The 56,932-nt window shown below is 73.2% G+C and carries 53 protein-coding genes (1 of these 53 cut by a window edge); 34 read left to right on the top strand and 19 right to left on the bottom strand.

What is annotated here, in order from left to right; all coding sequences use genetic code 11:
• From ACN27C_RS21525 to ACN27C_RS21510, 4 genes are all read right to left on the bottom strand, one after another.
• A protein-coding gene (locus tag ACN27C_RS21525; protein WP_422747701.1) for a prenyltransferase crosses the window boundary here: on the bottom strand, nt 1-929 show its 5' portion. The gene continues 772 nt to the left of window position 1, outside the view; 929 of the gene's 1,701 nt are visible here — the first part of the coding sequence; its start codon is at nt 927-929; its stop codon lies off the left edge, out of view.
• On the bottom strand, nt 926-1,963 hold the full coding sequence (locus ACN27C_RS21520) for a UbiA family prenyltransferase (RefSeq protein WP_334458838.1): 1,038 nt from the start codon (nt 1,961-1,963) through the stop codon (nt 926-928). Before ACN27C_RS21520 ends, ACN27C_RS21525 begins: the two co-directional genes overlap by 4 nt.
• Nucleotides 1,960-2,979 carry a polyprenyl synthetase family protein gene (locus ACN27C_RS21515; RefSeq protein WP_422747698.1) on the bottom strand — a complete coding sequence of 340 codons (1,020 nt, stop codon included), beginning with the start codon at nt 2,977-2,979 and terminating at the stop codon, nt 1,960-1,962. Before ACN27C_RS21515 ends, ACN27C_RS21520 begins: the two co-directional genes overlap by 4 nt.
• 252 nt (nt 2,980-3,231) lie before the next feature.
• Nucleotides 3,232-4,257 (bottom strand): methyltransferase, encoded by a 1,026-nt coding sequence (locus ACN27C_RS21510; protein WP_358171607.1) that lies wholly within the window; start codon nt 4,255-4,257, stop codon nt 3,232-3,234.
• Nucleotides 4,258-4,418: 161 nt separating this feature from the next.
• On the opposite strand from ACN27C_RS21510, the gene ACN27C_RS21505 reads away from it, so the two are divergent.
• Nucleotides 4,419-5,282, top strand: a complete 864-nt coding sequence (locus ACN27C_RS21505) for a TauD/TfdA dioxygenase family protein (protein WP_350814689.1) — start codon at nt 4,419-4,421, stop codon at nt 5,280-5,282.
• Between the two features lie 7 nt (nt 5,283-5,289).
• Here ACN27C_RS21505 and ACN27C_RS21500 read toward each other — a convergent pair whose 3' ends face one another.
• A complete protein-coding gene (locus ACN27C_RS21500; protein WP_422747695.1) occupies nt 5,290-6,501 on the bottom strand; it encodes a cytochrome P450 in 1,212 nt (403 codons plus the stop codon).
• Nucleotides 6,502-6,658: 157 nt separating this feature from the next.
• On the opposite strand from ACN27C_RS21500, the gene ACN27C_RS21495 reads away from it, so the two are divergent.
• Together ACN27C_RS21495 and ACN27C_RS21490 are read left to right on the top strand one after the other, a co-directional pair.
• Entirely contained in the window at nt 6,659-7,822 is a 1,164-nt protein-coding gene (locus tag ACN27C_RS21495; RefSeq protein ID WP_422747693.1) for a nucleotide disphospho-sugar-binding domain-containing protein, read from the top strand.
• Nucleotides 7,823-7,832: 10 nt separating this feature from the next.
• The gene (locus ACN27C_RS21490; RefSeq protein ID WP_422747691.1) at nt 7,833-9,035 is read left to right on the top strand and encodes a cytochrome P450; all 1,203 of its coding nucleotides are present in this window, start codon (nt 7,833-7,835) and stop codon (nt 9,033-9,035) included.
• 4 nt (nt 9,036-9,039) lie between these two features.
• On the opposite strand, the gene ACN27C_RS21485 is transcribed toward ACN27C_RS21490, so the two are convergent.
• Entirely contained in the window at nt 9,040-10,449 is a 1,410-nt protein-coding gene (locus tag ACN27C_RS21485; protein ID WP_121685327.1) for a condensation domain-containing protein, read from the bottom strand.
• A gap of 65 nt (nt 10,450-10,514) precedes the next feature.
• Between ACN27C_RS21485 and ACN27C_RS21480 the strand changes: the two genes are divergently transcribed.
• The 3 genes from ACN27C_RS21480 (at nt 10,515) to ACN27C_RS21470 (ending at nt 12,876) form a co-directional block, all read left to right on the top strand.
• Entirely contained in the window at nt 10,515-11,195 is a 681-nt protein-coding gene (locus ACN27C_RS21480) for a 4'-phosphopantetheinyl transferase family protein (RefSeq protein WP_422747688.1), read from the top strand.
• 74 nt (nt 11,196-11,269) lie between these two features.
• Nucleotides 11,270-11,551, top strand: coding sequence for a phosphopantetheine-binding protein (locus ACN27C_RS21475; protein ID WP_121685325.1), 282 nt, complete (start codon nt 11,270-11,272; stop codon nt 11,549-11,551).
• Nucleotides 11,552-11,562: 11 nt separating this feature from the next.
• Nucleotides 11,563-12,876, top strand: coding sequence for a glycosyltransferase family 2 protein (locus ACN27C_RS21470; protein WP_422747686.1), 1,314 nt, complete (start codon nt 11,563-11,565; stop codon nt 12,874-12,876).
• On the opposite strand, the gene ACN27C_RS21465 is transcribed toward ACN27C_RS21470, so the two are convergent.
• The 4 genes from ACN27C_RS21465 to ACN27C_RS21450 form a co-directional block, all read right to left on the bottom strand.
• Complete coding sequence (locus tag ACN27C_RS21465; RefSeq protein ID WP_422747684.1) at nt 12,863-14,131, bottom strand: beta-ketoacyl-[acyl-carrier-protein] synthase family protein; 1,269 nt, start codon at nt 14,129-14,131, stop codon at nt 12,863-12,865. The genes ACN27C_RS21470 and ACN27C_RS21465 overlap by 14 nt on opposite strands.
• 65 nt (nt 14,132-14,196) lie before the next feature.
• Nucleotides 14,197-14,457: an acyl carrier protein gene (locus ACN27C_RS21460; RefSeq protein ID WP_091417045.1), complete on the bottom strand. Its 261-nt coding sequence runs from the start codon at nt 14,455-14,457 to the stop codon at nt 14,197-14,199.
• Nucleotides 14,458-14,553: 96 nt separating this feature from the next.
• Nucleotides 14,554-15,807, bottom strand: a complete 1,254-nt coding sequence (locus ACN27C_RS21455) for a cytochrome P450 (protein ID WP_422747682.1) — start codon at nt 15,805-15,807, stop codon at nt 14,554-14,556.
• Nucleotides 15,798-16,760 carry a PaaX family transcriptional regulator C-terminal domain-containing protein gene (locus tag ACN27C_RS21450; protein ID WP_422747680.1) on the bottom strand — a complete coding sequence of 321 codons (963 nt, stop codon included), beginning with the start codon at nt 16,758-16,760 and terminating at the stop codon, nt 15,798-15,800. The genes ACN27C_RS21455 and ACN27C_RS21450 overlap by 10 nt, the downstream gene beginning before the upstream one ends.
• Nucleotides 16,761-17,015: 255 nt before the next feature.
• On the opposite strand from ACN27C_RS21450, the gene ACN27C_RS21445 reads away from it, so the two are divergent.
• The 25 genes from ACN27C_RS21445 to ACN27C_RS21325 all read left to right on the top strand — a co-directional run bounded on the left by ACN27C_RS21445 (nt 17,016) and on the right by ACN27C_RS21325 (nt 40,864).
• The gene (locus ACN27C_RS21445; protein ID WP_422751664.1) at nt 17,016-18,386 is read left to right on the top strand and encodes a PHB depolymerase family esterase; all 1,371 of its coding nucleotides are present in this window, start codon (nt 17,016-17,018) and stop codon (nt 18,384-18,386) included.
• A gap of 145 nt (nt 18,387-18,531) precedes the next feature.
• Entirely contained in the window at nt 18,532-18,912 is a 381-nt protein-coding gene (locus ACN27C_RS21440; protein WP_120573738.1) for an ArsR/SmtB family transcription factor, read from the top strand.
• Nucleotides 18,866-19,333 (top strand): SRPBCC family protein, encoded by a 468-nt coding sequence (locus ACN27C_RS21435; RefSeq protein ID WP_358171595.1) that lies wholly within the window; start codon nt 18,866-18,868, stop codon nt 19,331-19,333. Before ACN27C_RS21440 ends, ACN27C_RS21435 begins: the two co-directional genes overlap by 47 nt.
• Nucleotides 19,326-19,742 (top strand): DUF6069 family protein, encoded by a 417-nt coding sequence (locus ACN27C_RS21430; RefSeq protein WP_252448047.1) that lies wholly within the window; start codon nt 19,326-19,328, stop codon nt 19,740-19,742. Before ACN27C_RS21435 ends, ACN27C_RS21430 begins: the two co-directional genes overlap by 8 nt.
• A gap of 135 nt (nt 19,743-19,877) precedes the next feature.
• Complete coding sequence (locus ACN27C_RS21425; RefSeq protein ID WP_120569458.1) at nt 19,878-21,008, top strand: ABC transporter permease; 1,131 nt, start codon at nt 19,878-19,880, stop codon at nt 21,006-21,008.
• Nucleotides 21,005-21,730 (top strand): ABC transporter ATP-binding protein, encoded by a 726-nt coding sequence (locus tag ACN27C_RS21420; protein WP_357794884.1) that lies wholly within the window; start codon nt 21,005-21,007, stop codon nt 21,728-21,730. The genes ACN27C_RS21425 and ACN27C_RS21420 overlap by 4 nt, the downstream gene beginning before the upstream one ends.
• 62 nt (nt 21,731-21,792) lie before the next feature.
• Complete coding sequence (locus ACN27C_RS21415; RefSeq protein ID WP_357794887.1) at nt 21,793-22,377, top strand: TetR/AcrR family transcriptional regulator; 585 nt, start codon at nt 21,793-21,795, stop codon at nt 22,375-22,377.
• 488 nt (nt 22,378-22,865) lie between these two features.
• A complete protein-coding gene (locus ACN27C_RS21410) occupies nt 22,866-24,893 on the top strand; it encodes an FAD-dependent oxidoreductase (RefSeq protein WP_422747676.1) in 2,028 nt (675 codons plus the stop codon).
• Nucleotides 24,894-24,956: 63 nt separating this feature from the next.
• Nucleotides 24,957-26,033 (top strand): class I SAM-dependent methyltransferase, encoded by a 1,077-nt coding sequence (locus ACN27C_RS21405; RefSeq protein WP_422747674.1) that lies wholly within the window; start codon nt 24,957-24,959, stop codon nt 26,031-26,033.
• The gene (locus ACN27C_RS21400) at nt 26,033-26,344 is read left to right on the top strand and encodes a hypothetical protein (protein ID WP_120569453.1); all 312 of its coding nucleotides are present in this window, start codon (nt 26,033-26,035) and stop codon (nt 26,342-26,344) included. Before ACN27C_RS21405 ends, ACN27C_RS21400 begins: the two co-directional genes overlap by 1 nt.
• Nucleotides 26,344-26,730, top strand: a complete 387-nt coding sequence (locus ACN27C_RS21395; RefSeq protein WP_120569452.1) for a nuclear transport factor 2 family protein — start codon at nt 26,344-26,346, stop codon at nt 26,728-26,730. The genes ACN27C_RS21400 and ACN27C_RS21395 overlap by 1 nt, the downstream gene beginning before the upstream one ends.
• A gap of 66 nt (nt 26,731-26,796) precedes the next feature.
• Nucleotides 26,797-27,906 carry an ABC transporter substrate-binding protein gene (locus ACN27C_RS21390; protein ID WP_422747671.1) on the top strand — a complete coding sequence of 370 codons (1,110 nt, stop codon included), beginning with the start codon at nt 26,797-26,799 and terminating at the stop codon, nt 27,904-27,906.
• 25 nt (nt 27,907-27,931) lie between these two features.
• On the top strand, nt 27,932-28,762 hold the full coding sequence (locus tag ACN27C_RS21385; protein ID WP_175438667.1) for an ABC transporter ATP-binding protein: 831 nt from the start codon (nt 27,932-27,934) through the stop codon (nt 28,760-28,762).
• 12 nt (nt 28,763-28,774) lie between these two features.
• Nucleotides 28,775-29,635 carry an ABC transporter permease gene (locus ACN27C_RS21380; RefSeq protein ID WP_120569450.1) on the top strand — a complete coding sequence of 287 codons (861 nt, stop codon included), beginning with the start codon at nt 28,775-28,777 and terminating at the stop codon, nt 29,633-29,635.
• 100 nt (nt 29,636-29,735) lie between these two features.
• On the top strand, nt 29,736-30,482 hold the full coding sequence (locus ACN27C_RS21375) for an SDR family NAD(P)-dependent oxidoreductase (protein ID WP_252448039.1): 747 nt from the start codon (nt 29,736-29,738) through the stop codon (nt 30,480-30,482).
• A gap of 35 nt (nt 30,483-30,517) precedes the next feature.
• The gene (locus ACN27C_RS21370) at nt 30,518-31,882 is read left to right on the top strand and encodes a M20/M25/M40 family metallo-hydrolase (protein WP_123109430.1); all 1,365 of its coding nucleotides are present in this window, start codon (nt 30,518-30,520) and stop codon (nt 31,880-31,882) included.
• Entirely contained in the window at nt 31,879-32,706 is an 828-nt protein-coding gene (locus tag ACN27C_RS21365) for an alpha/beta fold hydrolase (protein ID WP_422747667.1), read from the top strand. Before ACN27C_RS21370 ends, ACN27C_RS21365 begins: the two co-directional genes overlap by 4 nt.
• On the top strand, nt 32,703-33,167 hold the full coding sequence (locus tag ACN27C_RS21360; RefSeq protein ID WP_422747665.1) for an Ohr family peroxiredoxin: 465 nt from the start codon (nt 32,703-32,705) through the stop codon (nt 33,165-33,167). The genes ACN27C_RS21365 and ACN27C_RS21360 overlap by 4 nt, the downstream gene beginning before the upstream one ends.
• Nucleotides 33,154-34,143: an EamA family transporter gene (locus ACN27C_RS21355; RefSeq protein WP_422747662.1), complete on the top strand. Its 990-nt coding sequence runs from the start codon at nt 33,154-33,156 to the stop codon at nt 34,141-34,143. Before ACN27C_RS21360 ends, ACN27C_RS21355 begins: the two co-directional genes overlap by 14 nt.
• Nucleotides 34,144-34,188: 45 nt before the next feature.
• A complete protein-coding gene (locus ACN27C_RS21350) occupies nt 34,189-35,046 on the top strand; it encodes an IclR family transcriptional regulator (protein WP_121685366.1) in 858 nt (285 codons plus the stop codon).
• The gene (locus ACN27C_RS21345) at nt 35,039-36,238 is read left to right on the top strand and encodes a CaiB/BaiF CoA transferase family protein (RefSeq protein ID WP_252448003.1); all 1,200 of its coding nucleotides are present in this window, start codon (nt 35,039-35,041) and stop codon (nt 36,236-36,238) included. Before ACN27C_RS21350 ends, ACN27C_RS21345 begins: the two co-directional genes overlap by 8 nt.
• Nucleotides 36,239-36,269: 31 nt before the next feature.
• Nucleotides 36,270-37,109, top strand: a complete 840-nt coding sequence (locus tag ACN27C_RS21340) for a cyclase family protein (protein WP_357794903.1) — start codon at nt 36,270-36,272, stop codon at nt 37,107-37,109.
• Nucleotides 37,102-38,508: an MmgE/PrpD family protein gene (locus tag ACN27C_RS21335; protein ID WP_422747659.1), complete on the top strand. Its 1,407-nt coding sequence runs from the start codon at nt 37,102-37,104 to the stop codon at nt 38,506-38,508. Before ACN27C_RS21340 ends, ACN27C_RS21335 begins: the two co-directional genes overlap by 8 nt.
• Nucleotides 38,509-38,530: 22 nt before the next feature.
• Nucleotides 38,531-39,994, top strand: coding sequence for a dihydroorotase (locus tag ACN27C_RS21330; protein ID WP_120569441.1), 1,464 nt, complete (start codon nt 38,531-38,533; stop codon nt 39,992-39,994).
• Nucleotides 39,995-40,003: 9 nt separating this feature from the next.
• Complete coding sequence (locus tag ACN27C_RS21325) at nt 40,004-40,864, top strand: HpcH/HpaI aldolase/citrate lyase family protein (protein WP_422747656.1); 861 nt, start codon at nt 40,004-40,006, stop codon at nt 40,862-40,864.
• A 121-nt stretch (nt 40,865-40,985) separates the two neighbouring features.
• Here the strand turns inward: ACN27C_RS21325 and ACN27C_RS21320 are convergent, their stop codons facing one another.
• The 7 genes from ACN27C_RS21320 to ACN27C_RS21290 form a co-directional block, all read right to left on the bottom strand.
• Complete coding sequence (locus ACN27C_RS21320) at nt 40,986-41,885, bottom strand: ROK family protein (RefSeq protein ID WP_422747655.1); 900 nt, start codon at nt 41,883-41,885, stop codon at nt 40,986-40,988.
• 95 nt (nt 41,886-41,980) lie between these two features.
• Nucleotides 41,981-43,435 (bottom strand): argininosuccinate lyase, encoded by a 1,455-nt coding sequence (locus ACN27C_RS21315; protein ID WP_350814730.1) that lies wholly within the window; start codon nt 43,433-43,435, stop codon nt 41,981-41,983.
• A 47-nt stretch (nt 43,436-43,482) separates the two neighbouring features.
• Nucleotides 43,483-44,304, bottom strand: a complete 822-nt coding sequence (locus ACN27C_RS21310) for a creatininase family protein (protein WP_252447938.1) — start codon at nt 44,302-44,304, stop codon at nt 43,483-43,485.
• Nucleotides 44,292-46,040 (bottom strand): ABC transporter permease, encoded by a 1,749-nt coding sequence (locus ACN27C_RS21305; protein WP_121685373.1) that lies wholly within the window; start codon nt 46,038-46,040, stop codon nt 44,292-44,294. Before ACN27C_RS21305 ends, ACN27C_RS21310 begins: the two co-directional genes overlap by 13 nt.
• The gene (locus tag ACN27C_RS21300) at nt 46,037-47,110 is read right to left on the bottom strand and encodes an ABC transporter ATP-binding protein (RefSeq protein WP_252447937.1); all 1,074 of its coding nucleotides are present in this window, start codon (nt 47,108-47,110) and stop codon (nt 46,037-46,039) included. The genes ACN27C_RS21305 and ACN27C_RS21300 overlap by 4 nt, the downstream gene beginning before the upstream one ends.
• A gap of 61 nt (nt 47,111-47,171) precedes the next feature.
• On the bottom strand, nt 47,172-48,224 hold the full coding sequence (locus tag ACN27C_RS21295) for an extracellular solute-binding protein (protein ID WP_121685375.1): 1,053 nt from the start codon (nt 48,222-48,224) through the stop codon (nt 47,172-47,174).
• Nucleotides 48,225-48,474: 250 nt separating this feature from the next.
• Nucleotides 48,475-49,623, bottom strand: a complete 1,149-nt coding sequence (locus ACN27C_RS21290) for an ROK family transcriptional regulator (RefSeq protein ID WP_422747650.1) — start codon at nt 49,621-49,623, stop codon at nt 48,475-48,477.
• A 523-nt stretch (nt 49,624-50,146) separates the two neighbouring features.
• Here ACN27C_RS21290 and ACN27C_RS21285 point away from each other — a divergent pair.
• Nucleotides 50,147-52,864, top strand: a complete 2,718-nt coding sequence (locus ACN27C_RS21285; protein ID WP_357894389.1) for a sugar-binding protein — start codon at nt 50,147-50,149, stop codon at nt 52,862-52,864.
• A gap of 94 nt (nt 52,865-52,958) precedes the next feature.
• On the opposite strand, the gene ACN27C_RS21280 is transcribed toward ACN27C_RS21285, so the two are convergent.
• Entirely contained in the window at nt 52,959-53,540 is a 582-nt protein-coding gene (locus ACN27C_RS21280) for a VanZ family protein (protein ID WP_357894386.1), read from the bottom strand.
• Nucleotides 53,541-54,129: 589 nt separating this feature from the next.
• Between ACN27C_RS21280 and ACN27C_RS21275 the strand changes: the two genes are divergently transcribed.
• Entirely contained in the window at nt 54,130-54,426 is a 297-nt protein-coding gene (locus ACN27C_RS21275; RefSeq protein ID WP_120569438.1) for a DUF1540 domain-containing protein, read from the top strand.
• Between the two features lie 152 nt (nt 54,427-54,578).
• Nucleotides 54,579-55,361, top strand: coding sequence for a DUF2470 domain-containing protein (locus ACN27C_RS21270; RefSeq protein ID WP_357894383.1), 783 nt, complete (start codon nt 54,579-54,581; stop codon nt 55,359-55,361).
• 134 nt (nt 55,362-55,495) lie between these two features.
• Here ACN27C_RS21270 and ACN27C_RS21265 read toward each other — a convergent pair whose 3' ends face one another.
• On the bottom strand, nt 55,496-56,911 hold the full coding sequence (locus ACN27C_RS21265; protein WP_422747647.1) for an FAD-dependent oxidoreductase: 1,416 nt from the start codon (nt 56,909-56,911) through the stop codon (nt 55,496-55,498).
• Nucleotides 56,912-56,932: the final 21 nt, after the last annotated feature.

The following is a 56,932-nucleotide window of genomic DNA, read 5'->3' as shown; positions in this document are numbered from 1 at the left end:
TCCAGCACCTCGAACGCCTCCGTCTTGCGGGCGGCGTGGAGGAAGTCCCGGGTGGCGTGCAGCCGGGGATCGTCGGCGTAGCCGGCCGCGATCAGCCCGGTCGCCGCGTACCCGGACCGGGTGAGGTCCAGGTTGGTGACCGCGTCCCAGGAGCCGTCGGGGCGTACCGCCCGGCGCAGCCAGCCGACGACGGCGCGGGCGATGTCCGGCGCCTCGCCGCTGCGGGCCAGGCCGAGCAGGACGAGCGCGGCCGGCCACGGATCCTCGCTCAGCGCGCCGGTGCGGCCCTCGTGGTCGTGGATCGACCGCAGCAGCCGCACCGCCGCCGGACGGGCGCGGCGAAGCGTGGCCCGGCGCAGCCGGCCGGCGGGCAGCATGTCGGCCTGCATGAGCGCGAGCCCGACGAACGGCGCGGTCCGGAACGACAGGCGCTGCCGGCGTACCCGGTCGAACAGGACGATCTCCAGCGGCAGCCGGCGCAGCGGGCCGGCCTCGGCGGTCATCCCGGCCATCGTGAGCAGTTGCCGGCACAGCAGCGAGATGGCCGGATCGGTGATCGTGTCGACGCCGCCGAGCGCGGCCAGCCGGGCCCGGCCCGCCGCGATCGCGTCGGCGCTGTCGGCGGGCGCGGTCAGCTCCAGCGCCGCGACCGCCACGGCGGTGGGTACGACAGCCGTCTCGGCGCCCACGACGCCGCCCCAACCGCCGTCGTCGTGCTGCGCCCGGCGCAGCCACGCGGTTCCGGCGCCGACCAGGTCGGCGCAGCCGGACGGGTCGGCGGCGTGCAGCGCGGCGACCGCGCCGGCGGTGCCGAGCACCGAGGCGGGCGGGTCGTCACCGAAGGCGCCGTCGGGTCGGCGGCGGCGGAACAGCGCCTCGGCGCCGTCGGTGAGAGCCTTCCCGACGGCCTCGGCGGTCACAGCGGTCATGGCGCGTCCTCCAGCGGCAGTCGACTGCGGGTGGCGAGGGTCAGGCCCGCGACCGGCGGGCCGAGTTCGTGCCGGACGCGCATGCCGCGCTGCGCCAGCCAGGTCAGCAGCACCATCGGCAGCGCGAGCGCGAGCTGCACGGCGACGCCGAGGCCGAGCCCGACGGCCGCCGAGGCCAGCACGACCCGCTCGACGACCAGGACCGAGTGGGCGCGCAGCGCCACCAGGACGGGCATCCCGTCGCGGCGCGCCACCAGCGGGGCCAGCGCGACGACGCCGGTGACCAGGACGACGAGCACCGTGGCCAGGTACGGCACGCGGGTGCCCGGCCCGGCCAGCAGTCCGGCGGCCACGGCGGCGCCGATCGTGACGGCGTAGAGCGCCACCACGGTCCGCACGGCCACCGGCACACCCCGCCCCACCGGCAGCGTGCGGTAGCCGCCGGCGCGGTCACCGTCGATGTCGCGCAGCGCGCCGACCAGGTTGGACATCGCGTCGTGCGACCAGAACGCGACGACGAGCGCGAGCAGCACCGGCACCGCCCAGGCCCGGTCCGGCGCGAGGCCGGCGGCGAGCGCGCCGTAGCCGAGCGCGACCGCGCCGAGCGCGCCGCGGACCAGGTTGCCGGCGATCCCCCGGGCCTTGAACCACCTGCTGTACGCGACGATGCCGCACCCGGCCAGCAGCGCCGCCACCGTGGTGCCCCAGCCACCGAGCACGGCCAGGACGCCGAGCGCGGCGAAGCAGGCGCTGCCGCACCACAGTGCCGTGCCCGCGCCCAGCCGGCTGGACGGGATCGGCCGGTGCGGCTTGCTGCCGGCGTCCAGCTCCCGGTCGAAGTAGTCACCGAGATAGTGGCCGCCCAGCCAGCCGGCGGTGGGCGCGGCCCAGGCCGACAGCAGCAGCCACGGGTCGCGCCGTCCACCGGCGACCGCGGCGCCGGCCAGGCCGACCAGACCGACGTACCAGAGGGTGTAGGGCCGCCAGGTCTCCACGTGGGCCCGTAGTGCTCGCACGGCGCCGGCCGTGCTCACGCCATCTCGCTCGTCATCCAGGCCGCGATGCCGGTGAGCACGTCCGCGCTCGCGGACGGGGTGAGCACTGCCAGCTCGGCGCGGGCCCGCTCGGCGTGCTCCAGCATCCGCCGCCGGGCGCCGTCGACCGCGCCGGTGTCGCGGAGCAGGGCGGTGACCCACTCGACGTCGCCGGGGCCGGCGCCGCGCCGGTGCAGCACCGCCAGCAGCTCCACCCGGGCCGCGTCGCCGACCGCGTCGTACGCCAGCAGCAGCGGCAGGGTGGGGCGACCGTTGTTGAGGTCGCTCGTCGCCGGTTTGCCGGTCCGTTCCGGGGTGGACAGATAGGACAGCAGGTCGTCGCGGATCTGGAACGCGGTGCCGACGTGCTCGCCGTAGCGGGCCAGCGCGGCCGACACCAGCGGGTCGGCGCCGCCGAGCAGCGCGCCGATGTGGCACACGGCGCGGAACAGCGAGCCGGTCTTGAGCCGGATCATCTCCGGGTACCAGCGGTCGCCCGCGTCCAGGTCGCCGACGAGCCGTTCCTCCAGCGCCTGGCCCCGGCACAGGTCCTGGCCCGCCTCGGCGAGCGCGGTGACGGCGGCGACGACCGACGCCGGGGGCACGGCCCGGCCGCCCTCCACGACGGCCCGGAAGGCGTGGAAGATGAGGTGGTCGCCGGCCACTATGGCGCCGGGGATGCCGTACGCGACCGGGACCGCGGGCCGGCCGCGGCGCAGCGTGTCGGCGTCGATGATGTCGTCGTGCACGAGCGTCGCGACGTGCAGGTACTCGGTGCCGAGCGCGGCGGCGAGGACGTCCCGGGGCGACCCGCCCACCGCCTCGGCGGCGTGCAGCGTCATAATCGGGCGGAGCATCTTGCCCGCCGGCAGCAGCGCGTAGCGCACGATCGCGTCGAGCTGGTCGGGCGTCTCCGGCCAGCGCCGGCCGAGTTCGGCACGCAGCAGCCGCCCCGATTCGCTGCGGGCCAGGTCGTCGATGAAGGGCGGATATCGCGTGGAGCCAGCAACCGTCATGACGCGTCGACCCTTTCGCCAGGGATCGGCTAGTCGCCACGCGAGACGTTACCGCTCGCCCTTCCCGCGAACAACCATTGATAAATGCGCATGCACATGGGTGGCCGCAAATGTCGTGACAGCATTCTTCAGCACAATGACCGATGCCCAGAGAAATCCGCCGTTTGACCCACGGCCGCCATGTCGATGCATATACGTCAATGTTCGGGCGGACGGGACGGCACCGGACAGGTGCGGCCCCGCCGGGCCCGCTCAGGCGCCGGCGGCGAACTCCATGAGCGTCAGCCCGTCGGTGCCGTGGTAGGTGCGCCGGGGCGCCAGTCCCGCGGCGGCGGCCAGCACGGCGAACTCGGGCAGCCCGCGCTCGCGACCACCGACGAGCACCAGCATGCGCAGGTCGTACGGCGACAGGTGCGGCACGTGCGGCACCGTCGGCAGCACCTCGATGACGAGCACCCGGCCCGTACTCCCGGCCGCCTCGGCGCAGCGCCGCAGGATCGCGGTGGCGTGGGCGTCGCTCCAGTCGGTGAGCGCGCGGGAGACCACGTACACGTCGGCGCCGGGCGGCAGCGGGGCGAAGAAGTCCCCGACCACGGCCCCGGCCCGGTCGGCGAGGCCGCACGCGGCGAAGGTCGCGGCGGCGGTGGCCACCGGCTCGTCGCGGTCGACGAGCGTGCCCCGCAGGTGCGGATGGGCGCCCAGCACCTCCCGCAGCAGCCCGCCCGCGCCCCCGGCCACGTCGACCACGTGCCCGACCTCGTGCCAGGGGTAGAGCGCCGCGACCTCCGGCGCGGTGAACCGCTGCTGGCTGAGCATCAGCGCGTCGAAGTAGGCGCGGTGGCCCGGGTGGGCGTCGAGGTCGGCCCAGAAGTCGCGCCCGTGCACCTCCCGGTAGCCGGGTCCGCCGGTGCGGATCGCGTGCGGCAGGCCCGTCCACGCCAGGTCCATCCGCGCGCCGAGACCGGCGAGGTCCAGGTAGGCGCCGTGGCCGCCGCCGTCGCGGTCGCAGAGCAGCTCGCCGACGTCGGTCAGGCCGAACACGTCCGGCGACACCTCGACGAACACGCCCCGGTGCACGAGGTAGCGCAGCAGCCGGCCCAGCGCGGAGACGTCCGCGCCGCAGGCGTCGGCCAGCTCGCCCAGACCGGTGACGCCCGCGGCGATCCGGTCCGGCACGCGCAGCGTCACCGCCGTGCGTACCGCGAACGGGGTGGCCAGGTCGGTGAGCCGGTCGAGCCGCTCCCCCGCGTCACCCTCGATCGGGGCATCGATCGACACCGGCGCCTCCTCCCGCGTCGCGGGCCGGCACCGCCGCCCCCGCCGGTGCGAATGCTTCCAGGCGTACGGCGGGTGAGTCAACGACGACGGCTGGTTAGGACATTCATGGACGTGGAACAATGCGCGGACCAGCCGTGGCGCGCAGACCGGAGGGATCATCGATGACCACATCCATCGCGGCCGAGGTCCGGCTCGTCTCCGGCGCGCTGGGCGCCGAGGTCCACGGCATCGACCTGAACACGCTCACCGACGAGGGCTTCGCGCTGATCCACGACCTGCTGCTGAAGCACCAGGTGGTGTTCCTGGCCGGCCAGACCGGGCTGACGCCGCAGGCGCACGTCGCGTTCGGCCGCCGCTTCGGCGAGGTGGAGCTGCACCCGTATCTGCCCCGGCTGGACGGGCACCCGGAGATCGTCGTGATCGACTCCGCCGACGGCGGCAAGGTCGACGTCTGGCACACCGACATGACGTTCCACCAGAGCCCGCCGATCGCCTCGATCCTGCACCTGATCCAGCTGCCCGAGGTCGGCGGCGACACCATGTGGACCAACCAGTGCCGGGTCTACGAGGCGCTCTCCGCGCCGATGCGGGACCTGCTCGACGGGCTGACCGCCGTCCACGTCATCCGGATCGGCACCGAGTTCACCAGCCGCGCCGAACATCCGGTGGTCCGGGTGCACCCGGAGACCGGGCGCCGCTCGCTGTACGTCAACCGGCTGTTCACCTCGCACATCCCGCAACTGACGCGCAACGAGAGCGACGCGCTGCTGGAGCACCTGTTCACCTTCTCCGAGAGCCCCCAGTTCACCTGCCGGTACCGCTGGCGGACCGGGGACGTCGCGGTGTGGGACAACCGGGTCACCCAGCACTACGCCGTCAACGACTACGACGGCCTGCGGCGCGGGCAGCGGATCACCGTGCTCGGCGACCACCCGGCCGGGAACCCGCCCCGGTGGGAGCACTACGTGCCGGCACCCGGCGAGCGCTACTGGCCGGGCCGGGTCAACGCGGTGGAGAGCTACTGACCGCCGGTCACCAGGTGACCGGGAAGGAGGCGATGCCGCCGTTCATCCGGTCGTGCCGCCACGGGATCTCCGCAAGCGGCACGGCAGGCGACAGCGCCGGCATCCGGGTCAGCAGCGCGCCGAGCGACAGCTCCACCTGCATCCGGCCCAGCGCCGTGCCCAGGCAGAAGTGCGGCCCGAAGCCGAACGTCAGGTGCGGCACGCCGGGCCGGCGGTCGATGTCGAAGACGTTCGGCTCGGGGAAGAACCGGGGGTCGCGGTTGCCGGCCCACGGGATCGCCATCACGCAGTCGCCGGCCCGCATCGCGACCCCGCCGAGGACCAGGTCCTCGCGGACCACCTGCACCCGGAACATGGCGCTCACCGACGTGTAGCGCAGGATCTCGTCGGTGGCCGCGGGAAGCTTGCCCGGCGCGGCGCGCAGCTTCGCCAACTGCTCCGGGTGCTGGAACAGCGCGAGCAGGCCGGCGCTCGTGGAGTTGATCTCCAGCCCGCCGAGCAGCACGCCCATGGCCAGCTCGACCAGTTCGGCGTCGGCCAGCTCGTGCGCGTCTCCGCCGCGGACCCAGGCCGAGAGCAGGTCGTCACCGGGCTCGGCCCGCTTGCGCGCGAGCTGGCCGGCCAGGTAGTCCCGCAGTTCCGCCTGCGCGGTCGCGGCGGCGGCCGAGCCGTACGCGGTGACCGAGTTCAGCCCCTCGATCCAGCCGTAGAACCGGGGCCGATCGGCGGCCGGCACGCCGAGCACGTCGCACACCACCAGCACCGGTAGCGGCGCCACCAGCCCGGCCACCACGTCGGCCGGGCGCGGACCGGCGAGCATGGCGTCGACCAGCTCGTCCACCAGCCGCTGCACCCGGGGCCGGAACGTGCCGATGCGCCGGGCGGTGAACGCGCGGCCGGCCATCCGCCGCACCACGGCGTGCGCCGCACCGTCCATGTTCAGCTCCCGAGGGCCGCCGCCGTCCGGTGTCGCTGTCGCGCCCGGCGGAAGCCGGGAGAACCGGGGATCGGCCAGGACGGTGCAGCAGTGCTCGTAGCCGAGCACGAGCCAGGCCGCCCGCCCGTCGGGCAACCGCACCCGGCTGACCGGCTCGGCCACGACCATCTCCAGCAGCTCGGCGGGAAGGTCGCCGGTGAACGGTTCGAACGGATAGGAACGCAGCCCGGAATTGACTGTCACGGCGCCACCGGCCGGCTGATCGCGGTCCACGTCCGACATCGGCTAAGAGTCCAGCATCGGTTCGTCCGGCGTCAATATCCGTGGCATCGGTCCGCGACCTTCCGCGTACCGGTGCCGATCCCCTAGCATCGGTTCTCCAGGGCTGCCGTTTCGCCGCGCGGATTGGTGGGATTTGACTGCGCCGCTGCGAATTCTGATGTCGACGTGGGGCTGGCGGTCGCATTTCTACAGCCTGGTACCGCTCGGCTGGGCGTTGCAGGCCGCCGGCCACGAGGTGCGGGTGGCCAGTCACCCGTCGATGGCCGCCACGATCAGCGCGGCCGGGCTCGCCGCCGTACCGCTGGGCGCGGACGTCGACTTCGCCGAGGCGTTCGCGGGCCGGATCGGCGCGGTGGCCCCGCTCGCCGGTTCCGCGCCGGCCGGCGCCGTCGAGCCGGCGATCACCGCCGACGGCGGGGTGGTCCGGTTCGCCGACGCCGTCCTCGACGACCTGGTCGGCTTCGGCCGGTCCTGGCGGCCGGACCTGGTCCTCTGGGAACCCTTCAACCTGGCCGCACCGGTGGCCGCCGCCGCGCTGGGCGTGCCGGGCGTGCTGAACCTGTGGGGGCCGGACTCCTCGACCACGCTGCGCCTGGACCCGGACGAGGTGATCGGACCGCTGGCCGCCAGGTTCGGGCTCTCCGCCGCCGACGTGCCGCTGGACGGCGGGCTGACGCTCGATCCGGTGCCGCCGCCCATGCAGGTGCCGATGCGGCGCCCCGGCCGCCCGGTGCGGTTCGTGCCGTACAACGGTCCGGCCGTGGTGCCGGACTGGCTGCGCCGCCCGGCGGACCGGCCCCGGGTGTGCGTCACGGCGGGCACCATGATGGCCGGCGCCGGGCTGCACGACCGGCTCGACCTGGGCGGCGTGGTCCGGGCGGTGGCCGGGCTCGACGTGGAGGTCGTCGTGGTGGTCGAACCGCGCCAGCACGAGGGGCTGGGGCCGCTCCCGGCCCGGGTCCGCCTGGTCGACGGGCCCCTGGCGGTACGGCTGGTGCTGCCGACCTGCGCCGCCCTGGTGCAGCAGGGCGGGGCCGGCACCACCATGACCGCGCTCACGTACGGCGTGCCACAGCTCGTCCTGCCGCAGGTCAGCGACCAGCACTTCAACGCCGGGCGGCTGGCGGTCACCGGCGCCGGCGCCTGGCTGGCGGGCGAGCGCGCCACCGCCACCGCGGTACGGGATCTCGTCGGCGAGCTGGTCGGCGACGGCCCCCGGCGGCGGGCCGCGGCGCTGATGCGTGACCGGGTCCACGCCATGCCCTCCCCCGCCGAACTCGTGCCGACGCTCGCCGCCCTGGCCCGGGGCGGCCCGATCTGAGGAGTCGCAGATGACGCAGGAGCCACCGTCCATCACCTACCCGCTCGCGCCGGCTCCGACGATCTACCACCCGTCGCCGGACTACGCCCGGATGCGCGAGACGTGCCCGGTGGCCCGGGTCGAGCTGCCCGACGGGGCGTGCGCCTACCTGGCCACCCGGCACGCCGACGTGCGCCGGGTCTTCACCGACCAGCGGTTCAGCCGGGCCGCCGCGGCCGGCCCGAACCGCCCGACCCGGGAACTGGGCTCGCTCGCCGAGGATTCGCTGATCGGGATGGACCCGCCGCGGCACACCACGATGCGCCGGGCCGTCTCGCACGCGTTCACCGTCCGCCGGGTGGAGGAGCTGCGCCCGCGGGTGGCGGCGCTCGTCGACCGGATGATCGACGACCTGGAGGCGGCCGGTCCGCCGGCCGACCTGATCACGCACGTCTCCGGCCCCCTGCCGATCTCCGTGATCAGCACGCTGTTCGGCATCCCCGACCGGGACCGGGAGCGGGTACGCCAGTGGTCGGACGCGCTCGTCGGCGACTGGGACGCCGACCCGGAGGCGCCCCGGGCCGCACTGGAGGCGTTCCGTGAGCTGATCGACCAGCGGCGCCGCGAGCCCGGCGACGACCTGATGAGCGCGCTCATCGCGGTCTGGGACGAACACGACGACCTGACCGAACGGGAGCTGGTCTCGGTCACCGCCGGGATCTTCGTGGGCGGGCACGAGACCACCACCAACCAGCTCAACCTGTTCCTGCTCGTGCTGGCCCGCCATCCCGAGCAGCTCGCCGGGCTGCGCGGCGACGATCCGGTGGCGGTCGCCCGGGCGGTCGAGGAACTGTCCCGCTTCATCCAGCTCGGCGACAACGGGGTGCTGCTGCCCCGGGTCACGACCGAGGAGGTGGAGCTGGGCGGCGTACGCCTGCCGGCCGGCGCCGCGGTGCTGCCGGCGATCGCGTCGGCGAACCGGGACGCCACCGTGTTCCCGGGCGCGGACACGCTCGACCTGGCCCGTGTGCACAACCCGCATCTGGCGTTCGGTGCCGGCCCGCACCACTGCCTGGGCGCGGCGCTGGCCCGGATGGAGTTGCAGGAGGCGCTGGGCGCACTGCTGCGGCGGCTGCCCGGGCTGCGGCTCGCGGTCGACGAGTCGGAGCTGCGGTTCCGGCCGGGGCTGGTGGTGCGCAGCCTGGAGTCGCTGCCGGTGACCTGGGACCGGTGACCGGTCAGCCGCCCGCCGACCCGGGGGTGACCCGGGTCGGCGCGGCGGGATCGAGAGCCGCCTCCACCGCCACCTCCTCCACGCCGCGCAGCAGCCGTTCCGCCTGCTCCTCGGTGAAGCAGCCGAAGTCGAAGATCACCTGGAGGAGGACCGTCTCCGGCTGGTCCTCGACGGTGATGAACATCTGCTCGGGCAGGTGGTCCAGCGGGCCGTCCCAGACCAGGAACGTCTCGTCCGCCCGGCGGCGGATCCGCTCGGCGGTCACCGGGTCGTCGTGCAGCCCTCCGTCGGCCGCCTGCCGGGTGGTCACCCGCCGGTCGTTGATCCGGCAGGTGATCCGGGCCGGGTACCCGCGTTCCGCGTCCAGCCGGTCCGCCACCTCGGCGAGCTGGGCCGGGTCGTAGTAGGCGTACTTCCCGGCGGAGACCGCGGCCCGGCGGGCGCGCGCCACCACCTCGTCCACAGTGGTGTCGGCGGTGTCGACGCGCAGCACGCCGTTCTGGCTGAGCGGGGCGACGGCCTCGGCGAAGCCCGGCCGGAACCGGTTGCCGACGATGAGCTTGGCGGTGAGCGGGCTGACGCCGGTGGCCCGGCCGATCGCGACCGCGATGACCGCGAGCAGCACGCGGGAGGTGTCGGTGCGGGTCCGCGCCGCGACGGCCCGCACCGCCAGGTACGCCGCGGGCGAGCTGAACCGGCCGTGCCAGTACCGGTGACCCCGGCGCCCACCGGCGGCCGGCTCACCGAACGTCAGCGGCGGGACGTCGCGCAGGTGTCCGGCCCAGTGACGCACGGCCCGGTCGCTGACCCGGCGCAGCGGCGGCGTCGCCTCCCGCCGGCCGAGGTCGAGGATCTGCACGGTACGCGGGTCGGCGACCCGGCGGACCGGCCGGCCGGCCAGGCCGAGGTCGGCCAGGATCAGGGACGTGGCGGTGCCGTCCACCACGAGGTGGTCGATCGTCAGCACCCGGTGCACCAGGGCGCCCCGGTGCCGGATCACCGCCATCTTCACCGACCAGTCCCGGTAGAGGTCGTAGTGGCTCAGCAGGCGGGCGTGGCCCAGGTCGTAGGCGAACGCGGCCACGTCGGCCGGGTCGGCGTCGTCGGGTACGTCCACCACGTCCAGGACCGTCTCGCCGCTTCCCGACACGACCTGGCACGGGCCGCTCCCGTCGCCGTCGCCCAGCCGCATCCGCAACGCCGGATGGCGGGCCATCAGCGCGGCGAACTCGGCCGCGACCTGCTCGACCGTGACACCCGCCGGCACCGGGTGGGCACCGCTGACGTTGTGCGTCCAGCCGGTCTCCCGCATGTCCTGCATGATGGCCTTCTGCCCCCAGGTCAGGGGCGCGGTGCCGGCGCCCGGCCCGGCGAACGGCACGGGAACCTGGGCCTGGACCGTCTGCGCGAACACCCGTTCATCAGAGCAACGCGTATCGGCGTGTGTCAACGTGAGCGCGCACGGTTACGCTGCCGTCCATGCGGGACGCCGTCCGGGTCTGGATCCTTGCGGCAGCGGTGCCGGCGGACGAGCTGGCCCGGTACCGGGCGGTGCTCGACGCGGACGAGAGGGACCGGGCCGCGCGGTTCGGCACCGGGGTGCTGCGGGACCGGTTCACGGTGGCGCACGGCGCGCTGCGCGTCCTGGCCGGAGGGGCCACCGGCACGCCACCGGCGGCGCTGACCTGGCGCCGGGGCCGGTACGGCAAACCGGCGCTGACCGCACCGTGGAGCGGGCTGCACACGAGCCTGTCGTACTCCGGCGGTCTCGTGGCGGTCGCGCTCAGCGAGGGCCGTCCGGTCGGGGTGGACATCCAGCACGTCGCGCCGGGCGGGGATCCGGTGTCGGCGGCCGCGCGCTTCTTCCACCCCCGGGAGGCGCGGCACGTCGCGGCCGGACCGGACCCGGCCGGCCGGACGCTGCGGTTCACCCGGCTGTGGGCGCGCAAGGAGGCGGCCGTCAAGGCGGCGGGGGGCCGGCTGTGGCCCAACCTCGGGATGCCGGTGCACCGGGGCGACGTGGTCGAGTGCGTCGACCCGGCCGGCCCGCACCGGCTCGCCGACCTGCCCACGCCCGCCGGGTACGCGGTGGCGGTCGCGCTCGCCGGCGACCGGCCGTACGCCGTCGAGTGCCGCACCAGCCTCGGTCACGATCGGTGACGATCGCCGTACCCGTTGACACCCGCCGATGTCCCCTGCTCTGATGGCTCCATGCCGACGCGCATGATCGACTCGTGGGACCACCGGTGCTAGCACACGACGCCCCGCCCCGTGACCAGGTCGTGGCCCGCCTGACCCTGCTGCTGACCCGGATGCTCCGGCCGGACGCCCCGGTCACCGAGCAGACCCAGCTGATGGACGAGCTCGGCCTCAGTTCCTCCCTCGGCCTGGAGCTGCTGCTGGCGCTGGAGGACGAGCTGGAGATCCAGATCGACGTCGAGGAGCTGGACGAGGACCGGATGGCCACGCTCGGCGACCTGGCCGACTACATCACCGCCAACTCCACCCCGCGCTGACCGGGCCGACCATGGACCGGCCCGGCCTGAGCGTGGTGGTGCCCGCGCACGAGAACGCGTCAGCGCTCGACGCGACGCTGCGCTCGCTGACCCGGCAGACGCTGCCGTCCGGGGACTTCGAGGTGGTCGTCGGTGACGACGGCTCGGCCGTGGCGCTGGGCCCGGTGGTGGACGCGTACCGGGACCGGCTGCGGATCGACTACGTCCGCAGCGAGCGGAACCGGGGCCGCAGCGCCAACCGAAACGCGGCGGCGGCGCGGGCCCGCGCGGACACGCTGATGTTCCTGGACGCCGACACGGTGGCGCATCCCGGGCTGCTGCAACGGCACCGCGACTTCCACGCCGGGCGGGCCGGCCGGCCGGGGGTGCTGCTCGGCCAGCGGTACGACCTGGACTGGGCCGGCGCGGACGCGCTGCGCCGGGGTGAGCCGGTCGCCCCGTCGATGCTCGACGCCGAGCGCGGCGACCCGCGGCTGGAGGACATCGCCCTTCCGCAGCGGATGGACGACTTCCCGAGCGCCCCCTGGGTGCTGGGCCTGACCCACAACGCCTCGGTGGACCACGAGTCGTTCCGGCGGGTCGGCGGCTTCGACGAGGCGATGGTCAAGTGGGGCTTCGAGGACCTCGACTTCTTCTACCGGGTGTTCCACCTGCACGGCGCCCCGCCGGGGCTGTTCCGGCTGGACGTCGACGCACTCTCCTACCACCTGCCGCACTTCCGCAAGACGTCCAACGGGCTCGCCTCGATGGACAACATGAAGTACCTGCTGCGCAAGCACCTGCGCTACGACGTCGAGGTGCTGTACGGGCTCAACACGTTCGGCCGGCACCTGGGCCGGATCCGGCTCTACGGCCAGGCCATCGAGGCGTACCGGGCCGGTGGGCTGGGCCGGCCGGACGTCCTGCCCGCGTCGCTGCGCGACGAGCTGACGGGCAGCGCGGCCCTGGTCGTCGGCAACGGCGTGTCCGCGCTGGCCCTGGGTGCCGGGTCGCACACGTTCGACCACGACTCGCCGGTCGGCGAGACGAACTCGCACCTGCTCGGCACCGTGCTCCAGCAGTTCAAGGCCGGCGCGCTGGACGTGATCGTCAACGTCGACATGTGGCGGTGCCTGCTGCCCGAGGACCTGCCCGCGTTCCTCACCCGTGGGCTGCTCAAGGCCGACCGGATCGAGCTGGTCGCCACCCGTACCGGCCCGGACCAGCGGGCCCTGCTGCCGGTGCCGCTGGTCGCCGACCTCGACTACGTGGCCGACATGCTGCGCCCGCACTTCACCGTCGCCGTCGCCGCGTACGACACCGCCACGGTGATCACGCTCCGCTGAGGTCCCCGGCCGCCGGTCGGGACGGGCGCGCCAGGACCAGGCTGACGTTGTGGCCGCCGAAGCCGAAGGAGTTGGACAGCACCGCGTCCACCGCCGCCACCCGCGCCTTCTCGCGGATGTGGTCGACCTCGCCCGCCCGCTCCGGGTCGTCCAGGTTGTGCGTGGGCGGCAGCAGGCCGCGACGCAGCGCCTCGACCGCGATCGCGGCCTCGATCACGCCGGAGACGCCGAGCATGTGCCCGGTGACGCCCTTTGTCGAACTCAGCGGCGGCGGGCCGGCCCGGTAGACCTCGGTGAGCGCGGCCAGCTCGGCGGCGTCCCCGGCCCGGGTGCTGGTGCCGTGCGCGTTGACGTACCCGATGTCGGTCGGCACCAGCCCGGCGTCGCGGACGGCCATCCGCATGCACGCGGCCGCGCCGGCGCCGTCGGGGCGCGGCGTGGTCGGGTGGTGGGCGTCGTTCGTGGCACCCCAGCCGAGCACGTCGGCGTGGCGGTGGGCGCCGCGCGCGGCGGCGTGCGCGGCGCGTTCCAGCACGAACACCCCGGCGCCCTCGCCGAGGACGAGCCCGTTGCGGCGCCTGTCGAAGGGGCGGCTCGCGGCGGCCGGGTCGGCCCAGCCGCGGGCGAGCGCCCGGGCGTTGCCGAACGCGTACGCGAAGGTCGGGAACAGCGGCGCCTCGGCGCATCCGGCGAGCACCACGTCCGCCTCCCCGGCGCGCAGGATGCGCAGCGCCTCGCCGATCGACTGCGCCCCGGCCGCGCACGCCGTGCCGATGGACGAGGTGTAGCCGTGGATGCCGAACTTGATCGCGATGCGGGCCGCGCCCATGTTCGGCAGCGTCCCGGGCAGCATGTACGGGCTGACCCCGAACCGGCCCCGCGCGGCGCGGCCGAGCACCTGTTCCTCCAGCATGGACAGACCGCCGACGCCGGAGACGACGGCCGCGACCCGGTACGGGTCGACGTCGTGGCCGATCCGCAGTCCGGCGTCGGCGAGCGCGTCCTCGGCGGCGCGCAGCACCATCACGATCGACCGGTCCACGACGCGGGACTCCGGGCCGGGCAGCACGCTCGCCGGGTCGATCGCCGGGGCGAACGCGGCGACGTCGACCACGCCGTGCAGCGGATGGCCGGTGGGCGGGCGGGACAGCCCGGACCGGCCGTCGCAGACCGCGTCGAACACCTCGGCGGCGGTGGAGCCGACCGGGCTGACCAGCCCGATCCCGGTGACGGTGACCGGTTCGCGCACGCTCACCGGCCCCGGTGTGCCGGCCGGGCCGCCGGGACGCGGCGCGGCCGGGTGCGGTGCGCCGGCATCGGTCAGTGCGCCGAGGCCGGTGCGATGCGCGCCGCCACGGCCCGGCTGAACTCGCCGACCGTCATCATGGCGAGTTCCTCCGCCTCGTCGTCGTCGAAGGCGACCCCGAACCGGTCCTCCACGCGCACCGCCAGCTCGGCCAGGCCGAGGGAGTCCACGTCGAGCCCGGCCGGGCCGAAGACGGTGTCGTCGTCGACGTCGGAGACGTCGTACTTCATCTCGGTGAGTGCGGCGAGGAGGAACGCGCGGATCTCGTCGGTCATGTCCGGTGTTTCCCTTCCACGGCGTCCTGGCGGCGCGCTCGACCTGCTCGACGGAACGTGTGAGGCGCGGAGCGGACACTCCGCGTAGCATCGACCTTACTCGATCGGGTTGGTTTGGCAAGGTGCCCGGTCGGCCAGCCGTACCGGCAGCCGGTCGTACCCGCGCAGCATCAGCGCGCGGCGCGGCCCGGGCTCGGCGGCCAGCGCCGGGAAGCGGTCCAGCAGGCGGGGCAGCACCAGTCGTCCCTCGGCGCGGGCCAGCGTCGCCCCGAAGCAGTAGTGCGGCCCGGCGCTGAACGCCAGGTGCCGGTTGTCGGTGCGGGACGGGTCGAACCGGTCCGGGTCGGGGAAGCGGCGCGGATCCCGGTTCGCGGCGCCGGTCAGCACCACCACCGTCCGCCCGGCCGTCACCGGCAGGCCGGCGACCTCGGTGTCCGCGGCGGCGTAGCGGACCGCGAAGTGCACCGGCGGCTCGTACCGCAGGATCTCCTCGACGTACGACGCGGCCAGCGACGGATCGGCGCGCAACGCGTCCCGCGCGGCCGGCCGCTCGGTGAGCAGCACCAGCCCGTTGCCGAGCAGGTTCGCGGTGGTCCGGAACCCGGCGTTGTACATGATGATCAGGTTGGCCAGCAGCTCGTCGGCGGTCATCCGGCCGGGTTCGGCGTCCAGGCCGCGCAGCAGCGCCGAGACGAAGTCGTCGCGCGGCCGCTCCCGGCGCGCGGCGACCAGGTCGGTGAAGTACGCGGTCAGCTCCGCCGCCGCGACGTTGGCGGCCCGGACCTCGCGCATGGACCGGCGGCCGATCTCCAGCACCGCGTCGAACGCGCGGACCCGGGACGGGAACCACTCCCGGTCCGCCTCCGGCACGCCGAGCAGCTCGCCGATGACGTCACTGGGCAGCCGCAGCGCGAAGCGGGCCATGAAGTCGACCGGGCGGCCGTCCGCGCCGTCCGCGGCGAGTCCGTCGAGCAGGCCGTCGGCGATGCGCCCGATGGCCGGTTCCAGCGCGGCGACCCGGCGCGGGGTGAGCGCCTGGGAGAACAGGTGCCGGACCCGCAGGTGGTCCCCCTCGGCGGCGTTGAGCATCGACGACTGGAGGATCCGGATGACCTGGTGCTCGCGCCAGCGCACCCCGGCCCGGTCCAGGTAGTCGGCGCCGAGCACCCGGAAGACGGGGTCGCGCAGCACCCGGTTGACCGCGTCGTACCCGTGCACGACGAGCGCGTGCGGGTCGGCCGGCCGCAGCGCGACCGCCTCCCCCGCCTCGTGCAGCCGGGCGTAGAACGGGTACGGGTCGCGCCGCACCTCGTCACCGAGCAGCTCGTCGAGGGAGATCGTCACGCGCACGGCCGCTCCTCGCGTACGCCGGCGAGCATGTCGGCGGTGGTGTGCGCCCGGATGCCGGGCGGCACCGGGTCGGCGAACCGCGCGACGACCGCCCGGACGTGGGCCTCGGCGGCGTCGGCAAGACCGTCGTAGACGGCCGCGAACAGGTCCCGGGCCGCCCGGCGCGGCCATCCGGCGGGCAGCAGTTCCAGCGGCAGCCGCGGGTCGAGCGTGGGAAACCGCCGGTACGTGTCCATCACCTCGGTCCGGGCCCGCACGGCGGCGGCGCCGTCGACGGACCCGAGCCGCGACACCAGCGGCGTCCACCGGCGCAGGAACGCCTCGTAGTGCCCGCTGATCGCGTCGACGTCCCAGGCGTCCACGGGAGCGCGCTGGCCGATCGCGTCCAGCGCGTCCTGCCGCCCCCGGAAGACCGTGACCGCACCGAGGGCGAGCTGGGCGAGCCGGGCCCGCGCCGGCCCGGCCAGCTCGTACGGCGAGATCCACAGCCCGTCGTAGAGCGGCGCGAAGCCGAGCCAGCGCAACTGGCCGCGCAGCGCCCGGCGCTGGGTGCCGTGGTCCTGCGGCAGCGAGAAGGCGACGATGGTCCAGCACCCGTCCCACGCCTGCGTCTCGGCCGTGGAGGCGGTGATCCAGTTCCCGCCGGCGGACAGGTCGGCGGCGGCGGCGCGACTGAGCCGGTAGAAGCTGTTGCGGCCCTGGCGGGCGCCCTCCAGCACACCGCGGCGGGCCAGCCGGCTGATCGCGGTACGCGCGCCGGCGCTGGTCACGCCGGCCTCGCCGAGCAGCGCGACGATCGCCGCGGACGGCAGCGCGGCGCGGGTACGCAGCGTGTAGTCGGTCAGGAGCGTCACCGCGACGCTCTGCGGCGAGGTGCCGGCCTGCCGCCGGGGCAGCCGCGGCGCCGGCCCCTCGTCCGGGTAGATCTCCTCGATGTCGAACGGGCTTGCCACACGCGCTCCGGGCTCGGCTCAGGGACGGTGCACCGACTGTAGACGAACGCCGCCGCAGCTCATCGGAACACATCGATTGACACTTCGGCGTCCGGCCGGAACACTATGTGCCATACGACGGAGCCGGGCCGGGCGATCCACGTCAGTGGGTGAGGCGCGACACCGCGGCGGCCCGGGTCGCTGGCGCGGCGCGCACCCGCCCGTCCCCGCCCGCACAGGGCGATCGAAGGAGTCTCCGTGAGAATCAGAGCCAAGATGGTGGTGGCCCTGGCCGCGTCGCTGGTGGCGGCCGGCCTGGTGATCCCCGCCGTCCAACCCGCGTACGCGGCGTCGCTGACCGAGGTGACCAGCTTCGGCGACAACCCCGGCCGGATGCGCATGCACGTCTACGTGCCGGACGCCCGCCCGGCCCGGCCGGCCACAGTGGTGGCCATGCACGGCTGTGGCGGTTCCGGCCCCGGCTTCTACTCCGGCAGCGAGTTCGCCGGGCTGGCCGACCGGTACGGGTTCATCGTGATCTACCCCAGCGCGACCCAGCAGGCCGGCTTCGGCAACTGCTTCGACACCTGGTCCGACGCGGCCAAGCGACGCGGCGGCGGCAGCGACCCGGTGTCGCTCATCTCGATGGTCCGCTACGTCCAGCAGCAGTACGGCGCCGACCCGGACCGGGTCTACGCCACCGGCAGCTCGTCCGGCGGCATGATGACCAACCACATGCTGGCGCTCTACCCGGACGTCTTCAAGGCCGGCGCGGCCTTCATGGGCGTGCCGTTCAACTGCTTCGCCGGCGCCGCCGACTATCCCCCCGGCTCCAGCCAGTGCACCGGCGGGAACATGAACCGCACCCCGCAGCAGTGGGGTGACGCGGTCCGCCAGGCGTACCCCGGCTACACCGGGCCCCGCCCCCGGGTGCAGTTGTGGCACGGCACCAACGACACGCTGGTGCCGTACTCGCTGCTCCAGGAGACGATCGAGCAGTGGACGAACGTGTTCGGCCTCAGCCAGAACCCGACGTCCACCGACACGCCGCAGTCCGGCTGGAACCGGCGGCGCTACGCCGACGCCAACGGCACCGTCCAGGTCGAGGCGTACAGCATCCAGGGTGCCGGGCACAGCCTGCCGTCTGCCGGCATGGCCGCGGCCGCGGTGGCGTTCTTCGGCCTGACCGGCACGCCCGGTCCGACCACGCCGCCGCCCGGTCCGACCACACCCCCGCCCGGCCCGACCACGCCCCCGCCGGGCCCGACCACGCCGCCGCCCGGTCCCACCACACCCCCGCCGGGCCCGACCACCCCGCCGCCCGGCACCAGCGCCTGCTCGGTGAGCATCGAGCTGAACGCCTGGAACAACGGGCTGACCGAGAACATCACCGTCACCAACACCGGCACCGCCGCGGTGAACGGCTGGTCGCTGGTGTTCACGCTGCCCGGCGGCCAGACCATCACCTCGGGCTGGAACGCGTCCTACTCCCCCGCCTCGGGCCAGGTGACCGCGCGCAACCTCGCGTACAACGCGGTCATCCCGGCCCGTGGCTCGACCACCATCGGCTTCCAGGCCACGCACACCGGCAACACCGCCCGGCCCGGCTCGTTCAGCCTCAACGGCTCACCCTGCACGCTGACCTGACCGGCACCCCGCACTCCGGCGTTTCTTCCCACGGCGCCGGGGACGGCCCCGCGACCCGAGAGGTCGCGGGGCCGTTTCACGCGTGCACCAGCCCACCTGCGGCATAACGTTGAACCGAACGGTTCAGTGTCGTACGGTGAACCTCGTGGTTCAGCAAGAGACGCTCGACCGGGTGTTCGCCAGCCTGGCCGACCCCACCCGACGCGACATCCTGATCCGGCTCGGCGCGGGCCCGGCCACCATCAGCGAGCTGACCGAGCCCACCGGGATGAGCCTCACCGGCATGCGCAAGCACGTGCGCGCGCTGGAGGACGCGGGCCTCGTGGTGACGCGCAAGGTCGGCCGGTCCCGGCAGTGCCGGCTCAGCGAGGCGCCACTGGACTCGGCCATGGCCTGGATCGCCTTCTACCGACGGCTCTGGGCGCGCCGCCTCGACGGCCTCGACGCCTATCTCACACTCACCACGGAGGACCGCGACCATGACGCTCCACATACGGGTGACACGACACCTTCCGGGCACCCCTGACGAGGCGTTCGACGCCTACACCGACGCCGGCAAACAGAAGATCTGGTTCGGCATCCTGGACGAGGAGCCCGGCATCGTGGAGATCGACGTCGACCTGCGGGTCGGCGGGAGGCAGACCGCCGTCTGGGGTCCGTCCCCCGACATGCTGTTCCGTGAGACGCAGACGTTCCTGGAGATCGACCGCCCGCGCCGGCTGGTCACCGAGTCCACGGGCACCGGCCCGGACGGCACGACCATGACCACGCGCATCGAGGTCACCTTCGAGGCGAGGGACGGCGGCACGCTGATGACAGTGGTGCAGAGCGGCTTCCCGACCCCGGACCTGCGCGACTTCTTCGCCGGCGAGGTCTGGGCCGGGGCGTTCGCCCGCATCGAGGCTTACCTGGTCCGAGAGCACGCAGAGGAGACCTCCCGTGGCTGACCTGTCCCGCACCGCCGTCGTCGCGCTCGCCACCGCCGCCGCGGTGGTCGTCAACCTGATCGTGTACGCGATCGGCAGGGCGGCCGGCGGCAGCTTCCTGTTCACCGCCGACGGCCGGCGGGTCGAGGTCGACGCGGTGACCGTCGCGGGCTTCAGCGCGCTGCCGCTGGCGCTCGGGCTCACCGCCGTCGCCCTGCTGGCGTCCCGGTTCGCCTGGGTGGTCCGGGCGGCGCTGATCATCGGCCCGGCGCTCGCGGTGCTCACGATCGCCACCATGACGCTGCCCGCCGACCTGGACACCACCAGCACGATCACGCTGGCGGTGTGCCACCTCACGCTCGCCCCGATCATCGTCGTCGCGGTGACCGCTCTCGGTCGCCGCGCCACCGCCGGCCCGGTCGCCGCCTGAGGCCGGGCGCTACCGGCCGCGCCCGCCCGCCGTCACCGGGTGTGGCCGGGTAGACACCCACCACCGGCCCTTTTTGCCGACACCGCGTTGTTAACATGACGACATGGTGTCGACAAGTTTGAGAGGTGGCGGCTGATGTTCCTGGCCATTCGCGAGCTGGGGTTCGCGCGGCTGCGATTCGCCTTGATGGGGGCCGTGATCGCGCTGATCTCGGTGCTGATGGTGATGCTGTCCGGCCTGTCCGTCGGGCTGGTCCGCGACGGTGTCTCCGGCCTGCAGAACCTGCCGGTCACCTCGTTCGCCTTCGCCCACGGAGTGCAGCACGACTCGGCGTTCTCGCGCAGCGTGGTGGACGCCTCGGCGGTGGACACCTGGCGCGACCAGCCGGGCGTGGCGGAGGCGACGCCGTTCGGCAACACGCTCGTCAACGGGCGTACCGACGGGGGCACCGAGGTCGACCTGGCCCTGTTCGGCGTCGAGACCGACTCGTTCCTGTCGCCCGCCGTCAGCGAGGGCGACCGGCTCGGCCCGGCGGACGGGATCGTGGTGAGCCCCACCGCCATCGACGCGGGCCTGCGCGTCGGCGACACCGTGACGGTGGACCGGCTGGGCACGCGGCTGCGCGTCGTCGGCGTCACCCAGCAGCAGGACACCTTCGGCCACGTCGACGTGGCGTACGTGCCGCTGGCGACATGGCAGGCGGTCAAGTCCGGCACCCCGGCCGGCGCGCAGACGCCGGCGCAGGCGGCCCAGGAGATCACCGCCGTCGCGGTCCGCGCGGCCGACGGCGACTCGGTGGACCTGGCCGCGGGCGACAAGGCGGCGGGCACGGAGAGCCTGACGCTCGACGAGTCATACGGCGCCTCGCCGGGCTACACCGCCGAGACGACAACGCTCCAGCTGATCCAGGGCTTCCTCTACGCGATCTCGGCGCTCGTGGCCGGCGCGTTCTTCGCGGTCTGGGCGATCCAGCGCAAGCAGGAGGTCGCCGTGCTGCGGGCGCTGGGCGCCTCGACCCGCTGGGTGCTGCGCGACGCCCTCACCCAGGCACTGATCCTGCTGGCCCTCGCCATCGCCGTCGGCATGGGGATCGGCCTCGGCCTCGGCGCGCTGATCTCCGGCGGCAACGTCCCGTTCGCGCTGCACCCGCAGAGCATCGCCGCCGCCGCGGCCGGGCTGCTCGTGCTCGGCCTGGTCGGCGCGGCAGCCGCAGTCGTCCGCCTCACCTCCATCGACCCGGCGACCGCCCTGGGAGGCAACCGATGAGCAGCCGGACCACACCGTCCCCCTCGACGCCGGGCACCATCCCGGCCGACCTCGGCCTGGTCATGCGCGGCGTCCACCTGCGGCACGGCGACGGCGCGGAGACCGTGCACGCGCTCGACGACGTCGACCTGACCGTCGCGCCGGGCGAGCTGGCCGCGATCGTCGGGCCCTCCGGCGCCGGCAAGTCCAGCCTGCTCGCCGTCGCCGGCGGGCTGGCCCGCCCCGACGAGGGCACCGTCACCGTGGCCGGGCACGACATGACCGTGTCCAGCCGCCGGGCGCGCACCGAGCTGCGCCGACGGCACGTGGGGTTCGTGTTCCAGTCGGGCAACCTGCTCCCCGCGCTGACCGCCGCCGACCAGCTGCGCCTGCCGCTGCGGCTGGGCGGGCGACGGGAGCGGTCCGGGCGCGACCCGCTGGAGATGCTCGCGCACGTCGGCCTGGCCGGTAAGGCCGACCGCCGGCCGCACCAGCTCTCCGGCGGCGAGCGCCAGCGCGTCGGCATCGCCCGGGCGCTGATGACCGAGCCCTCGGTGCTGCTGGTGGACGAGCCGACGGCGGCCCTGGACCGGGCCCGCAGCCACGACATCGTCCAGCTGCTCGCCCAGGAGGCGCGGGAGCGCTCGGTGGCCGTCGTGATGGTCACTCACGATCACGACGTGCTGCAATACTGTGACACCATCTACGAGATGATCGACGGCAAGCTGGCCACGAGCAGCTGACGGCGACGAGCAGGGAGCGACGCGGACCGGACACGGGCGGCGGGAGACACGGGGAGGTCGGTGTGCCGAAGATCCAAGCCTCGACCGTCGCGGAACACCGGGCCGCGCAGCGGGCGGCGTTGCTCGACGCCGCCCGCACCCTGCTCTCCGAGCACCCGGAGCAGATCCCGAGCCTGGCCGACGTCGCCCGGCACGCCGGGCTGGCCCGGTCCAGCGCGTACTCGTACTTCAAGTCCCGCACCGACATGTTCGACGTGCTGGTCGCCGACACCTTCCCCCGGTGGTCGGCCTTCGTCGAGAAGCGGATGGCCGAGGCCCGCACGCCGGGGGCGAGAATCCTGGCGTACGTCGAGGCCAACCTGCAACTGGTTGCCCGGGGCGACCACGCACTGGCCCGGGCGCTGGCGTCGGCGGGCAACAGCGAGGTGCTGGCGACCTCCAGCCGGCTGCTGCACGACAGCCTCGAGGCCCCGTTGCGCGCCGCGCTCACCGAGCACGGGGCGAGCGACCCGGACCGGATGGCGGAGCTCGTCCAGTCGGTCGTCTACGCCCTCAGCCGGATGATCGAGAACGGTCTCGACCTCACGGCCGCCACCGGCCTCGGCCGCGAGCTGCTCACCCCGTACCTGCGCCCGGACGCCGGCTGACCGCCCGCCCCTGACCTCCGGCGCGGCGCGACGGCGCCCGGCCGTCACCACGCCTGCTGAACAACGACGGCCCGGGTCGTCGCCGGCAGCCGCACCACGGGTGCGCGCCCGGTCGACGACCCGGGCCGACGCGCGTCCGCAGCCGGCACCCGGAGGCGCATCCGCATACCCGGAGGACGCCCACCGACACGGTCCGGCGCAGCCGTCCGAACGATCGGCGCGGGCCACCGACCAGGGATCGGCGGCCGGCACTGTCGTCCGATCAGGAGGAACCGAACGATCGACCGCCGCATCGACGGTCATCATCGGTCACCGTTCCGCCTAGTGGAACAGCAGCTCAGAGGTGGTGCGGCGGACTAAGTTACTGATCAGTAGCCCGTTGACGGCATGTGAACCCGGCCCTACCGTTCCACTCAATCGAACGGCGTACGGTTCATCCGAACGCTCTCGGCCTCGCCGAGTGCGGCCCGAAACAGGAAGTCCGAGGCATGCCTGACGACAAGCTTCTCGCTCTTCTCTCCCCCACCAGGCTCGGTCGCCTCACCCTGCGGAACCGGGTCTTCGTCCCCGGCCACACCACCAACTTCGGACTGAACAATGTGCCCACCCGTCGCCACGTCGCCTACCACGCGGAGCGGGCGCGCGGCGGTGTCGGCCTGATCATCACCGAGGCGATCCGCGTGCACCCCACGAGCGCGGGCCGCAGCATCAGCCTCGGCAGCTTCGACGACTCGTCGATCCCGGCGTACGCGGCGGTGACCGAGGCCGTGCACGAGCACGGGGCACGCATGTTCGCCCAGATCATGCACGCCGGACGGCAGGCCAACGGCGACGCGACCCGTACCGCCGCCTGGTCCTCGTCGCCGGTGCCGTGGGCGGCCGGCTCGCACGTGCCGCACGCGATGGGACGCCGGGACATCGCCGTCGTCGTCGCCGCGTTCGCCGCCGCCGCGCGGCGGATGCGCGAGGCCGGCTTCGACGGCCTGGAGGTGCACGCCGGCCACGGCCACCTGCTCCAGCAGTTCCTCTCCCCGCACACGAACACCCGCGACGACGCGTACGGCGGCAGCCTCGACAACCGGATGCGCCTGACCCGCGAGGTGCTGACCGCGGTGCTCGCCGCCGCCCCCGAGCTGCCCGTCGGGCTGCGGGTCAGCGCCGACGAGTTCCTGCCCGGCGGCCTCGACCCGGCCGCGGTGCTGGAGATCGTCGGAAAGCTGCGCGCCGAGTTCCCCCTCGCCTACGTGCACGTCAGCCACTCCGCCTACCACGGCAGCTGGTCGCTCGCGACCCAGATGGCGGACATGAGCTTCGGCCACGCCCCGTTCCGGCACCACGCGGCGCTGTTCAAGCGCGAGTTCCCGGACCTGCCGGTGCTCGCGGTGTGCCGGCTGGACAGCCTGCCGGAGGCCGCCGAACTCGTCGCCGCGGGCGAGGCCGACCTGGTCGGCCTGGCCCGCCCGCACATCGCCGACCCGCACCTGGTGCGCAAGGCCGAACAGGGCCGCCAGCACGAGGTACGCGCCTGCCTGGCCTGCAACCAGGGCTGCATCGGCCGCCTGGAGACCAGCCTGCCGATCTCCTGCGTGGTGAACCCGGAGGTCGGCGCCGAGCGGGAGTGGGCCGACGCCTGGCCGGAGCTGCCCGGGCCGTCCGGCGCGCGGAACGTCCTCGTCGTCGGCGGCGGGCCGGCCGGGCTGGAGGCCGCCCTCTCCGCGCACCGGGCCGGGCACCGGGTGACGGTGGTCGAGGCGCGCGACCACCTCGGCGGTCAGGTGGAGGTGGCCGCTCGCGTACCCGGACGGGAGCGGCTCGGTCTGCTCACCCGCGACCTGGCCCGCGACGTCGAGACCGCCGGCATCCCGGTCCGGCTCGGCCACCGTGCCGGCGTCGAGGACGTGCTGGCCGGCGACTACCAGGACGTCGTCCTCGCCACCGGTTCCCGGCCCGCCCGCCGCGAGCTGCCCGGCGGCCCGCCGGTGATTGACATCTGGCAGGCCGTGGACGACCTGGCCGACCCCGGCCACCGGCCCGCCGGCGCCGTCGTCGTGCTCGACGACGAGGGCACCTGGTCGGCGGCCTCGGTCGCGGAGGCGCTCGCCCGGCGGGGTGCCCGGGTCCACCTCGTCTCCCCCACCGCCACGGTGAGCGCCAAGATCACCACGTACTCGCGGCTGGCGCTGCTCAAGCGCTTCGCGGACCTGGGGATCGCGGTCCACCCGATGCGGACCGCCCGCGCGGCGGGCGCCACGGCGGTGGCCCTCGGCGGCCCGCTCGCCGGCGGCGAGACCATCGTCGAGGATGTCACCACGGTCGTCGACGGCGGCTCGGCGCAGGCCGCGGACGAGTTGTACCGGCAGCTCGACGCGCTGCCCGACGGCCCTCGCGTCCACGTCGTCGGTGACGCGAACGCCCCCCGCACCGCCTTCGAGGCCGTCTACGAGGGACGGATGGCCGGCGCGTTCCTCGGCGCCTTCGACACCGCGTCCGCCCAGCGCGTGCGGTACGCCCACTGACCCGTCCACCCCGGTCGCGGTGCACCGCGGACCGGACCTCCCCCACCTGTAGAGGAGACAAGCATGCTGGACATCGAGGAGCGCCTCACCCTGGATGAGCGTTCCGCCGTGGACTTCGTCCTCGGCCTGCGCAAGCGCTGGGCGGACACCGTCTACCCGGCGCTGCGCGAGGAGTACGGCGCCACCGGGGCGTCGGCCACGACGATCGCCGACGCCGGTCAGGTGCTGCGTGGTCTTCCGCTCTACCCGTGGTTCAGCCACCTGGAGCGGGTGCAGCAGAAGATGCTGTGGAAGGTCGCCGGCGACGCGGTGCTCAGCCGCCGCGAGGAGCTGACCGACCAGCTCACCTCGCTGCCCGAGCAGCCGAAGGGCTCGCTGGAGCTGAACCCCGACCTGGAACTGCCCGACTGGTACACCGACTACGACATCCACATCCAGCCCGGCAGCTTCTTCTCCGACGACATGTCGGCCTACGTGTACGAGTTCGGCGCGCGCATCGTCATGCTGCGCGACAACGACGGCTACAAGTTCCACACGCTGTTCGCCCAGACCGCGCTGCCCGAGCTGCCCGCGGCGACCCGGATCGTCGACATCGGGTGCGGTTTCGGCAAGAGCACCCGCCCGCTGCCGGCCAAGTACCCGACCGCGGAGGTGATCGGCGTGGACCTGGCCGCACCCGGTCTGCGCCTGGCCCACGCCGAGGCCGAGGCGACCGGAGTCGCGATCGACTACCGGCAGGCCGACGGCCGGGCCACCGGCATCGAGTCGGACAGCTGCGACGTGGTCACCGGCACGATGGTGCTGCACGAGATGCCGGCCGCCGCGATCCGGGAAACGATCGTGGAGGCCGCGCGCCTGCTCAAGCCGGGCGGCTCGCTGCGCTTCCTGGAGTTCATGCTCACCGGCGACCCGCTGCGCGACGCCACCGTCTACGAGCACGCCGAGCGCAACAACGAGCCGTTCTTCCACGACCTGTTCGGTTCGGACCTGATCGAGGTCTGCACCGAGGCCGGCCTGACCGACGTGTCGTGGACCCCGTTCGACGAGCGCCGCAACGGCGTCCAGCCGCAGGGCTGGGGCGACCGTCCCGAGTGGCACTTCCCCTGGGCCGTACTGGCCGCGACCAAGCCGGAGGCGTGATGAGCACCGAGTTCGACTACTTCGGGGACCCCAAGGTCGGCAAGCTGCTCGACCTGGTGCTGCAGCTCTCCACCGAGCTGCACGTGACCCGCCAGCGGGTACGCGTCGTCGAGGCGCTGCTGGTCCGTTCCGGCGCGCTCACCGCGGGCGCCGTCGACGGCTTCGTCTCGACCGAGGAGGAGCAGCGGGTCCTCGACCGGGAGCGGGACGAGCTGCTGGCCCGCCTCATGCGCATCCTCACCGAGCACGGCCCCGCGGAGCACCCGCTGCGGGACCAGTGGGAGGCGGCCCTGAGCGAGAAGACCGGCTGATGAGCACACCGGACGCGCCCGGCCTGATCGACAGGTACCTGCAACTGTGCGAGGACCGCGAGCTCGACGAAGCAGGCCGCTTTCTCGCGGCGCAGGCGCGGTTGGTCTTCCCGGGCGGCCGGGAGTACTCGTCGCTGCGGGAGATGGCGGCCGCGTCGACCGGAACCTACCGGTGGGTGCGCAAGCACCGGGACCGCTACCTGGTGGGTGACGCCGACGGGCGGGTCACTGTGACCTCGCTCGGGCGGCTGTACGGGGAATGGCTCGACGGCACTCCGTTCGAGGACATCCGCTACGCGGACGTGTTCGTGCTCGACGGCGGACTGATCGTCGAGCAGCACGTCTACAACGATCTGGCCCTGGTCGCGCAGCAGCGCGACAGCTGATTCCCCCGCCTCCGCCGTCACGGCGGCGGAGGCGGTCTCCCCCGACTCACGACGAGGTGTGTGCATATGAAACGAAAGTGGGCTCTGCTCCCGGCGGCGCTGGCCGCCACGCTGGTCCTGGCCGCGTGCGGCGGCGGCTCCGACGACGAGGCCGGCGGCGAGGGCAAGGAGGCGAAGCTGACCATGGCCATCGCCTCCGCCGTGATCGGCCCGAAGGAGGAGGTGGCCGTCTACGCGGTCGCCAAGGAACTCGGCTACTTCGCCGAGGAGAAGCTGACCGTCGAGACGATCAACGCCGATGGCTCGGTCGCCGCCCTCCAGGCGGTCGCGTCCGGCAGCGGTGACATCACCCCCGCCGACGCCGGCTCGGCGCTCGGCGCGGTGGAGAAGAACGTGCCGATCAAGGCGATCGGCGGCCTGGTGCAGAACTGGCCGTGGGTGATGGCGGTGAAGCCGGACTCCCCGATCACCGGCGGCGCGGACCTGCGCGGCAAGAAGATCGGCGTGATCAGCCTGGCCTCCGGCTCGGCCCCGTACGCCCGCGCCTACGTCAAGGCCGCCGGCCTGGACCCGGCCAAGGACGTCGAGCTGCTGCCGGTGGGCGTCGGCGCGCAGGCCGCCGCCGCGCTCAACGACGGCAAGGTCGACATGCTGGCGCTCTACACCCAGGCGTACGCGGTCATCGAGAACGCCGGCACCGAGCTGAAGTACCTGACCAACCCGGACGTGTTCACCGGCATCCGGTCGCTGACCTTCAGCGTCGGCGCCCGTGACTTCGACGCCAAGAAGGACTCGTACGAGCGGTTCCTGCGCGCGGCGTACAAGGCGATGCTCTTCTCGGCGAAGAACCCCGAGGCCGCCATGAAGATCGGCTACAAGGTCTTCCCGCAGATCCTCGCCGGCAAGTCCGCCGACGAGCGCCTCAAGGCCGACACCGAGAGCCTCACCGCCTGGCTGAAGACGGCCACCCCGGCCAGCGGCGACCCGGAGCAGTTCGGCGACTGGGGCGCGATCAGCGACGACGAGTGGGCGAAGACCCAGGCGTACACCAAGGAGGCCGGGCAGATCACCGGCGACGTCGACCTGAAGAAGCTCTGGGACCCGAGCCTGCTCTCCGGCGCGAACGACTTCGACAAGGCCGCGGTGCTGAGCAAGGCCGCGAACTACACCGCCTAGGCAGCGGACAGCGGAAGGGATTTCGATGGCCATCAAGGCGACGGCCCGCCGGGCGCAGACGCAGGCTCCGGCATCGGTGTCGGAAGACTCCTGGATCGAGATCGACGGGCTGGACAAGGAGTACCGGCCCCGTAAGTCGGCACCGACCCAGGCGCTGAGCGACATCAACCTGACGGTACGTCGCGGCGAGTTCATCTCGGTCGTGGGACCGTCCGGGTGCGGCAAGACCACATTGCTGAAGATCCTCGCCGGGCTCAGCCCGAAGTCCGGCGGCGCGGTACGGATCGCCGGGCGGGACGTGACGAAGCCCCTTCCCGAGGTCGGGATGGTGTTCCAGGCACCGACGCTGCTGCCGTGGCGCACCATCTTCGACAACGTGATGGTGCCGGCGGAGATCCAGCGACTGGATCCCCGCCGGCACCGGGAACGCGCGCAGCAACTGCTCGAGATGGTCGGTCTCAACGGCTTCGAGCAGAAGTACCCGCACGAGCTCAGCGGCGGCATGCAGCAGCGGGCCGGCATCTGCCGGGCGCTCGTGCACGACCCGGCGGTACTGCTGATGGACGAGCCGTTCGGCGCGCTCGACGCGATGACCCGCGAGTACATGAACGTGGAGCTGCTGCGCATCTGGCAGGAGAGCAACCAGACGATCGTGCTGGTCACGCACTCCATCCCGGAGGCGGTCTTCCTCTCCGACCGGGTGGTCGTGCTCAGCCCCCGGCCGGGCCGGATCGCGGAGGTCCTGGACATCGACCTGGAACGGCCGCGTGACCTCGGCGTCATGTCGTCCGACCGGGCCGGGGTCTACGTGGAGCGGATCCGCCGACACTTCAACGCCGCCGGCGTTATCGACTGACGAGGGACAGCCATGGCAACAAGCAACCTGGTCCGCGAGCCGGCCCAGCCACCGGCGCCGTCCGCCCGGCCCGCCCGGCCCGCCCGGCGCAAGTTCGACCTCCGCGAGAAGCCCCAGCTCTGGCTGGTCCCGACGGTCTTCGTCGTCGTCGTGCTGGCCTGGGAGTACGGCGTCGCGCTCATCGGCGTCGACGAGTACGTCCTGCCGCTGCCGTCGAGCGTGGTCGAGTCGCTGTGGCAGCAGCTCGGCGACGACCAGTTCTGGGGTCACTTCTGGGTGACCACCCAGGAGGCGCTGCTCGGGTTCGTGATCGGTGTCGGGGCCGCGCTGCTGCTCGGCACGTTCATCTCCCAGATCAAGATCGTCGAAGCCACCCTGATGCCGTACATCGTGGCCTTCCAGACCGTGCCGAAGGTCGCCCTGGCCCCGCTGTTCGTGGTCTGGTTCGGCTTCGGCCTGACCAGCAAGGTGGTCATGGCCGCGGTGATCTCGTTCTTCCCGATGCTCGTCAACGTCATCGAGGGTCTGCGGGCGGCCGACGCCGACAAGATCCAGATGCTGACGGTGTTCGGCGCGAGCAAGACCCAGATCTTCCGGATGGTCCGGCTGCCCAGCGCGCTGCCGTTCATCTTCGCCGGCCTGGACATCGGCATCGTCTTCGCCATCCTCGGCGCGGTCGTCGGCGAGTTCATCGGCGCCAAGGAGGGCCTGGGCTACCTGCTGCTGCAGACCAACTACAACTTCGACATCGCCGGCATGTTCGCCGTCCTGGTGGTCCTGTCGGTGATGGGTCTGGTGGCGCACTTCGTGATCCGGCTGCTGCAGAAGCGCCTGGCCTTCTGGGCCGAGGACACGAAGGTGATCGGCGCGTGACGACAGCTGACGGGACCGTCGTCACGCGTGCGGAGCACCGGCCGGGCGTGGTTCACGCCCGCCCGGCCGGTGGCCGAACGGGAAAGGCAGGACACGAGACATGAACACCGACCCGAACCGGTTCGACGGGCGGGTGGCACTGGTCACCGGCGCGGCCCGCGGCATCGGCGCCCGGATCGCCGCGACCCTCGCACAGCGCGGCGCGACTGTGGCGCAGGCCGACCTGCTCGACGACTGGGCGGAGGCCGAGCTGACCGGCGGCGCGCACACCCGGCACCGGGTGGACGTCCGGTCGGCCGCCTCCTGCACCGACCTGGTGGCCGAGGTACTCGACTCCCACGGCCGCCTCGACCTGCTCGTCAACAACGCCGGGATCGTCCGGCGCGGGCCGGCGGCCACGATGTCCGAGGAGGACTTCACCGCCGTCCTGGACGTCAACCTGACCGGCACGTTCCGGATGTGCCAGGCCGCGTACCCGGCGCTGCGGCAGACCCGCGGCGCGGTGGTGAACATCGGCTCCACGAACGGGCACATCGCGGTGCTGAACACGCTCGGGTACTGCGTCAGCAAGGCCGGCGTGATGCACATGGCGCGCGTACTCGCCCTGGAGTGGGCGCCGGACCGGATCCGGGTCAACGCCGTCGGACCCACGATCGTCCCCACCGACATGACCTCCGACGTACGCGGCGACGAGGCGTACCTGGCCGACAAGATGGCGAGCATCCCGCTGGGCCGGATGGCGCAGCCGCAGGACGTCGCCAACGCGGTCGCCTACCTGCTCAGTGACGCCGCCGCCATGACCACCGGGCAGACGATCTTCGTCGACGGCGGCGTCACCATCCACTGACTTCCCCCTCTCCGACCCCTTCTGTGAGGACCACCATGCCCAAACCGGATACCGCGGCCGCTCTCGCGGCCGTCGACGCCCACTTCGACGAGTTCGTCGAGGAGCTCCAGCAGCTGTGCCGCATCCGCAGCCGCCGCCAGGAGCCGGAGCAGATGGAGGCCACCGCCGAGTTCATCGCCGGGTCGGTCCGCCGCTGGGGCGGCGAAGCCGAGATCATCCCGTGGGAGCAGTCGTACCCGTACGTGCTGGCCGAGGTGCCGGGCGAGGGCGACAAGGCGCTGCTGCACTTCACCCACTACGACGTGGAGGTCGAGCCGGCCGGTGACGACGCCGACTGGATCAGCCCGCCGTACGCGGCGGAGATCCACGACGGCCGGCTGTACGCCCGGGGCGTGGCCGACGACAAGGGCGTCGTCATGTCCCGCATCCACGCGGCGGCGGCCTGGAAGCTGGCCGGGCTGACCCCGCCGGTGACCAACCGGATCATCTTCGAGGGCAAGAAGTGGCTGCACAGCCCGGGTCTGGGCTCGTTCGTGCAGGCGCACGCCGACCGGCTCGCCAGCGACGCGGCGCTGTGGGAGAACTCCTGGCTCGACGGCGAGGACCGGCTGCTGCTCAAGCTCGCCGAGAAGGGCGTGCTCTACCTGCGGCTCACCGCGCAGACCCTGCCGCGCGACCTGACCAGCCAGAACACCGCGCTGCTGCCGGCCGCCACGGCCCGGCTGGCCGCCGCCCTGGCGCAGTTGCAGCGGCCCGACGGCACCGTGACGATCCCCGGTTTCGCCGACGACGCCCGGCCGCCGACGGACGAGGAGCGGGCGCTGCTGGAGAAGGTGGCGTTCGACGGGGACTTCCTGCGCAAGCGGGCCCAGGTCGACCGGTTCACCGGTGACCTGGACGACCAGGCCGCCGCCGTGGCCATCCGGACCGTGCCGACGCTCACCGTCGCCGGTTTCGCCGGCGGCGACATGCGCGACGACGTGACACTCGGCATCCCGTCGACCGCCTCGGCGAAGCTGGAGATCCGGCTGGTGCCGGGCCAGGACCCGGACCGGGTGCTCGGCTGCATCCGCGACCACCTGGCGGCGACCGGCTTCGGTGACCTGCGCATCGAGGTGATGGCGACCAGCCGGCCCAACCTCACCGACCACCGCGACCCGTTCGTCGCGCTGGTCGCCGACGCGGCCCGCCGGGTGTACGGGACCGAGCCGGTGATCGAGCCGTACACGCAGTGGATCGGCAACCAGGGCGTGATCGCCGACCGGCCGATCGTCGGCGTCGGTGTGTCCCGCGCCGACTCCGGTGTGGACGGCCCGAACGAGAACATCCGGCTGGACGACTACAAGGCCGGCATCAAGCACGTCATCGAGGTCATGGCGGCGCTGGCGGTGGCCGAGTGACCCGGGCCCGCGGCGTGGCCCGCCGCGCCTACGTCGACGTGCCGTGGGGTCAGGTGCACTACCGGCACGGCGGCGACGCCGACGCCCCGGTGCTGCTGATGCTGCACCAGTCCCCGCTCTCCTCGGCCACCTACGACGCGGTGATCGAGCCGCTGGCCCGCCGCGGCCTGCGGGTGATCGCCCCGGACACGCCGGGGTTCGGCATGTCCGACGCGCCGCCGCGCCCGTGGTCCATCCCGGAGTACGCGGCCGGGGTGTGGCAGTTCGCCGACGCCCTCGGGCTGTCCCGGGTGCACCTGCTCGGGCAGCACACCGGCGCGATCGTCGGCGCCCAGGCGCTGATGTCGGCGCCGGAGCGGGTGCACCGGCTGATCCTCCAGGGCATCCCGCTCTACGACGAGCAGGAGCGGGCGGAGAAGAAGCGGTCGTACGCGCCCGGCTACGTGCCGGCGCGCGACGGCGGGCACCTGACGGTGATCTGGGACCGGGTGTACGGCCTGTACCCGCGCCTGACCCCGGAGGAGGCGGACCGCCAGGTCACCGAGTACCTGCTGACCGGCCCGGACTACGCCACCGCGTACCGGGCGGTGTTCGACCACCACGTGGACACCGCCGCCCTGGACGCGCTGCCCATCGTGCTGCTGCACGGCGCCGACGACCTGCTGGACCGGATGACGCCGCAGGTGCGGGCCGCGCTGCCCGGCGCCGAGCTGGTCACCATCCCCGGTGGCACCGACTTCGTGGCCGACGAGCAGCCGGAGGCGTTCGCCGACGCGGTCGCCGCGCAGGTGCACGCCGACCTCGGGCGGGAGGTGGCGGCGTGAACGCGGGCACCCCGGTCGCCGAGGCGAAGGTCGTACCGGCGAACACGCTCTACACCGCGACCGTCGAGGTCTCCGGCGGCCGGGGCGGCAGCGCCCGGTCGCTGACCGGGTCGCTGCGGGTCGACCTGACCCGCCCCGCGCAGCGGGGTCCGGACGCGCCCGGCACCGACCCGGAGGAGCTGTTCGCGGCCGGCTACGCGGCCTGCTTCGACAGCGCGCTCGCCGTCGCCGCCCGGCAGGCCGGCATCCGGCCCGGTCCGACGACTGTCACCGCCTCGGTCTCCCTCGGGCAGACGCAGGACGGCCGGTACGCGATCGCGGTGGTGCTGGACGTGTCCGCGCCGCAGTGCCCGCAGGCCGACCTGGAACGCGCGGTGGAGCTGGCCGACCGGATGTGTCCCTACTCGAACGCCCTGCGGGGCAACACCGCGGTGGCGATCCGGGTCGATGGCCACCGCTGACCTGACCGAGCCCGCAGCGGTCCCCCACCCGGCGGATCCGCCGCGGCCCGCCGGCCCGATGGCCCTGGCCGTCGGGCTCGGCGCGGTCTACCTGATCTGGGGCTCGACCTACCTGGGCAACCGGGTGGCCCTGGACAGCATCCCGCCGCTGGTCGCCACCTCGGCCCGGTTCCTGGCCGCCGCGCTGCTGCTGTTCGCGGTGGCGGCGCTGCGCCGGGGAGCGGCCGGGCTGCTGCTGCCCCGGCGGCAGTGGGGCGGAGTGGGCGCCAGCGGGCTGCTGATGGTCGGTGCGGGCAGCGCGCTGCTCGCACTGGGCCAGCAGTACGTGGCGACCGGGCTGGCGTCGCTGCTGGTGGCGGGCATGCCGCTGTGGGTGCTGGTGTTGCGGCTGGCCGTCGGGCCGCGGCCGTCGGCGCTGGCGGCGGTGGGTGTGCTCGGCGGGGTGGCCGGGCTGGCGCTGCTGTTCTCGGTGCCGACGCAGGGAGGGCACCTGGGCGGGATGCTGCTGCTGGTGGTCTCCACGATGGTCTGGGCGCTGGGCTCGACGCTGTCGCAGCGGCTGCAGATGCCCGCCGACCACCTGGTGGGCACCGGCTGGCAGATGCTCGTCGGCGGCGTCGCGGTGGCGGTGGCGAGCGTGGTCAGCGGTGAGCTGGGGCGGTTCCGTCCGGCCGACGTGACGGGCCGGTCCTGGATGGCGTGGACCTACCTGATGCTGGTGTGCACAGTGGTCGGCTTCAGCGTCTACACGTGGCTGCTGCGCAACGCGCCGATCCAGCTCGCGTCCACCTACGCGTACGTCAACCCGGTGGTGGCGGTCCTGCTCGGCATGATGGTGCTGGATGAATCGTTGTCCGGACGACAGGTGCTCGCCGGTGCCGTGGTGCTCGCCTCGGTGGCGCTCGTCATCGCGCGGGAGCGACCCCGGCAGGCCGGCGGCCTCCCGCCCGGGAAGACCCCCGTCGCGCCCGCCTGACGCCCGGCGACCCCGCACACGTACGTCGACACTGGAGGAACAGAGATGATCACGACAACGGTCGTCGAGAGCAGCGCCGGCCGGACCCGTTCCGGTCTGGGACGCGCCCTCGACATCGTCAACATCATCGCCGAACGGGCACCGGAGACCCTCGGCGTGTCGACGATCGCGCGGGAACTGGGCCTGCCGAAGGCGGTCGCCCACCGGATACTCAAGGAGCTGGTGGCCGACAACTTCCTCACCTTCAACGAGGAGACCAAGCGGTACCGCCTCGGCACCGGCGCGCTGGCGGTGGGCCTGGCCGCGCTGCGCGCGCTGGACGTGCCGGACATCGCGCGCCGGTACCTGGTCCGGCTGGTCCGCGACAGCGGCGAGACCGCCACGCTGTCGGTGCGGCAGGGCTGGTCGCGCGTCTACATCGACCAGGTGCTCTCGCCGCACGAGGTCCGGATGTCGGTGTCCCTGGGCACCAGCCACGCGCTGCACTCCGGGTCGTCGTCGAAGGCGATCCTGGCGGCGCTGCCGGACGCCGAGGTGGACGACTACCTCGGCCACCACCCGCTGGACGCGGTCACCCCGGCCACCATCACCTCCACCGCGAAGCTGCGGGCCGAGCTGGCCCGGGTCCGCCGCCAGGGGTACGCGGTGAGCATGGGTGAACGGCAGAACGGCGCCGGCAGCGTCGCCGCGGTCGTGCGCTACGCGACCGGGCAGGTGTTCGGCTCGATCTCGCTGTGCGGGCCGCAGAACCGGTTCACCCCGGAGGTGTGCGCCGCGCACGGTGCGCTGGTCGCCGCGGCGGCGGCGGAGATCTCCGCCGAACTGGGTTTCCGGCCGCCGGCGCAGCGTGTCGCCGGCCGGACGGGTCAGGAACAGAACTGGGGAGGTGGAACAGGTGAGTGACGGACCGCTGACGGGCCTGCGGGTGCTGGACGTCTCGACGATCCTCGCCGGACCGCTGTGCTGTCAGATCCTCGGCGACTACGGCGCCGACGTGATCAAGATCGAGCATCCGACCATGGGTGACAGCATGCGCGGCCACGGCAAGGCCAAGGACGGCCATCCCCTGTGGTGGAAGGAGATCTCCCGCAACAAGCGGCTGGTCGGGCTGAACCTGTCCGCGCCGGAGGGCGCGGCGCTGCTGCTGCGGCTGGCCGAGCGCGCCGACGTGCTGGTGGAGAACTTCCGGCCGGGCACGCTGGAACGCTGGGGCGTCGGCCCGGAGGAGCTGCACCGGGTCAACCCCGGTCTGGTGATCGCCCGGATCACCGGCTTCGGGCAGACCGGCCCGTACGCCTCCCGGGCCGGGTTCGGCACGCTGGCCGAGGCGATGAGCGGCTTCGCCCATCTGACCGGCACCGCCGACGGCCCGCCCACGCTGCCCGCGTTCGGGCTGGCGGACAGCATCTGCGGCATCGCCACCTCGTCGGCCGTGATGATGGCGCTCTGGCACCGGGAGCGCTCCGGCGGCCGGGGCCAGGTCGTCGACATGAGCCTGCTGGAACCGATCATGACCGCTGTCGGTCCCGGTCCCACCGTCTACGACCAGCTCGGCGTGGTGGAGCAGCGGCAGGGCAACCGCTCGACGAACAACGCGCCGCGCAACACGTACCAGACCAAGGACGGGTCGTGGGTGGCGATCTCCACCAGCGCCCAGGCCATCGCCGAGCGGGTGCTGCGGCTGGTGGGCCACCCCGAGGTGATCGACGAGCCGTGGTTCCGTACCGGCGTCGGGCGGGTGGCGCACGCGGACCTGCTCGACGAGTACGTGGGCTCGTGGATCGCCGAGCGGACCCGCGACGAGGTGGCGGCGGCGTTCGCCGAGGCCGGCGCCGCTGTCGCCCCGGTCTACAGCGCCAAGGACATCGTCGAGGACCCGCACGTCCAGGCCACCGAGATGATCACCACGGTCGACGATCCGGACCTCGGCCCGATGCGGATGCACAACGTCATGTGGCGGATGTCGGAGACGCCGGGCCGGATCCGGTTCACCGGCCGCTCCCCCGGCGCCGACACCGACGCCCTGCTCGTCGAGGAGCTCGGCTGCGACCCGGCCGAGATCGCCGACCTGAAAGCCCGTGGCGTCGTCGCCTGACGACGCCGACAGCCGAAACGCGAGGAACCCCGTGGGCACCACTGCCAGAACCGCCGACCGCCTGCTCGACGCCGTGCAGGCCGGCGTCACGATCTACGACCTGGGCCGGCGGCTGACCGCCGGCATGCCGCAGTCACCGAACCACCCGGCGTTCGGGCTCACCCTGCCGCGCCGCCACGGCGACATGGTCCGGGCCGACGGCGGCTCCGCCGCCAACGACCTGCTGGTGATGGGCACGCACGTCGGCACGCACGTCGACGCGCTCGCGCACGTCTCCCAGGACGGCCGGCTGCACGGCGGCGCCGACGCCGCCGCGGCGCAGGTCGGCGGCCGGTTCGACGAGCTGGGCGTGCACACGGTCGCGCCGATGGTGCGCCGCGGCGTGCTGCTGGACGTGCCCGCGGCGCTGGGCGTCCAGAGCTGCGAGCCCGGCTACGAGATCACCCCCGCCGACCTGGACGCCGCGGTGTCCCGGCAGGGCACGCCGGTGGGCGCGGGCGACGTGGTGCTCATCCGCAGCGGCTGGGGTCGGCTGTTCGACCACGAGGACCGCAACCAGTACATCGGCAAGGACTCCGGCGTGCCGGGGGTCGGCGCGGACGGCGCCACCTGGCTGGCGCAGCGCGGCGTGCACGCGGCCGGCGCGGACACCATCGCCTTCGAGTGCCTGCCGCCGGGCAAGGGCCACAGCACGCTGCCGGCGCACCGGATCCTGCTGGTGGAGCACGGCATCTACCTGATCGAGACGATGGCGCTGGAGGAACTGGCCCGCGACGGGGTGCACGAGTTCACATTCGTCATGGCGCCGCTGCCGCTGTACGGCGCCACCGGCTCCCCGGTGCGCCCGCTGGCGGTGATCAGCCGTGGCTGAGCCGACCCTGGGCCGCCACCTGGCCACCTTCGCCGCCGACACCGCCGCCGAGGCGCTGCCCGACGAGGTCGTCGCGAGCGTCCGGGCCCGCGTCCTGGACGTGCTCGGCCTGTGCGTGGCGGCCCGGCCGCTGCCGACCAGCCAGGCGGCGCTGGACTACGTCGCCGAGCAGGGCGGCCGGGGCCAGGCCACCGCTGTCGGACTGGACGAGAAGGTCCCGGCCGCGCTGGCCGCGTTCGCCAACGGCGTGCTGGCGCACTCGCTCGACTACGACGACACGCACCTGCCGTCGGTGCTGCACCCGAGCGCGTCGGTGGTGCCGGCCGCGCTGGCCGCCGCCGAGGCGTCCGGGGCGTCCGGGCGGGAGACGGTCGCGGCCATCGCCGTCGGCCTGGAGGTGTGCGTCCGGCTCGGCATGGCCGGTTACGACCCGGCCGCCGGCAACTCCGTCTTCTTCGAGCACGGGCAGCACGCCACCTCGATCTGCGGCACGCTCGGCGGCGCGGTGGCGGCGGCCCGGCTGCTGAAGCTGGACGCCGACGGCGCGCTCGACGCGCTCGGCGTGTCCGCCTCGATGGCCGCCGGTCTGATCGAGTCCAACCGCAACGGCGGCACCGTCAAGCGGATCCACTGCGGCTGGGCGGCGCACGCGGCGGTGAGCGCCGCGCAGCTGGCCCGGCACGGCGTGACCGGCCCGCCGACCGTGCTGGAGGGACGCTTCGGCTTCTTCCAGGCGTTCCTGCGCGGCGAGTTCGACGGCGACGAGATCGTCCGCGGGCTCGGCACCGACTGGGCGGTGCCGGGCATCTTCTTCAAGCCGTACCCGGCGAACCACTTCACCCACGCCGCCATCGACGCGGCGATCGCGCTGCGCGAGCGCGGGTTGCCGCTGGACGAGATCGAGTCGATCACGCTCGGCGTGCCGACGCCGACGGTGCGCACCATCGGCCAGCCCATCGAGCGTAAGCGGGCGCCGCAGACCGGCTACGAGGCGCAGTTCAGCGGCCCGTACGCGGTGGTCGCCGGCCTGATCGGCGGCGGCGGTCTCGGCGTGGACCTCGCCGACTTCACCGACGCCCTGGCGCACGACCCGCAGCGGCGGGCGCTGATGGCGCTGGTCGACGTGGTGGGCGACGAGCGGTGCGACGCGATCTTCCCGCACCAGTTCCCGGCCGTGCTGCGGGTGGTCACCCGCGACGGGCGGGAGTGGGTGCAGGAGGTACTCGCCAACCGGGGCGGGCCGCAGCGTCCGCTCAGTGACGCCGAACTGGCGGTCAAGTTCCGCACCAACGCCGCTGCCCTGCCGGAGGCGACCGCCGACCGCATCACCGAGGAGGTCCACCGGTTGGACCGGGCCCCCGACGTCCACGGCCTGATGGGCCTGATCAACCGCCGCTGAACCGAGCACGAGGAGCAACACCATGAGCACCTACGACCTGCTGCTGACGAACGTCCGCGTGGTCCGGCACGACCGGCCCGAGCCCGAGCTGATGGACATCGCGGTCACCGACGGGCGGATCAGCCGCGTCGCCCCGCAGATCGACCGGGCGGAGGCCGCCCAGGTCGTCGACGGCGGCGGCCGGCTCGCCTTCCCCGGTGTGGTCGACGCGCACCAGCACTGGGGCATCTACAACCCGCTGAGCGAGGACGCCGTCTCGGAGAGCCGCGCCTCGGTGCAGGGTGGCGTCACCACCGCGCTGAACTACATGCGCACCGGGCAGTACTACCTCAACCGGGGCGGCCGGTACGCCGACTTCTTCCCCGAGGTGCTGGCCGCGACCGAGGGCCGCTCCTACATCGACTACGGCTTCCACCTGGCGCCGATGTCGCGGGAGCACATCGGCGAGGTGCCGTCGCTGGTCGAGGAGCACGGGGTCACCTCGTTCAAGATCTTCATGTTCTACGGCAGCCACGGCCTGCACGGCCGCTCCGCCGACCAGAACTCCTTCCTGATGATCCCGGAGGGCGAGCGGTACGACTACGCCCACTTCGAGTTCGTGATGCGGGGCGTCCAGGCGGCCCGGGAGCGTTTCCCCGAGCTGGCCGACGAGATCTCGCTGTCGCTGCACTGCGAGACCGCCGAGATCATGAGCGCGTACACCAAGCAGGTCGAGCAGGACGGCACGCTGCGCGGGCTGGAGGCGTACCACGCCTCGCGGCCGCCGCACTCCGAGGGACTGGCCGTGTCGATCGCGTCGTACCTGGCGCACGAGACCGGGCTGCCGAAGATCAACCTGCTGCACCTGACCTCGGAGAAGGCGGTCGACGCGGCGCTGCGGATGGCGCGGGCGTTCCCGCACATCGACTTCCGCCGCGAGGTGACAATCGGCCACCTGGTGGCCGACATCGACACCGCGCACGGCCTGGGCGGCAAGGTCAACCCGCCGCTGCGCCCGCGCGCCGACGTCGAGGCGCTCTGGGGGTACGTCCTGGACGGCAAGATCGACTGGGTGGTCAGCGACCACGCCTGCTGCAAGGACGAGGTCAAGTTCGGTGAGCCGCGCGACGACATCTTCGTCGCCAAGTCCGGGTTCGGCGGCGCCGAGTACCTGCTGCCCGGACTGGTCACCGAGGGCAACCGGCGCGGCCTGTCGTACCAGCGGGTGGCGGAGCTGACCTCGTGGAACCCGGCGCAGCGCTTCGGCCTGCGCAACAAGGGCGCCATCGCGCAGGGGTACGACGCCGACATCTGCCTGGTCGACCCGGACTCGACCTGGACGGTGCGCGCCGAGGACTCCGAGTCGACGCAGGAGTACACGCCGTTCGAGGGCTTCGAGCTGACCGCCCGGGTCACCGACACCTTCGTCCGCGGGCAGCACGTGCTGGTCGACGGCAAGGTGACCGGCGAGCCGGCCGGCCGCTACCTCGCCCGCCCGCAGCGGTAGGGGAACGACATGACGGCGGTGGCGCGCAGTTACCTGTACGTGCCGGGCGACCGGGCGGACCTGCTGGACAAGGCGGCCGGGCGGGGCGCGGACGCGCTCGTGCTCGACCTGGAGGACGCGGTCACACCCGCTCGCAAGGCGCAGGCCCGGGAGACGGTCGCCGGGTACCTGGGCGCCGCCGCGCCGTCCGCACCCGAGCTGTGGGTGCGGATCAACAGCGACCAGGTCGAGGCGGACGTCGAGGCCCTCTCCCCCGCCGCGGCCGGGGTGTGGGTGCCGAAGGCCGAGCCGGAGCTGCTCGCCGAGGTCGACGCCGCGCTGACCCGGGTGCAGCGGCGGCTCGGCCCGGACGCCCCGGCGTTCCGGGTGGTGGCGCTGATCGAGACCGCCCGGGGCGTGCTCACCGCGCCGCGGGTGGCCGAAGCGCCGCGGGTGCTGCGGCTCGGCCTCGGCGAGGCGGACCTCGCCGGCGAGCTGGGGTTGCAGCCCGGACCGGACCGCGCCGAGTTCGCCCCGATCCGCGCCCAGGTCGTGGTCGCGTCGGCCGCGGCCGGCGTCAACCCGCCGGTGGGGCCGGTGGAGACGACGCTGCGCGACCCGGAGCGGCTGGAGCGGACCACCCGGGCGCTGCTGCGGCAGGGCTTCCGGGCCCGCAGCGCCATCCACCCCGGGCAGGTCGCGACGATCAACGAGGTGTTCACCCCCAGCGCCGAGGAGGTGGCCTCCGCCCGGGCCGTGCTGGCGGCGCTGGAGCGGGCCGAACGCGGCGGCTCCGGGGTGGCCACCGACGCCGACGGCCGGCTGCTGGACCGGGCCGTGGTGCGCGCCGCCACCGAGGTGGTACGCCGCGCCGAGGCGTCCGCCGGCTGAACCGTGACGCCGGGCCGGGAACCGTCGACGGGTGCGACGCTCCGCGCCCTGAGCCGGTCGGCGTGAGCCGGGCGGGGCGCTCCCGTGCGCCCCGCCCGGCGGCGTCTTCCAGTGGTTCCGGTCAGACCACCGCGGGCTGGGCCTCGGTGGCCATGACGAGCGCGCCGAGCAGCGCGGCGTCCTGCGCGAAGTCCGACAGCACGATCTCCGGCGGGTACGGCAGCGTGTGGGTGAGCCGCTCGGTCAGCAGCTCCCGCACCAGGTCGTTGCCCGCGACGCTGCCGACCAGCACGATCCGCTGCGGGTCGAGCAGCAGACAGCACGTGACGAGCTGGCGGGCCAGTTCGTCGACACGCAGGTGGAGCTGATCGCGTACCGGGCCGGGCTGCTCCGCGGCGGCACACAGGCCGGCCGCCCGGCCGTCCACCCCGAGCCGCTGCGCCAGCTCGTCCAGGGCCCGGCCGGAGAACGTCGCCTCCAGCATCGGTTCCAGGCGGGGCGGCCAGCTGAGGTCGGTCAGTCCGTAGGCGATCTCGCCGGCCGCGCCGTGGCGGCCCGGCAGCACCTCGCCGTTGACGGTGACCGCCGCGGCGACCCCGGTGCCCAGCCCGACGACGAGTCCGGGATCGGCGTCGCGCAGCGCCCCGAGCCGCAGCTCGGCGTAGGCGGCGGCCTTCAGGTCGTTCGTCACCCGCACGTGCGCGAGGTTCAGGTGGGCGCGGACCGCCTCGCCCAGCCGCAACTGTTCCCAGCCGGGCACGTTCGGCGCCAGTTCGATGCCGTGGTCGTGGACGACGCCGGGCGAGGCGATGCCGGCCGCGACGATCGTGCCGCCGGTCTGCTCGGCGAGTTCGCACGCCCGGTCCAGTGCCCGGGTGAGGGCCTGCTGCGCGCCCTGCTCGGCGATCGTGGGCAGGCGCTCGGAGGCGAGCAGCCGGCCGTCGGTGTCGCCCACGCCGATCGCCATCTTGGTGCCGCCGAAGTCGATGCCGAGCAGGCGTGGATTTGCCGGTCGTTCCATGGTGATGTCAGATCGCCCTTCGGGCCGTCGGTCCAGATCACGTGGTCGCCGCGACACGACGTCCGCGACCACGGCAAGCTGCGTCTGCCGCCCCGTCACGGGCCTACCCTCGCCGCGACCGCCTCGGCGAGAGCCGCGTCGGCACGGGTCAGCCGCTCGCGCAACGTCTGCGCCCGCTCCTGCACCGCGTCGAGCATTGTAGACAGTCGCCCGACCTGGTCCCGGACGGCCGCCTCGCCGGGGCCGTCGGCCTGGGCGCGGCGCAGCACGAGTTCGGGGCGGACCGCGGCGGCCAGCAGGTCCCGTACCGCGGCGTCGTCGAGCGTCAGACCGAGGTCGGCGGCGGTGGACCGGACCAGCTCGTCGGTCCAGGTGGCCGGCGCGCCGCCGCGGACCAGCCGGCCGAGCAGCGAGTGGGCTCCCCGGAACGGCACGCCGTGGCGGGCCAGCGCGTCGGCCGCCGCGGTGGTGGTGGCGCCGGAGGCGACGATCTCCTCGCCGGACGGCGGGCGCTGCGGGTCCAGCTTCTCGATCAGTCCGCCGAGCAGGGAGAAGAACCGGTACGCCCGGTCGTCGCCCTCCCAGAGCCGGGACTGCACGTCGGTGGTGGCGTTGTTCGAGTCCTCCCACCAGGCGGCGCCGACGTTGTTGAGCACGCTCGCCGCGTCGGCCGCGGCGGCGCCGGCCATCGAGACTAGGTGTTCCAGCACCACCGGGTTGCGCTTCTGCGGCATGATGCTGCTGCCCTGGGTGAACTCGCCGGGCGTGACCACCCAGCCCCAGCTCAGCCAGTCCATCAGGGTGCGGGCGAGGCGGGCGCCGGTGGCGAGCGCCTGCGCGTTGAGCGTGGCGACCCGGACCAGGTGGTCGGCGCCGGCCACCGCCTCGTACGAGTTCACGATGAGCTGGTCGAAGCCGAGCAGGTCGGCCAGGCGGCGGGGCGAGATGTCCAGGTCGGTGCCGGCGAAGGCGCAGGAGCCCAGCGGCGACCGGTTCATCTCGTCCAGCAGGTCGGCGTACGCGGCGGCCTCACCGGCGAGCGCCTCGGCGTAGCCGGCGAAGACGTGCCCGATGCTGGTCGGCTGGGCCGGGCGGCGGTGCGTGTAGCCGGTGACCACCACGTCGGCGTGCCGGTCCGCGCGGTCCAGCACGGTCCGGCCGGTGGCCAGCAGCGCGTCGAGCACCTGGAGCAGCTGGTCGCGCAGCACCATCCGGAAGACGCCGGCGTCGAGGTCGTTGCGGCTGCGCGCGAGCTGCACGCTCAGCTGCGACACCTCGATGCCCGCCGCGGCGGCGAGACGCTTCTCCAGCGTGTAGTAGACGTCCTCGACGCTGCCGTCGTACTCCAGTTCCTCGGGCCGGTCACCGGTGAGGGCGACCAGGCCGCGCAGCATCGTCGCGGCGGCCTCGTCGGAGATCAGGCCCTGCTCGGCGAGCATGACGACGTGGGCCTTGCTGGCCGTGACCATCGCCGGGTAGAGGTTGGCGACGTGGTGGTCGAACACGACGCGGAGATGGTGCTGTTGGTAGACGGTCAGTGACGGGCTCATGGTGGCCTCCCGAGGTGGTGCGTTGTCGTGCGGCGTGCCGCGCGTGGTCATCCGGTCGTCTGGTCCGGCCCGTCGGCGCCGGGCGGCCCGGGCAGCGGCGCGGCGAGCCACGCCCCGACCAGCTCGCGCAGGCGTGCGCCGGCGGTGACGCGGATCCGGCCGCCGGCCTCCTCGCCGGCCAGCGAGATGTGGCCCGACCAGCCCTGCCAGGGGTCCGGCCGCGACTCCACCAGCACGTACGGGTACGGGGTGGGCAGCTTCGGCTTCGGCGGCAGGTCCGGCGCCGCGTCCAGGCGCACCGCGGCCGGGTCGAAGGCGAGCACCGCGGAACTCTCGTACGCGCCGCCGTGCCCGCGGGCGGGCAGCTCCCCGAACATCCCGGCCGTCTCGTCCGGGCCGACGAGCTGGAACCAGTTCACCAGCATCATGCTGGCCCGGTGCCGCCCGGACACCCACTCCATCGCGGCGCGGACGGTGGACATGTTGGCGTCGTGCCCGTTGACCACGAGCACCCGGGTGAAGCCCGCCTCGACGATGCCGGCGAGCACGTCGGCGAGGTAGCCGACGGCGATCTCCGGGCGCAGCGCCACGGTGCCCGGCCAGGGCCGGGTCTGGCCGGGGCAGGCGGCGTACGGCGTGGCCGGGAAGAGCACCGCCCGGGCGGACCCGGTGGCCAGTTCCCCGGCGAAGCCCTCGGCCAGGATCAGGTCGGTACCGATCGGCAGGTGCGGACCGTGCCACTCGACGGCGCCGACCGGCAGCACCGCCAGGTCGGCCGCCTCGGTCACGGCGGCGAACGCGTGCCCGGGTACCCGGGTGACCGGGAGCAGTCCTCCCCCGGTCCGCCACCGCTCGATCAGTTCGTCCACTGCTCGGCCCTCCGGGTCGCGGTCCGGCTGCTCTCCAGCCGCCCGGAGAACCACATCACCACGAAGATGAGCAGCACCTGAAGCATGCCGTAGGCGGCCGCGGTGCCCAGCTCGAAGCTGTACATCCGGTTGTTGATGGCCACCGAAATCGGCACCGTCGACGAGGTGTAGATGAGCACCGAGGCGACGAACTCGCCGACGCCGTGCACGAACGCCAGCAGCGCGCCGGCGAGCACGCCGGGCAGCATGAGCCGCACGGTGATCGTGTAGAACGCGCGCAGCCAGGAGGCGCCCAGGTTGCGCGCCGCGTCCTCCAGCGACGGGTCGATCAGCGCCAGCGTCGCGGAGCTGGACCGGAACACGATCGGCAGGAACCGCACGAAGTAGGCCAGCGGCAGGATCCAGAACGTGCCGACCAGCACCTGCCCGAAGCTGAACGCGTTGCCGGTGCTGAACGCCGAGATCAGGTTGATCGCCACGACCGTGCCGGGCAGCGCCCAGGCGATCATCACGGCCACGTCGAGCAGGCCGCGACCGACGAACGTCAGCCGCCGCACCGCGTACGCGATGAGCACGCCGATCACCACGCAGCCCACGACCGCGAGGAGGCTCATCTGCACCGAGTTGAGGATCGGCTGGAACGCCTTGGGGTCGGTGAAGATGGTGACGAAGTTCTCGAACGTGTACGTCGGCGGCAGCACCTCGGTGGTCCAGGACCGGTCCGCGGAGAACGCGACGAGCGCGATCGCGCCGACCGGGGCGAGCAGGACCAGCGTGGCCAGCACCGAGGCGAGCGGGGCGAGCCAGCGGCCGATCGGGTTGGTGATCTCCCGCCGGACCGCCGAGATGCCCTTGGACTGCGACTGGTAGTTGCGCCGCCCCTCGTACCAGCGCATGGCCAGCAGGAAGATGATCGAGACGATGCCGAGCACGGAGGCGTACGCCGAGGCCATCGGCAGGTCACCGTTGGTGCGGTTGATGTAGATCTGCATGGTCATGGTCTGACTGACGTTGAACAGCAGTGGCGCGGTGTAGGACGCCAGTGACGTCATGAAGACCAGCAGCGACGCCGAGATCAGCGCCGGGGTGAGCATCGGCAGCAGGACGGTGCGCCACACGCGTACCCGGCCCGCGCCGAGGTTGTACGCCGCCTCCTCCACCGAGGGGTCCATCCCGGCCAGCGCCGCGGAGGCGGCCAGGTAGAAGAACGGGTACATGGTGAACGTGTGCACCACCAGCACGCCGGCGATGCCGTCGAAGGCCAGGACCGGCTTGTCGGTGCCGAGCAGCGCCTGAAGGCCGCGCGGCACGATGCCGATGTTGCTGTAGAGCAGCTGGAAGGAGACGGCGCCGATCAGCGGCGGCAGGGCCGCCGGCACGAGGATGAACGCCTCGATGAGCCGCCGGCCGCGGAAGTGGAAGCGCTTGAGCAGGAACGCCATCGCCACGCCGACGATGCCGCAGAGCAGCACGCTGGCCGCCGAGATGAACAGCGAGGTGAACAGCGACTCGCGGGCCACGCCGGAGGAGGAGAGGAACTGGAGGTAGTTGTCGCTGCCGTTGGCGCTGACGCTCTCCCGGAACGTGGCGAACATCGGCTGGACGACGAAGCCCCAGAGCACCAGGACCAGCGGCAGCACCAGCAGGTAGGGGAACCATCGGGAGCCGGCTCCGCCGGCCAGGCGCCGGCCGAGGGCCGCCGCCCAGCCGGGGGCGGTCGGGGTCGCAGCGGTCACGGCTTGACCACCCAGAGCCGCTCCGGTGTGAGCCGCAGGCCCACGACGTCGCCGAGCTGGATGCCGGCGGGCGCGTCGACCAGTGCGGCCATCACCTCGGCGCCGTCGACGTCGACCGTGATGTGGGTGGCCATGCCGGTGAACTCGACGTGGCTGATCCGGCCGCGCATGGCCGCCGTGTCGTCGTCGCCGCCGAGCGCGATGTGCTCGGGGCGCGCGGAGACCAGTGCGGTGTCGCCCTCGGCGAGCCCGTGACCGGCGGGAGCGCCCACTTCGATGGTGGCGCCGCCGGGAAGGCGTACCTGGACGCGCTGCTCCGCGGCGCCGGTCACCGGCAGGCTCAGCACGTTGCTGCGTCCGATGAACCGGGCCACGAACGCGTTCGCGGGCTGGTAGTAGACCTCGTGCGGGGAGCCGACCTGCTGGACCCGGCCGGACTCCATGACCGCGATCCGGTCCGACATCGCCATCGCCTCGGCCTGGTCGTGCGTGACGTAGATCGAGGTGGTGCCGCTCTCCCGCTGGATGCGCCGGATCTCGGCGCGGGTCTCCTCGCGCAGCTTCGCGTCGAGGTTCGACAGCGGCTCGTCGAGCAGCATGGTGCGAGGGCGGATCACCAGGGCCCGCGCCAGCGCGACGCGCTGCTGCTGGCCGCCGGAGAGCGCGTCGATGCGCCGGTCGCCGTACCCGGCGAGGTGCACCTGGGCGAGCGCCTCCTCCACCCGGCGGGCCTGGTCGGCGCGGGAGACCCGGCGGACCTTGAGCCCGTACGCGACGTTCTGCGCCACTGTCATGTGCGGGAACAGCGCGTAGTTCTGGAACACCATGCCGGTGTCCCGCTTGTTGGGCGTCCAGTGCGTGACGTCGTCGTCGCCGAAGTGGATGTGACCGGAGGTCGGGAAGTAGAAGCCGGCCACCATGCGCAGCGTCGTCGTCTTGCCACAACCGCTCGGTCCGAGCAGCGTGAAGAACTCGCCCGCTCCGATGGTGACGGTGACGTCATCGACCGCCGCGGAGTCGCTCGACTTGGCGAAGCGCTTACTGACCGCCGTCAGTCGGACATCGATCATTTCGTGGGTCCTTCCAGGACGAAGCCGGGCCGTGCCGGAGCACGGCCCGGATCCGAGCGTCTTAGCCCTTGCCCTTGATCTGGGCGTTCCAGTGGGTGATCCAGGCGGTCTCGTTCTTGCCGATCACGTCCCAGTCGACGTCCATCGGCTTGAGGTCGAGCTTGGTCAGCCACTCGGGCTTCTCGGCGATGTCGACAGCGGGGATCTGGAAGTAGTCCTTGGCCAGGCTGGCCCGCAGCGAGTCGTCGAACAGGAACTCGAGGAACTTCTTCGCGCCCTCGCTGTTGCCGCCCTTGACCGCGGCCACGCCGTCGACGAGCACCGGGGCGCCCGAGGCCGGCATCACGTAGCCGAACGGCATCTTCTCGTTGGCCTGCAGCAGGATGTCCTGAAGGTTCCAGGCGCTGACCACGCCCTGCTCACGCGACATCTTCAGGTAGAGGTCGCTGGGGTTGGCGGCGTACTCGACGGTGTTGGCGTCGAGCTTGCGCAGCCAGTCGTAGCCGGGCTGCGGGTTGGACCCGTCGGCGGTGAAGCGCTGGATCATCGAGGCGTAGATCGAGCGCATGGTGCCGGAGGCGGCCACGTCCCGGATGATGATCTTGTCTTTCCACTTCGGGTCGACCAGGTCGTCCCAGTCCTTCGGCGCGGTCTCCGGGGTCAGCGCCTTGTTGTTGTACATGATGACCTCGGGCAGCAGGATCTCGCCGAACCAGCGGCCCTCGGCGTCCTTGTACCGCGCGTCGATCTTCGAGGCGAACGAGGGCTGCCAGGACTCCAGCAGGCCCTCGGACGCGCCGGCGGCGAGGCCCTGCTGGGTGCCGCCCCACCAGACGGACGCCTGCGGGTTGGCCTTCTCGGCGCGGACCCGCTCGAGCACCTCCTGGGCGCCCATGTTGAGCACCTCGACCTTGCCCTTGTACTCGGGGTTCTTGGTCGTGAACTGCTCGACGACGTAGTCGGTGACCGACTTGTCGCGGGCGCTGTAGATGACGACCTTCTCGGCCGACGCGGAGCCGGAGGAGCCGGCGTCCTTGTCGTCGTCGCTGCTGCCGCACGCGCTGACGGCCAGCAGCGCGCTGAACGCGACGGCCAGGGCCAAACGACGTTTCATTGGTACCTCCACTTTGCGGGGGAACTATCGGAAGCGGGAAAAGACGGTGTGCGATCCCGACCGGAGGCGCCGGCGGGTTCGCCGGTTCCCCGGGACGGGGTCGAGGGTCCGCGGGTGGCGTGCCGGACCGGGGCGCGCCGTATCGCGCCGCGACCGGTCGTCCCAGGGACGCGGTCGCCGCGACGGTTGCGGTGACGGTGGGTGGGTGTCGGGGTCGGGGGTGTCGGAGTCGTCGGGGGTCGGGTGGTGGTCAGGGAAGCGAGGGCCGGGGCACCGCGGCCGAGAGCGCGTAGCTGATCGCTCCGTGCAGCACGGCCTGGTTGCCGAGGGTGGCCCGCCGCACCTCCGTGGGTGCCGGGGTGCGGGCGGAGACGAGGGTCTGGAGCTGGCCGAGCGCCGGGTCGTCGAGTTCCGCGGCGGCGCCGCTGAGCAGCACCAGCCCCGGGTCGACCACGCAGGCGCAGGAGAGGATGAGCCCGGCCCAGGCGCCGAGGACCTCGTCGAGGTAGGCGCGGGCGGGCGCCGACGTCGCGGCGAGCCGGCTCAGCTCCCGTACCGGCGACTCGGGCCGGCGGCCCGGGTTGAGCGCGACGACCCGTTCCGCGATGGCGTTCACCGACCACCGGGCCTCGAACTCGCCGACGCCGCTGTAGCGGCGCTCGGCCGCGCCGCCCAGCGGCAGGAAGCCGACCTCGCCCGCGGCCCCGCTGGCGCCGCGGCGGACCTTGCCGTCGAGCACGAGCCCGGCGCCGATGCCGTCGGCGACGTGGATCAGCAGCAGGTTGGCCACGTCCGCGCCGGCGCCGGCGACGCACTCGCCGGCGGCCATGAGGTTCACGTCGTTGTCGACGACCACCGGTACGCCGAGCCGCCGTTGCACCGATTCGCCGATCGGCCACGCCTCGACCAGTCCGACCGACGGCGCGAGGCGTACCGCGCCGTTGCTGGACACGCCGGGCACCGCGATCGCGACGCCGCGCAGCGACGGCAGGTTGTCGCCGACCAGGTCGAGGACGAACTCGCAGACGGTCTCCACCACGTTCGCGCCGAGCCGCGCGACGCGGTGCGCGATGACCGCGCCCTCGCTGTCGGCGATCTCGCAGCTGATCCGGGGCGGCTCCAGCGACACCGCCGCGACCAGCTCGGCGCGGGGGTTGAACTCGAGCATCTCCCGGGGCCGGCCGGTGGTGGGCGCGCCCGGGCCGCGTTCGATGAGGTAGCCCTCGGCGACGAGTTCCCGCACGAGTGCGGTCACAGTGGCCGCCGAGAGGCCGGTCATCTCCGCCAGGTCGACGCGGGACAGCCGCCGGGCCTGCCGGGCGGCCAAGATCACCGAGAGACGCTTGATCTCACGGGACCGCTCACGGCTGACCGGGCTGGTCGGGGCTTTGTCAGACACACTTTCTTCCTAGTGAGAAAAAATTCTGCCGTCAAGTAACGAGATGATCTCGGTCCGCCGACCAGGGAAAATTCTGCGACCGACAAGCCGGTCGGGCTGGGGCCAGCCCGACATGACGCGCAAAACCGAGCCCTACGGTCCACATTGGGGTGCCAAACCTGGACAAAGACTGTCCCCATGCCACGGCCGGCCTCCCGATGATCGCCCTGAGCAGGCACGATCGTTTATTCGGATAAGGAAGAAAGTCGTCCAGAGCTATTGACGACGCCTCCGCAAGATCCCTAGGTTACGGCCCGAAGGCCTTCCGGTGGACCGACGTCACCACCGTGCGTACCGCTCACCCCGTGACGGTGCGCGAGCACCACCATCCCGTTGTCGAGCACCACGACCCCCGAGGACCCGACGGTCCTCAGTGGACAGCTGTCTGCATCACGGCCCGGCACGAGCCACGTGTCAGCCGGCCCGCGCCGGGCCGACCGTCCCCAGCCGCAGCACTCTCGCTTCGAGACGAAGAGGTATGCCCATGAGATGGCGCACCAGCGCAGCGATCGCCATGTGCGGTCTGCTGTCGTTGGGCCTGGCCACTCCGGCCCAGGCCAACCCCCAGCAAGCACCGAAGCCCCAGGCCAAGAAGTCCGACAAGCCGGTCGACCTGGACATCATGTTCATCGGCGCCCACCCGGACGACGAGGCCGGCCAGCTCGGCATGCTCGGATACTGGAACGAGTATCACGGCATGAAGGCCGGCGTCATCACCACCACCCGCGGCGAGGGCGGTGGCAACGCCACCGGTCTCGAGGAGGGCCCGGAGCTCGGCATCCTGCGGGAGGCCGAGGAGCGCAAGGCCGTCGGCTGGGCCGGCGTCGAGCACATCTACAACCTGGACGCGCTGGACTTCTGGTACACCGCCAGCGCTCCCCTGACCGAGGAGGTCTGGGGCCACCAGGAGACGCTGTCCCGGATCGTGCGGGTCCTGCGGACCACCAAGCCCGAGGTCATCCTCACGATGAACCCCTCGGCGACGCAGGGCAACCACGGCAACCACCAGAAGGCGGCCATGCTGGCCGTGGAGGCCTTCTACGCGGCGGCCGACCCGAAGGCGTTCCCGGAGCAGATCAAGAAGGAAGGGCTCAAGCCCTGGCGGGTCTCCCGCATCTTCCAGACCGGTGGCAGCGGCACCACCGGCACCAACGGCCCCGCCTGCGAGACGACGTTCACGCCGGCCGAGGCCAGCAACGTCATCTTCGGCACCTGGCAGGGGTACGAGTCGGCGCGGCACGACGGCAACCGGTGGAACACGGTCCAGACCTGGGCCCGCCGGGAGTACGTGTCGCAGGGCTGGGGCAACAGCTCCTTCCCGACGACCAACCCGGACGCCATCGGCTGCAACCGGCTGACGCTGATCGACACCCGCACGCCGTACCCGGACCCGAACGTCGGCGCCGGCACCGGTGCGCTGCAGGGCGCCACGCTGCGCGCGCCCGGCGGCCTGCCGCTCGGCACCGAGGTCCACGTGCGTCCGCGCAACTGGGAGGCCGTCGGCGGCCAGCCCATCAAGGTGGACACCGTCCTGTACGCCGAGAAGGCCATCCCGGGCGCCAAGGTCACCCTGGACGTCCCGGCCGGCTGGAAGGTCAGCGGTAACGGCAACGTCGGCACGCTCACGCCGGGCAAGGAGGTCGTGAAGACCTTCACCGTCACCCCGCCGGCGCAGGTCGAGGTGGGCACCCGCTTCAAGCTCGAGGCCACGCTGACCAGCAAGAAGGACGGCAGCGGCGTCAGCAGCGCCCGGGTGCAGGGCACCGCTCCGGTGCGCGGCACCCTGGAGCCGCTGGAGGAGATCGCCGACTTCCGCGCCTGGACCGTGCGCAACAAGACCCAGCAGCTCGACGCGCTCATCGAGTCCCTGCTGAACATCCCCAGCGGCGGCACCCGCAGCGTCAAGGTCAACCTGACCAACCACGGCACCCGGGTCGAGTCCGGCACGGTCAAGCTGAACGTCCCCGCCGGCTTCTCGGTGGCCGAGCAGCAGGTGCCGTACAGCGGCCTGCGGCCGGGCGCCAGCACCTCGGTGACGTTCACCGTGACCAACACCGACACGTCGCTGCCGACGGCCAACCGGGCCCCGGACAACGGCGCCTACCGGGTGCAGATCGAGACCAGCTACACCGGTGGCAGCGCGAGCGAGCCGGGTGCGTTCAACCTGGTGCCGACCACCACGATCCCGAAGGCCGCCACCGCCCCGACTGTGGACGGTCACGGTCACGACCACGAGTACACCGGCGAGGTCATCGACATCTCCACCCGCTGGGAGGGCACCGCCGCCCCGGCGTCGGACATCTCCGGCACCGCCCAGCTCACCCACACCGACGACGCCCTGTACGCCATCTTCAACATCACCGACGACGTGCTCGGCACCGTCCTGCCGCCGGAGGACTGCAAGCGTCCGCGGCGTAACGACAACATCGAGTTCGGCATCGACCCGCGCGGCAACTCGGCGAACACCTCCACCGTGTTCAACATGGCGCTCTTCCCGGCCACGAACGACCCGGCCAACGGGAACCCGCCGTGCTTCGCCCGGGAGCGGGACAACCACCAGGGCGGCCCGGAGACCGCGCCGGGTGTGGAGATCGCCTCCGTGGTGACCAGCAACCCGTACACGGGTTACCGGATCGAGGTCAAGATTCCGTTCAGCGTGCTGCCGGACACCATCGACCCGAGCCGGATGGGCCTGAACATCCTGGTCAACGACTCGGACACGCAGGACCTCAGCTCGCAGACCCGGGTCGGCTGGTCGACCTGGAGCGGCGTGCGGGCCGACCCGTGGCGCTGGGGCAACGCGCTCCTGCCGGACCTGCCGGCGAAGCCGTCGGCGCCGAAGGCTCCGATCATGCCCGACACCGCGGCGCTGAGCGTGGACTCGCCGCAGACCCTGCTCCAGTCCGTCTCGGACGGGGTCGCACCGGGTGGTTACGCCAAGCTGGCGGACAACACCGTGAAGATCAAGAAGGTCACCCGCAGCGCGAGCAAGGTGTCCGTGCAGCTGCAGGTGAAGAAGGCCGGCACCGCCCGGGCCTTCCTCTGGGACGGCACCCGGGTCGTGGCGGACGCCAAGGCCGAGCTGCGCAAGGACGGCACGCTCGTCCTGCCGCTGAGCGGGTCGCTTCCGGCCGGCACCTCGCTGCTCGTCTCGTACGAGCACGGCGGCGCCACCACCGCTCTGTCGAAGAAGATCTGCTGAGCGGACACTGATCGCGTCGATCTGACGCACGCGATGGGCCGGGCCGGCAGGCCCGGCCCATCGTGCCGTCCGCGTGACCCGCGCCGCACCCCGCTCAGCGGACCGGCGCCGGACCGGTGGCGGCGGCCGGTGACACCTCGGCCGGCTCGCGCCACCAGCGGCGCGACGCCAGCGCGGCCAGCCCGGCGCCGGCGGTGTTGAGCAGGACGTCGTCGACGGAGGACACCCGGTCCAGCCGCAGGACGTACTGGGCCACCTCGACCACGGCCGAGCAGCCGGCCGCCAGCGCCAGGATCCGCGGTACCGACGCCAGCGTCGCGAACCGCAGCGGGGCGAGGAACCCGAGCGCCGCGAACACCAGCAGGTTGCCGACGATCTGGACCGTCACCGTCAGCGGCCCGCCCGTGAGGACGGTGAGCAGGTCCCGCAGCGGCACCAGGCTCACCCGGCCGGGAACCACGCCGGCGCCGCCCCCCGGCAGCATGATCATCCAGACCCACGGCACGGTCCCGTAGACGATGCCCACCTCGGCCAGCGACCTGCGCCACGCCGGCCGCGTGCCGCCGCGCCGGCGGGCCAGGAGCCACACCACGAGCGCGGCCGCCGGCAACGCGGCCACCGTGAGCAGCACGACCCCGTTGATCGTGCCGAACCAGCCGTGCCATCCCTCGATCACGCCGCCTCCGCCCGGATCCGCCGGGCCCGCACGGGCCCGCCGTCGGTCAGGGTGCCACGGCCGCGTCGAGCGGTGGCACCGGCCCGGACGCCATCGGGTACGTGGCGACCGCGCCAACCACCTCCGGATTCGCATTCGGCCGCCGGCCGGTTGTGAATCCCCCGTCGATCGCTGATTTCCCGGCCGGCATTTCGGCGTGGGCCGCAATGGTGCCGGCCGTTTCGGGACACCCGGTCGTCACGCGCTCACCCATTCCACCGCGACCGCCGGGCATCCGGCCGGTGGGCAGCGAGCATAACCGCAGATGAGCCGCGGTCCCGCCGGTGGAAATCACGCATCCGCTTTCACGCCGGCAGCGGGTAAAGAAAGACTCACCTAACCAAGGTAAGCCTTATCTTCGTCGTTCGGGATTCCGCGCGGAAACGGCGGCTAACGGCCGCCAACCCCGCATTCCGTTGTTAAGGTGAGCATGATCCTCACTGGCGGCCGACGGGTTTGAGGACCGGCCGCAGGGCAAATACCAGATGGCATTCGAGCACCACGAGGGCCGGCCGTACGCGTTCGCCGGCCCACATGACTTGGAGGCACCATGAAGACCCTGTTGCAGTCTCCGCCGGTACGTGAATGCGCCGCCACCGCGTGCAGCTTCAACGACAACGGCTGTCACGCTCCCGCGATCACCGTCGCGGCGACCGCCGACGCGGCCTCCTGCGCGACGTTCGTCGAGTCGTCGCTCAGCGGCGGGATGAAGGAGGTCACCGGCGCGGTGGGCGCGTGCGCGCGGGCCGAGTGCGTCTACAACACCAACCTCGCCTGCACCGCCGAGTCGATCACGGTCGGTCCGGGCGCCACGGTCAGCGACTGCCTCACCTACCAGCCCGCCTGACAAACCGGACAGCACGTCCGTACGGGTCACGACGGTCACCGTCGTGACCCGTACCGCGTCTCCGGCACCCGACCCGCCGTTGCACAGGTAAGCCTTACCTACTAACGTCTGACCTGGGCCGACTTCACCCCTTCCTGGCCGAGGAGACAGACATGGCGTTGCACCCCGCGGGGCGTCCGGCCCCGGCGGCCGGTGTCGTCCCGGTCGCCCCCGGGCCGTCGGCGGGCGGTACGGGCACCTCCACGCCCCGCGACGCCGTCGCCGCCCGGTGCGTACTGACCGCTGCCTCCTCACTGCGGCTCACGCTCGGCGACACCACCGCCGACCTCCTCGCCGCCCACGCCGTCCTCCCCGACGGCACGGTCGTCCTCGCGGTCGACGCGATGAGCCGCACCGGCGGCCTCCTGGTCGCCGCGCGGAGCCACAGCGGCGCGGTACGCCTCGACGTGACCCACCTCGCCCCGGTCGCCGTGCGCTCCCGGGTGCGCGCCCGGCTGCGGATCCTCGGCACCGCCCGCCGGTTCGACCCGGCCGCCCTCGACTCCTGCGATCCGGCCACCGTGATGTCGCTGCTCGACCTGCCCCCGGTGGCGCTGTGGGCGATCGCGCCCGACGAGGTCGTGCTCGACCGGGCCGCCGATCCCGTCTCGGTCGACCTCGGCGCGTACCGCGCGGCCCGGCCGGATCCGATCGCCGTCGACGAGGCCGCCCACCTCGCGCACCTGACGCGCTGCCACCGCGACGTCCTCGACCGGCTCGGCACGCTCGTCGACCCCGCCGCTTCGACGCGCGTCGTCCCGGTCGCGCTGGACGCCGAGGGCATCGTGCTGCGCGCGGAGCGGCCGGACGGCCACACCGACACCCGGTTGCCCTTCGCCCGCCCGGTCACCGCCGGCGCCGGCCTGGCCGAGGCGCTGCGGACGCTGCTCGCCTAGGCCCGGCGAGCCGATCGCGGGAGCCGGATGAAGGCGGGACGAAGGCGAGCGGTGGGGACAGCCGGGACGGCGACGACGCGCCACCTGTGGCGTCCGCCGGTCGCGGGCCGGCGAGCCACTGGTGGCGACAGTCGTCAGCCGGCGCAGCAGCCGCCGGTCTGGCCGCCGGCCAGGGTGTCGAGGCTGACCAGGCTGAGCGGCGCGGAGAGCAGGCCCCCGGAGATTCCGGTCGCCAGTCCCTGCGCGGCCGGCTGGGCGGCCGGGTCGGGGCCGCAGCAGCCGTCGGTGCCGGTGGAGTCGGCGGGGTTGCTGTTGCAGACGCCGGTTTCGGGCAGGTCGAGCTGGACGTCGCGGGCGGCGTCCCAGTCGCCGGCGAGAGCGGCGACGACGGAGCGGACCTGCTCGTAGCCGGTGGCCATGAGGAACGTCGGCGCGCGGCCGTAGCTCTTCATGCCGACGGCGTAGTAGCCGATCTCCGGATGTGCGAGTTCGGCGGCGCCGTGCGGAGGAACGGTGCCGCAGGAGTGCTCGTTCGGGTCGATCAGCGGGGCGAGGGCGCGGGTGGCGCCCATGACCGGGTCGAGGTCCAGGCGCAGCTCGGCCGCGATCGAGTGGTCGGGGCGGAATCCGGTGGCGGCGACGATGCGGTCCACGGTGACGGACTCGTCGGTGCCGTCGGCGTGACGCACGACCACGGCGACCCGGCCCTCGGCCGGGGTGAGGGCGTGCACGGAGAAGCCGGTGAGCAGCCGGATGCGGCCGGCGTCGACGTGGTCGCGCAGCCGGGCGCCGAGCGCGCCGCGGGCGGGCAGGGCGTCGGCGTCTCCGCCGCCGTAGGTGCGGGCCGGGCTGGCCGAGCGGATCGCCCAGATCACCTCGGTGCCGGGCTCGGCGGTGGCCAGCTCGGCCAGTGAGAGCAGGGTGTTCGCGGCCGAGTGGCCGGCGCCGACGACGAGGGTGCGCCGGCCGGCGAAACGGTGCCGGTCGGCGCCGAGCACGTCGGGCAGTGCGTGTTCGAGGAACGCCGCCGCGTCCTTCTCACCCCGGGCGGGCAGGCCGGAGGCGCCGAGGACGTTGGGGGTGCCCCAGGTGCCGGAGGCGTCGATGACGGCGCGGGCCAGCAGTTCGTCGCCGTCGGCGAGGCGGATCAGGAACGGCGTCTGTTCGCGGCCGGCGGTGCGCAGCCGGTCCAGGCCGAGCCGGCTGATCGCCTCCACCCGCGCGCCGTAGCGCAGGTGGGGCTTGAGCTGCGGCAGGTCCGCGAGGGGCTGGAGGTAGTCGGTGACCAGCTCGGCGCCGGTGGGCAGGGCGTCCTCGGCCGGGGCGACCCAGCCGGTGTCGTCGAGTAGCCGGCGGGCGGCCGGGTCGACGTTGTACCGCCACGGGGAGAACACCCGCACGTGCCCCCACTGCCGCACCGCCGCGCCGGCGGTGTCGGCGGCCTCCAGGACGAGGAAGGGCAGGTCACGCTCGCGCAGGTGGGCGGCGGCGGCCAGACCCACCGGGCCCGCGCCGATCACCACGACGGGCGACTCGTCCAGGACACTCATCGGGAACTCCTCTGTATTGAG

Source organism: Micromonospora sp. WMMD1219 (genome assembly GCF_049315215.1).
Lineage (GTDB): Bacteria > Actinomycetota > Actinomycetes > Mycobacteriales > Micromonosporaceae > Micromonospora > Micromonospora tulbaghiae.
This window is presented reverse-complemented; position numbering and strand designations above follow the sequence as displayed.

Bases quoted from the DNA above. Each gene is read 5' to 3' on its own strand.
- ACN27C_RS21515 (WP_422747698.1), bottom strand. From the start codon at position 2,979: ATGACGGTTGCTGGCTCCACGCGATATCCGCCCTTCATCGACGACCTG.
- ACN27C_RS21505 (WP_350814689.1), top strand. From the start codon at position 4,419: ATGACCACATCCATCGCGGCCGAGGTCCGGCTCGTCTCCGGCGCGCTG.
- ACN27C_RS21500 (WP_422747695.1), bottom strand. From the start codon at position 6,501: ATGTCGGACGTGGACCGCGATCAGCCGGCCGGTGGCGCCGTGACAGTC.
- ACN27C_RS21495 (WP_422747693.1), top strand. From the start codon at position 6,659: ATGTCGACGTGGGGCTGGCGGTCGCATTTCTACAGCCTGGTACCGCTC.
- ACN27C_RS21490 (WP_422747691.1), top strand. From the start codon at position 7,833: ATGACGCAGGAGCCACCGTCCATCACCTACCCGCTCGCGCCGGCTCCG.
- ACN27C_RS21480 (WP_422747688.1), top strand. From the start codon at position 10,515: ATGCGGGACGCCGTCCGGGTCTGGATCCTTGCGGCAGCGGTGCCGGCG.
- ACN27C_RS21470 (WP_422747686.1), top strand. From the start codon at position 11,563: ATGGACCGGCCCGGCCTGAGCGTGGTGGTGCCCGCGCACGAGAACGCG.
- ACN27C_RS21460 (WP_091417045.1), bottom strand. From the start codon at position 14,457: ATGACCGACGAGATCCGCGCGTTCCTCCTCGCCGCACTCACCGAGATG.
- ACN27C_RS21445 (WP_422751664.1), top strand. From the start codon at position 17,016: ATGGTGGTGGCCCTGGCCGCGTCGCTGGTGGCGGCCGGCCTGGTGATC.
- ACN27C_RS21435 (WP_358171595.1), top strand. From the start codon at position 18,866: ATGACGCTCCACATACGGGTGACACGACACCTTCCGGGCACCCCTGAC.
- ACN27C_RS21425 (WP_120569458.1), top strand. From the start codon at position 19,878: ATGTTCCTGGCCATTCGCGAGCTGGGGTTCGCGCGGCTGCGATTCGCC.
- ACN27C_RS21420 (WP_357794884.1), top strand. From the start codon at position 21,005: ATGAGCAGCCGGACCACACCGTCCCCCTCGACGCCGGGCACCATCCCG.
- ACN27C_RS21410 (WP_422747676.1), top strand. From the start codon at position 22,866: ATGCCTGACGACAAGCTTCTCGCTCTTCTCTCCCCCACCAGGCTCGGT.
- ACN27C_RS21405 (WP_422747674.1), top strand. From the start codon at position 24,957: ATGCTGGACATCGAGGAGCGCCTCACCCTGGATGAGCGTTCCGCCGTG.
- ACN27C_RS21400 (WP_120569453.1), top strand. From the start codon at position 26,033: ATGAGCACCGAGTTCGACTACTTCGGGGACCCCAAGGTCGGCAAGCTG.
- ACN27C_RS21395 (WP_120569452.1), top strand. From the start codon at position 26,344: ATGAGCACACCGGACGCGCCCGGCCTGATCGACAGGTACCTGCAACTG.
- ACN27C_RS21390 (WP_422747671.1), top strand. From the start codon at position 26,797: ATGAAACGAAAGTGGGCTCTGCTCCCGGCGGCGCTGGCCGCCACGCTG.
- ACN27C_RS21385 (WP_175438667.1), top strand. From the start codon at position 27,932: ATGGCCATCAAGGCGACGGCCCGCCGGGCGCAGACGCAGGCTCCGGCA.
- ACN27C_RS21380 (WP_120569450.1), top strand. From the start codon at position 28,775: ATGGCAACAAGCAACCTGGTCCGCGAGCCGGCCCAGCCACCGGCGCCG.
- ACN27C_RS21375 (WP_252448039.1), top strand. From the start codon at position 29,736: ATGAACACCGACCCGAACCGGTTCGACGGGCGGGTGGCACTGGTCACC.
- ACN27C_RS21370 (WP_123109430.1), top strand. From the start codon at position 30,518: ATGCCCAAACCGGATACCGCGGCCGCTCTCGCGGCCGTCGACGCCCAC.
- ACN27C_RS21355 (WP_422747662.1), top strand. From the start codon at position 33,154: ATGGCCACCGCTGACCTGACCGAGCCCGCAGCGGTCCCCCACCCGGCG.
- ACN27C_RS21350 (WP_121685366.1), top strand. From the start codon at position 34,189: ATGATCACGACAACGGTCGTCGAGAGCAGCGCCGGCCGGACCCGTTCC.
- ACN27C_RS21330 (WP_120569441.1), top strand. From the start codon at position 38,531: ATGAGCACCTACGACCTGCTGCTGACGAACGTCCGCGTGGTCCGGCAC.
- ACN27C_RS21325 (WP_422747656.1), top strand. From the start codon at position 40,004: ATGACGGCGGTGGCGCGCAGTTACCTGTACGTGCCGGGCGACCGGGCG.
- ACN27C_RS21320 (WP_422747655.1), bottom strand. From the start codon at position 41,885: ATGGAACGACCGGCAAATCCACGCCTGCTCGGCATCGACTTCGGCGGC.
- ACN27C_RS21315 (WP_350814730.1), bottom strand. From the start codon at position 43,435: ATGAGCCCGTCACTGACCGTCTACCAACAGCACCATCTCCGCGTCGTG.
- ACN27C_RS21300 (WP_252447937.1), bottom strand. From the start codon at position 47,110: ATGATCGATGTCCGACTGACGGCGGTCAGTAAGCGCTTCGCCAAGTCG.
- ACN27C_RS21295 (WP_121685375.1), bottom strand. From the start codon at position 48,224: ATGAAACGTCGTTTGGCCCTGGCCGTCGCGTTCAGCGCGCTGCTGGCC.
- ACN27C_RS21285 (WP_357894389.1), top strand. From the start codon at position 50,147: ATGAGATGGCGCACCAGCGCAGCGATCGCCATGTGCGGTCTGCTGTCG.
- ACN27C_RS21275 (WP_120569438.1), top strand. From the start codon at position 54,130: ATGAAGACCCTGTTGCAGTCTCCGCCGGTACGTGAATGCGCCGCCACC.
- ACN27C_RS21270 (WP_357894383.1), top strand. From the start codon at position 54,579: ATGGCGTTGCACCCCGCGGGGCGTCCGGCCCCGGCGGCCGGTGTCGTC.
- ACN27C_RS21265 (WP_422747647.1), bottom strand. From the start codon at position 56,911: ATGAGTGTCCTGGACGAGTCGCCCGTCGTGGTGATCGGCGCGGGCCCG.